Source organism: Candidatus Aegiribacteria sp. (genome assembly GCA_021108435.1).
In the GTDB taxonomy this organism is placed as follows: domain Bacteria; phylum Fermentibacterota; class Fermentibacteria; order Fermentibacterales; family JCC-6; genus Aegiribacteria.
The window spans coordinates 1-57,671 of sequence record JAIOQY010000198.1; the positions used below are offsets into that span (position 1 = coordinate 1).

Here is a 57,671-nt window from a genome sequence, read left to right on the forward strand (position 1 = left end):
GAGAAAAACCTGACTGGGATTACAGCGTACTCGTCAATCGGAATGCTGTTATGCATCTTGAAGGTATAAATGTTACATGCCTTCTCTCCGATGTTCGACGTTTCTCCCGCGGAGAGAATAAACACCTGAACGGATTTATCGATTCCATCGGGGCAGATATCTATCTCAATCTTTCCATGGCCGGTCCCTGTCCTGAAACTCCAACGGTAATTACCGTTCATGACCTTCTTGTTCTAAACCAGCCTGGGTACTTCGGAAACAATCTTGTCAGGAATATTCTATCCCGAATGGTTTTCAGGAAGAAGCTGAAACGGTCCATCCGTCATGCTGACGCTGTTTCCGTTCCGTCGAACACAACTCTCAAGATACTTGATGAAATCTTTCCGGATTCAGCAGACAAGCCCTTTGTCACTGGTGAAGGGCAGGATCTTTTCCCGACCGATACGATGAACATGAATGAGAGAGAAGATTTTCTTCTTTATGTCGGCAATGCGCGGGCATACAAAAATCTGACTCGTCTGGTGGTCGCATACTCAAGACTCAAAGCCATTAATCCCGCTTTCCCGAAAATAATTATGGTTGTCCGAAAGGATAGAGCTTTCAGGAATTTCATGAGGGATGTGGAAGATTGCTCCGCTGCGGACAGTATTACAGTATTATCACATATTTCAGACACCGAGCTGAAAGAGTTTTACTTGAAATGTCTCGGGCTTGTCATGCCTTCACTTCAGGAAGGTTTCGGACTTCCTGCTCTCGAAGCTATGGCGAGCGGGGCTCCGGTCGTGGTTTCATCCGGAACATCGCTCGAGGAGCTGGTGGGTTCTGCGGGGATCCTGGTTGACCCGGAGTCCGTTACTGATATCATGCGTGGAATGGCTCTTCTCGCATCACAGCCGGAATTAAGAAAGGACCTTTCGGAAAAGGCTGTCGTCAGGGCGGGTAAGTTCTCCTGGAGCAGGACAGCCCGGAATCTGACAGTTAAACTGGAAGAGATAGTCTCGAACGATATGAAGAAACCCTTAACTCAGGATAATTAACATAGACCATCTGAAACGGGAGTGAATTCTTGGAAAAAAGTTACAGTTCAACAGCAGTTCTGATTGACAGAATTGTTCCTGGAGCAGGTATATTGAAGGATATGCTGCTCATTGCGTTCGGTACGTTTGTAATCGCCCTCTGCGCCCGATTGGAAATCCCGGCGTATCCGGTTCCCATCACAGGTCAGACATTCGGTATCCTTCTGATTGCGGCACTGCTCGGGAGCAGACGCGGTGTTCTTTGCGTGATGGGTTACCTTTCCCTCGGAGCCATTGGTCTGCCCGTCTTCGCGGGTTGTGCCACCGGTCTGACAGCTTTCGCCGGTCCTACAGCAGGATACATCGTCGGATTCGCCTTTGCCGCATTTACGGTAGGATCCCTTTGCGAGAAAGGCTGGGACAGATCGGTATCAACGACTATTCTCGCCATGCTTGCGGGATCTGTAGCCATTTACGTTCCTGGTGTTGTCTGGTTATCCCGCTTTGTTGGATGGGACAGGGTGATCGATGCCGGTGTCATTCCTTTCATTATCGGTGATACTGCCAAGATTGCCGCTGCCGCGATCCTTTTCCCTAGTGCATGGCGTTTCGTGAACGGCAGACGCAGAGAGGATTACTGATTCGAAAGAAAGCTGGTAAGACTTGAGAACAGTCGTTGTAAATCCACCTTTTTTGAATGGAAGGTTTTCACGAACATCCCGCTCTCCCGCAATTAACAAGAGCGGAACTCTCTATTGGCCCTTCTGGCTGGCTCATGGAGTTGGAGCGCTGGAGTGCGCCGGACATGAAGTGCTTTTCCTGGATTGCCCTGCGGAGGGTATTTCCAGGGATAGCCTTCTGCTGAGAGCTACAGAATATGATCCGGGACTGGTAGTAATTGACACTTCAACTCCTTCCATCTACAGCGACCTTCGAATTGCCTCAATGCTGAAGAAAGCTCTTCCCTCTGCCGCGGTGCTGCTGGTGGGTACTCATGTAAGCGCTCTTCCCGAACAAAGCCTCAGGCTGGCGCCTTCTCTCGACGGAGTGGCTACGGGAGAGTACGACGCGACTCTGGTTGCTGCGGCTGATCAGCTGCAGCGAAACAGAGATCTTTCTGATGTTTCAGGACTTGTTCTTTCAATCGATGGACAAATAAGAAATACCGGCCCCCGAGAAATGATAGCAGATCTGGATTCACTTCCCTTTCTCGCGGATGTCTATAAAAAGCATCTGAAGCCGGAGAATTACTTTTTCGCCGCTGCAAGGTATCCCAGTGTAATGACTATTACAAGCAGGGGCTGCCCATACAGATGCACCTTTTGTGTCTGGCCCCAGGTGATGCACCGCGGGAAGTACAGAGTCCGATCACCGCTCCATGTCTCAGAGGAGTTCGGTCTGTTCGGTGAGTATTTCCCTCAGATTCAGGAAATCGTTATAGAAGATGATACTTTTTCCATAAACAGTTCAAGGGTTGAGGAAGTTTCAGAAGCTCTCATCAGGAACAAAAACAGGATTCCCTGGACCGCCAATGTACGCGCAGATCTTTCTTTCGACGCTATGAGAAAGATGAAAGCCGCAGGATGCCGGCTTATTATCGTCGGTTATGAATCCGGTTCCCAGGAAATACTCAACAGTGTGTCGAAGGGAATTACAGTTGAACAGAATATGGAGTTCGCCATCAGGGCTCACAGGGCCAGGCTCCTTGTCCATGGATGCTTTATGGCAGGCAATCCCGGCGAGAATTCCGTTACTCTGGAGGATACTTTCAGGATGGCTGTCAAACTCGCGCCTGATACAGCTCAATTTTTTCCTGTGATGGCGTATCCAGGTACAGAGCTCTATCGCACGTATAAAGAACATGGATATCTGAGAACCGGAAGTTTTGACAGATGGGTCACTTCCGAAGGGCTGCACGACTGTGTAGTAGATCTCCCGAATCTGCCTTCCTGCAAACTGGTCGAGTGGTGTGATAATGCCAGGAGGCGTTTCTATCTTCGACCGACATATTTAGCATACAAGGCCTGGCAGAGTATCAGGCACCCTTTTACGGAAGGAAGACGTACTTTCAGATCATTTGTCACTTTCCGGAAACACCTCTTCAGAAGGAAAAATTCAAGTAAGCAAATGGAGAAAAGGGTATGAACCCTGCCTATTTCTGGATCGTTCTCGGTCTATCTTCAGTTTCTTGGTTCATCTATCCTCTTTTTCTGTGCTTTTCAGCTTTATTCAGAAGGAAGACCCCCTGGATTGAACCTGTGGAGTGGCCTTCAGTAAGTGTTCTGGTCGCAGCGAGAAACGAAGAAAGAGTCATTGCCCGCAGAATAGAAAACCTTCTTGCACAGGATTATCCCGGCAGGTTGGAAATACTGATCGGCTCTGACTCTTCCAATGACAGAACTGACGAAATCGTTCGGACATTCGCGAGCAACAAAGTCATCCTTTTCCGCAGTCCGGAGAGAATAGGTAAATCTCTGATAATACAGGAGCTGCTCAAGCTCTCAGGCAATGATATCATTGTCTTCACGGATTCGGATACCGAGTTCGCGTCCGATGCCGTGAGGGAACTTGTCCTGCCTTACGGTAATCAACGAGTAGGATGCGTTGACGGATCGAGAATGAACAGTCTGGACGGAACCACCTGCGAAAGCACTTACTGGAAATACGAGAAAACCATTAAGATGCTCTGTTCAAGACTCGGTGCCGTTCTGGGAGCAACAGGTGCTATTTTTTCACTTAGAAGAAATCTCTTCATGCCCGTATCTCCTAATCGAGCGGATGATTTCGAACTTGCGGTCATGACAAGAGTTCAGGGATATTCATGTGTATTCAATGATCGGGCTATCGCTGTGGAGCCTTCTCCTTCTGATTCCAGCCAGTACCGTAGAATGGTCAGGATAGTCAGCTGGATGGTGATAAGCTGTCTTCTACTGATGGGAAAAGCTCTGAAGAAGGGGAAAGTTCTTCTTTTTCTGCAGCTCCTTGTTCATAAAATGCTGAGATGGTTCTCCGGTATACTCATTCTCTGCTCAACCATTCTGTCGGGCATTCTGGCTGGTCCTCCCGTTTACACGACTGTCTTTCTTCTGATGTGTTCATTTCACCTTCTTGCGGCTGCCGGATTACTCCTGAAAAAGAGGTTACCGCCGAGACTTCTTTTCCCTTACTACTTCTGGCTTATGAACATTGCCTCGATTGATGGTATATTCAGAACCCTGGCAGGTAATCCAGTAGAGATGTGGGAATAGAAAACCATGGAGGAAGACAGCTGAAAAAACAGGTTTTGCTGCTCGGGATGGGATTTGACGCGGTAGCCGTTTTCGTTTCTCTCATCTTCGCGGCCTGGATCAAATTCGATTCGGGTCTTTTCCAGGATGTAATTCTCATGTCCGGTCATGTTATGTTCGCCGGTGGAGTAGCATCCATTCCCTTCTGGTGGCTCATGTTCGCCGCATCCGGATCCTACAGACACCACTGGGACATGAGCTGGGCTGACGAATTGAAGCTGGTCATGAAACCTGTCACGACAGGCTTTATAATTCTATTTTTCGGCGCCTTTCTCATCTCTCCTTCAGCTTCGATTGGAAGATGGATTATTGTTTTTTACTACATTCTTCTGATTCTGCTTGTGTTCACTGCAAGAGGCTGTGTGCGACTGATTGAGAGAAAGCTGGCAAAGAAGGGTTTACTCAGGCGTAATGCTGCAATTGTTGGAACCGGTATGGCCGCCTTTTTTCTGGAGCAGTACCTTGAAGAAAATATCGCTCTGGGATACAATGTTGTCGGTTTTATTGATCCGGAGAAAATCAGTATCGAGCAGACCGTTTCGGACGAGCGGATTATAGGCACTGTAAAACAACTTCCGGAAATCCTGAAAAAGCATCCTGTTCAGGAACTCCTTGTAACCATTGCGTCCAATTTTCACGATGATATTCTGTCTCTTCTTCTGCCGGCAGCCGGAGCTGGTATCAGAGTGAAGGTCGTACCCGATCTTTTTGATATTGTTACAGGGCATGTTCACAGCACTCAGATAATGGGACAGCCATTCATGGAAATCTTTCCTGAAAGATTGAGTTTCTGGCAGAGGCTTGTTAAACTGTTCATGGATTACTTCATCAGTATTATAGTTCTTCTCATCGGTCTCCCTTTCTGGATACTGATAGGAATTGCCATAAAGATTGATTCCAGAGGTCCTGTTTTCTATCGTCAGACAAGAGTGGGCAAAGGCGGCAGGATATTCAAGGTTTTCAAATTCCGCAGCATGGTTCATAACGCTGAAAAGCACAGCGGTCCCGTCTGGGCCGATAAAGAAGATGTAAGGATAACTTCCATAGGCCGTCTTCTACGCAGATCAAGAGTTGATGAATTCCCTCAACTGCTGAATGTAATCATGGGAGATATGTCTATTGTCGGCCCTCGCCCTGAAAGGCCGGCTTTCGTTGAAGAACTCAGAATAATGTATCCGTTTTACCAGAAACGGCTTACGATCAAACCGGGTCTGACGGGATGGGCTCAGGTAAAGCTCGAATACGATACCGATCTGGAAAGCGTGGCAAGCAAATTGAAGTATGATTTTTTCTATATTGAGAACCAGTCAATCTTTCTCGACCTGGAAATTCTCGCCAGAACCCTGAAAGTAGTTCTGACTGGAGCAGGAGCTCACTGAAGCCGTAAAGTAACATCTGGCGTTCGAAAGGATAAGCAAATGGCAGTTCCCCTGTTGGACATAAGCAGACAACACATACCTATAGTTAAAGATCTCCGTAAGGTCTTCGATAAAGCGCTGGAAACTTCAGCATTTATTAAAGGTTCTGAACTGGTATCCCTGGAAGAAGAGTTTTCAGAATACTGCGAAACGGAAATCGCTGTTGGGTGCGCTTCCGGTACTGACGCACTTATTCTCGCTCTTATGGCTGCAGGCGTTAAGCCTGGAGAATATGTAATAACAACTCCCTTCACTTTCTTCGCAACCGCAGGAGCTGTTGTACGTGCTGGCGGCATTCCGGTGTTTGTTGACATTCTGCCCGATACCTTCAACATGGATCCCGATCTCCTGTCTGACTGGCTTAGAAGTAATTGCGCTGTTACGAACAGAGGAATCGTTGATAAGAGCAACGGTACGCGAATTGCAGCGGTGATGCCTGTACATCTGTTCGGTCAGATGGCTGAAATGGACAGAATTATGATTATCTGCGATGACTGGCGGATTCCCGTTGTCGAGGATGCCGCGCAGGCAGTCGGCGCAAAATGGGATGGAAAGAAGGCTGGCTCTTTTGGTTCAGCGGGCTGCTTCAGCTTCTTCCCCTCAAAAAATCTCGGCGCTCTCGGAGACGGAGGGATGGTAACAACCAGTGACCATGAAACCGCGGAGAGAATTGTCAGACTTAGAGAACATGGAGGGCAGGGATACATTCACAGGGAAGTAGGCTTTAATTCCCGGCTGGATGCTCTGCAGGCGGGATTCCTCAGGGTAAAACTGTCCCATCTTGAAGAATGGCATAAAGGACGCAGAAAAAACGCGAATTTCTACAGGAGTGCTTTTAAGGGCGTGAAGCAGATAAAGACTCCCGTTATACGGAAGAAAGCATGGTCAATATACAATCAATACACCCTGAGAGCTGAAAACCGTGATGAGCTTCTTGCCTGGCTTCGTGAACGTAAAATAGGTTGTGCTGTCTATTATCCGCTTCCTCTTCACCTTCAGGAATGTTTTGAATGTCTGGGGTACAAAGAGGGAGATTTTCCTGTTTCGGAGAATGCATCCAAAGAGGTTATTTCCCTTCCCGTCTTCGGCGAACTGACCGAGACAGAACTGAATGAAGTGGTCGATTCCATAAAGGAGTTCTATGCTGAAAAAGCATAACTCTTCCTCAGGAGCGGTTCTTTTGTTCTTTCTGCTGCTTATTATGGTTTCGAACACCGCAGGTGATGATTTCCTCCGCTTTATGGGCAGAGATTTACGTGATCTGTTTTCCTCAGGTCCTCTTATCACCTTTGCGTCCGGAGGAGCAATCGCCACGGGTACATACTTTCTTGAAGACAGTAAAGGCTATGAAGGATTCATGGGAGACGGCTTTCTCAAGGATTGCTCGAAAGGCTGCGATGTGGCTCTGGGTCTCCCTCTTCTCGCCGGAACATCTGTACTATGGGCTGTATCAGCTGCCTTCGGTTCCGAAAATACCGAGGAAACAGGTCAGATGCTTACAGAGGGTCTGCTAATCACCTATGGCATTACCGGCATACTGAAGCTTGGCGCCGGTCGAGTTCGCCCTGACGGCAGTAATTCCAGAAGCTTCCCTTCCGGACACTCAGCCGGAACAGCCTGTTCTGCCTTCATCATCTGGGACAGGTACGGACCGGAAGCCGGAATTCCAGCAGCTGTAGTCGCTGGATTCACCGCTCTGTCAAGGATTACACTTGGAAAACATTATCCTTCCGATGTTATTGCCGGGGCAGCTATTGGTATTGCTGCTGGACTTGCTGTAACCAAGGCTCATAGCGAGTATCCTCCGGATGATCCGGGGCTGCAGCCTGTGGTCATGGTTCGCTGGAGTACTTCAAACGGTTTTGGAGTATATTTCTGAAATGAAGAAGAGATTCAGGAGTTTCAAATTCGCTTTCAGAGGCATCAACACGCTGCTTAGAACGCAGATGAATGCGAGGATTCATGTCTTCGCTCTCATAAGTGTCCTTATCCTCGGATTTATTGTCGGACTGGATTTGCTTGAATGGGCACTTATTTCTATTGCCGTTGCGATGGTGCTTTCCGCAGAGGCAATGAACAGCGCCCTGGAATTTCTGGCGGATCATACAGCACCTGAATGGCATGATAATGTTCAGAAAGCCAAGGACCTTGCTGCCGGAGCGGTTCTTCTTGCAGCAGCGGGCGCTCTGGCTGTGGGATTGCTGGTTTTCATTCCACATTTCTGACTTTCGCACTCGCTCAATGCTATAAGATGAAAAAGGAGAAGGGATACAATGCTTGACAGGGGATTACTGAGAAACGAACCGGACAGGGTCCGGGAAGCCTCCTTGAACAAGGGAGAACCCTGCCCTATTGACAGGTGGCTTCTGCTCGATGAGGAACGAAGAGACCTGCTGGGCAGAACTGAAAGTCTGAGAAGACGGAGAAACGAACTTTCACAGGAAGTTTCCTCTTTAAAGAAGAGCGGTTCACAGGCTGATACTAAGATCGCTGAAAGCAAAAAAGTGGGTGACAGTATCGGACAGATCGATAAAGAACTGTCAGCAGTTAACAGAGAGATGGCAGAGGTTGAGCTCCAATTTGCAAATATTCCAGATCCCGATGTTCCCGTAGGTAAAGATGAATCCTTCAACAAAATTATCAGAACTTCCGGGGCAAGACCATCATTTGATTTCAAGCCTAAGCCTCATTGGGAAATCCTCGGCAGCCTCTTTGATCAGGAATCCTCCGGGGATATAGCCGGAGCAAATTTCATCCTTCTGCGAGGATGGGCAGCATGTTTACAGAGAAAGCTCATCAACTGGATGATGGATTTTCATTCTGAGGCGGGAATGGAAGAAATCTGGACTCCCTTTCTGGCAAACAGGGAAAGCATGACAACATCCGGACAGATCCCGAAGCTTGAATATGATATGTACCATATTGAAAAAGACGATCTTTTCCTGATTCCCACAGGAGAAGTTCCGCTCACCAATATCTATCGAAACACTACTATGAATGAAAGTGTGCTTCCGGTTTCGATAGTCGGTTACACTCCCTGTTTCCGAAGGGAAGCCGGAAGCTACGGGAAAGATACCAGAGGTTTAAACAGGGTTCACCAGTTCGAAAAGGTGGAAATGGTGCGCTTCGAACATCCTGACCGGTCTGAAGAAGCTCTGGAAGAAATGGTTTCTCATGTCGAGAAGATGCTCAGTCTTCTTGAACTCCCTTATAGAATCTCTGTTCTTTCGACTGGAGACCTCAGCTTCGCGGCGGCGAAATGCTACGATATCGAAGTATGGTCTGCGGGACAGGAAAAGTGGCTGGAAGTTTCCTCCATCTCAAATTTCAGGGATTTCCAGTCCAGACGGGGAAAGATCAGATTCAAACCCCTGGATGGCGGTAAACCTCAATTCGTCCACACGCTGAACGGTTCGGGACTGGCTCTCCCCAGAATCATCGCCGCACTGATAGAGAACAATCAGACGGAGAATGGCAAGGTCAGATTTCCTTCTGTCATTGCTGTAGATCCTGTTGTTTAACCATGCTTATTTTCTCTCATTACATCTGCCAGTAACAGGGACAATTTCTCTATAGTCGGGGGTTTGAGTATCCATCCGGCTAATCCTTCTGAGCGAAGGTCTTCGAGTTCGTTCTCCATCGGATGACCGCTCATCATCACGATCGGAATATTCGAGCCTTGTTCTTTCAGCTGATTGAATAATGCTCGTCCACCCATTTCCGGCATTACGAAATCACTCAGAATCAATTCTATCTCAGGGTGTTCTTCCAGTCTTATCTGAGCTTCATGGCCGTTTTCAGCTTTCACAACCCGATAACCCATCATTTTCAGTGAGCTGACAAGAACTTTACGAACGATCCTGTCGTCTTCCACCACCAGTATAACCTCGTCATGACCCCTGGTGATATCGGACTGCTTATTCCGATTCGATTTTTCCGTATAATGTTTCTTCAGGAGAGGTAGTCGAAGAATAAATGAGGTTCCTTCCCCTTCTGTCGATGCTACTTCTATATGGCCCTCATGCTGTTTGATTATTCCGAATACCTGTGCCAGTCCAAGTCCGGTTCCCTTTCCCGTCGGTTTTGTGGTGAAGAATGGTTCGAAAATATGTCCAAGTACATCGGATGGTATTCCGGAACCTGTATCGTTCACTGTTATACGTACCCATTCTCCGGCAGTGGTCTCTTTACACTTCGGACAACCGATGCTATCCGTTTCCTTCTGAAGCATCATTTTAAAATTCAGTTCTCCTCCATCCGGCATAGCATCTCTTGCGTTGACTGCCAGATTCAGGACTATCTGCTGTAACCTTGTCGGATCAGCGTTTATCCAGTATCTGTCCGCTCCATAATTCAGTTTCAGTTTGATATTCTCCGGCAGTGTTCGCTCAAGAAGTTTTTTCTGTTCCTTGAAAAAGGGCAGAAGATCCATCGGCAGGCGTTCCAGAACGGCTCGTCTGCCGAAATCCAGAAGCTGCTGGATCAATTGTGCCGCTCTGTCAGCCTGACCGGAAATCGTTTCCAGATTCTCTCTTATATCGGAATGAGCGTCAGATGAAAGCAGTCCCATTTCTGTGCTGAGAGAGATAACTGCCATTATATTATTGAAGTCATGCGCTATACCTGCAGCCAGCTGACCAACAGCAGCAAGGTGTTCCTGCTGCTGGATCTGTTTTTGTCTATCCCTTTCCTGAGTTACTTCTCTGACCACCATCACCCAGCCCTGAGGACCGGGTTCCTTTTTCATCTGTCGTGCAATGATCTCGAAATATCTGTTCTCATATCTGATTTCATGCCATGATTCAGTGAGAGGTGAAATAAGAAGTTCATTCATAGAATGGTTCCCGATCTTATCAAGTATATCGCCAACCGCTGAATCCGACAGCAGACTCAGGAATTCCGCGGCAACGGGATTGGCAAGAATCACTTCATAATCCTCATTGAGCAGTATCATTCCCTCTGGAACCGTGTCGATTGTCTGCTGCATCTGAAGAGCCTGCTCGTGTATCCGTTTGAGTAGAAGTTCCCGTTCCTCTTCAGTACGTTTTTGTTCGGTTATATCTCTGCAGATCCCTTCAAGAACGCTCATCTGCCCCTTATCATCGTAAACAGCGCTGTTTGACTGAAGTATCCACACCTCGTGTCCATCGGCATTGATAACCTTGTATTCAAAGGACGGAATCAATTCACCATTCATAATGTCATGCCAATGACGCTCCATTGATGCTCTGAAGTCGGGATGTACTATTTTCATTATGAAAAGAGGTGTATCGAGGATTTCGTTCATTGAATATCCGAAAACTTCCGAAACTACCGGAGATATGTAATCGAACTTCCCGTCAGACAGAGATATGCGAAAAACAGCTTCGCTCTGATTCTCAAGTAAATTTCTATACTTGCGTTCACTTTCACGCAGGGCGCAATCGCTTTTCCTCTGCCTGGATATATGTTTTGATGCCAGGAGTCCTCCCGCCAGACAGGCGAGTATGAAAAACATACGTATATACAGGTCATGCGGGGGAATATTCATTGCCAGAGAATCAAGAAAGGAATTACCTGAATGAAATGCGATTGACCCCACAATGCTGTCAGCAATCCAGAAAAGGACTCCAAGCAACAGAGCTATGCTGATAGCATAAACAGATTTTGAGTTATCGGTATCTTCTTTGAGTCCGAAGAATTTTCTTGGTTGTCCAAAATGCAGCAGTACATCTGCCAGGAGAAGGATGATATAGCCAACAACAGCCTGCTTTATGACTACGAATCTCGAAAATTCAATTGGGACTGTAGCGGGTGAGGCTGAAGCCCAGCCCCAGGGTGGCGGATTCATTGATACAACCCACCTGGTAAGTGTTAGAAGATTGACTGAGGACAATATTCTGAAAGGGATCTCTACAAAATACTTGTTCAGCCACCATTTTCGGTTCCCTGTTTTTTCGCGAATGCCGGCGAATATTCCATGCCAGACAATCCATAAGGTAAATGGAGGAACGATTGCAAATATGGCATACCCGTTGCTTGGTCCCCAAAGCCACCACATTGACTGACATCCGCCGGTTATAGCTGACAGCAGTCCGTATTTCCACCCCCATGCCTGCGTTACAAGCATAGGGAACAGTAAACCTATCAGCACAGTCGCTGTATACGGCGGGAAAGCGAAATTGATTGTATTGAAATTAAGCGCGAATCCGATCATTCCGAAAATGATCGATACTGCGACCTTATACGCAGCATTGATATTCCTGGGTTTACTCAGGCTGGAATACATGCTGTTCAAGATAATTCTATCTGATAAATATCAATGCTGGTCTCTCCGGACGTACCCTCCAGTTTTCCCCTATGGAGGACGGGCTCCGAAGAGCCCGTCCCGCATGCACTGACGGTCTGCTCTCAGCGTGAAGCTACCATTAGCTCCATTACATTGTACTCCTCCATATGAGCCCTTGCCGCAAGGCGACCTGCAAGAGCTGCTGAAGAGTGGGGATCTCTTCGAAGAGCACATTCGTAAAGAGCAAAAGCAGTAACGTAATTCCCGTCATCCATAGCCTCTCGCGCAATGGTGACAAAATTGTCAACATTGGCTGGGGTGGTCGATACGGTCACGCCTGCCAGCAGAACCGACGGTAGAAGTGCAACCAAAAGCAGTGGTATCCACCTCATAGTGAGCACCTCCTCAATCCGCCGGCGGTTTCCCCCGAACGGACGTCAGGTAACCCGGCTGTCCTTCCCGGTTTTCCGAGATGGGACCCGTGGTTTTGCGTCCCGGAATTCCTTCCGGTTTGCAATGGTCAAACGGCAACCCGGCTGTCCTTCCGCTGTCCCCAAACAGCGGCTGGGACCCGTGGTTTTGCGTCCCGGAATCTCGTCCGGTTTGCATGGCGGTGCTCTACCGCCTGGTAATATTCTTACGACTTCTTCCAGTAATGTAAAGGGAGATATACTACCACTAACAGAAATCGCTCTTTTTCAATTGATACCGGTAGTATATATTGCGCTGAATATTTGGTTTTCTCTGCGAAGATTGGATTCTATTGAATATCAGTGTAGTAATTCCGGTTCATAACGCTGAAGATACTCTGTTACGTGTTCTGAAATCCATTCTGCCTGAATTGCTTGATGGAGATCAGCTTATTGTAGCCGATGACCGTTCAGATGACGGTTCGGCAATAATCGCGAATGAAATAGAGCGGGTTGAATATGTATCCAGCAATCATTCAACCGGGGCAGCCGGTACACGCAATGCAGGGGCTTCTCTCGCTTTGAATGAATGGATTCTGTTTGTAGACAGCGATGCGATCCCTCCAGAGGGATGGAGGAAATTGTTTGAAGACAAGATGTCCCTGGGATATCAGGGAATACAGGCAATATATGGAAAGACTGCGCCAGGTAACGATGCTTCCACTTTTTACAAGAATTACTACTATCACTATACTTTCACCAGGCGAATCAGGTCCGAGATCGTTCGAGGGTGTGCAACTTACTTCTTCGCGGTTAAAAGAGTTCTGTTCAATGAACTTGGAGGATTTGACGAAAGTTTTTCAGGTGCTTCTGTCGAAGATGCGGAATTTGCTGCAAGACTTATCAGTCATGGGGGGGAAATCCTGCTTGTTCCTGAAATTCAGATATATCATCTCAAGCAATACTCTTTTACTGAATTTCTGAGATACGAATGGATGATGATGAGGACGAAAACCTGCCTTTTATTGCGGAATATGAAGGACCAATCCAGAGTCCCGTCGGTTTCAATGGCAAAACCGATTGAAATGCTCGGTGTTCTTTTATCAGGCATTTTGATCTGGTTCATCCCGGCGGGGTTTCTTCTGTATTCTCTTGGTGAACCTCTGGGACTTGTTGCAGCCAGTGCTGGAATTCTGTCTGTGGTGGTTAGCCATGGATTTTTCTGGGCTGCCATGCTCAAGGATGGAGGCTTACGCGGACTAAAAGCAGCTGCAGTCACTTTTCCCGATCTGATGCTGCTGCTGCCTGCGATCCTGTTTTCCTTCTATCAGGTTCTTATAAAGCGGAACGGAATCTGATTTGAAGAAACTTATTCCCCTTATTCCAGGTATTATTCTGCTTGCTTTATTTATCGCTTACTCTCTCTCCGGTATCAGATCAAGTGGTCCGCTGGATAAGCTTGTTCAGCTTCTGCTACTGGTTCCCTCTGTTATCCTCATCTCACTGTTCTATTCAGGTCAGACGGAAAAAGATCTTGCTGGAAAACTGCGTTATCTTATCATGCGTCCTTCTTCTGCCCTTTTCTGCGCTGCCGCCATGCTGCTGCTTCTGATCTTTTCCATCTGGATAGCCCTTGACGCGCTGGAGGAAATTCCCAAAGGTGGTGATGAGGTTGCCTACTTCTTCCAGTCAAAAGTATTTGCTTCGGGCAATCTTTCCGCTCCTGTGCCAGGGGTGTCTGACCCGAGGAATTACTTTCCTTTCAGGCATTTCATTTTCAGAAATGGCATGTGGTTCATCATGTATACTCCAACCCATGCACTTGCGATGGCTCCTTTTACACTGCTGCGTATTTCCTGGCTCCTTGGTCCGATTGAAGGGATACTTATTCTTCTGGGTATTTACCTTCTTGTAAAAACCTGGTCCTGCGAACTGTATGCCAGAGTTTGTGTGATTCTCCTGCTTTTGTCCCCATTCTTCCTTCTCATGATACCTACCTATATGGCACACAATTCTAATCTTCTTTTCGTAACCTGGGGTCTTCTGCTTCTTTCAAAGGGCTGGAAGGAAGACAGACTTCTTCTATCCATAATTTCAGGCTTTCTACTGGGAACCGCTTTCACAACCAAGCCGTATCCTATTATCGCATGGGGGCTTTTCCTTACCGTGTTTCTGCTTCTTCGAGGAAAAAAGGGGATTCGACATCTTCTTTGTATGGCTGCCGGATCACTCCTGCCTGCTGCATTTCTTTTCACCACGAACTGGTACTACACCGGAAATCCCCTGCACACAACCTACGAACTGGCAAGGGGAGGCAGCCTGGTTGGTTTCGGGAAAGGAAGAGCGTATTACCCTGTTTACGGGAATTTCGACCACACTGTTTTCAAGGGAATAAAGAACGTAGCACACCAGTTCATTATTGGCAGCATAGCCCTTTTCGGATGGCCGGGTATCTCAGGCGTTCCTATTCTGATCGCATTTTGGAAAGGTCTTCGAACATCAACAGTGAGATGGCTTTTTGTTCCCCCTGCCATACTTGCTCTCCTTCTTGTGGCACACTACGCTCCTGCTATAGCCTACGGTCCGAGGCATTATTTCACCATGATCCCCATATTCATTTTTCTGTCTTCATTGGGGATTTCTATCTTCATTAAATACTATACGACTAAGTTCGGCCTGAGGGGGAGTAATTTCGCTGTCCTTGTAATCGCCGGGTTATTCTGCATAACAATTTTCACCTACCTTCCGGAAGAAATTTCCCTGAGATCTGGTCCCTGGCAGGCAATAGACCGGGAACCCTCACGAATGGCCTCTGAAGTTGTGGAGATACCCGCAGTAGTTTTTATGCAGGCAGATGAGCATGGATATCCAAACATATGCAGCGGGCTACTTTTGAATTCCCCTGACCTCTCAGGAGATATCATATACTGTGCTCACCAGACGGAGGAGAGTGACCGAGCTTTCATGGAACTCTACCCTGACAGACAGTATTACCTGTTCTGGTTTGATGGAAGGGAATCTCACATGGAGCAGTGGTCTGAAACCCGCGCAGATGCTCTTGAACCCTCCTACAGCATGAGAAAATAGTAATCTCTTCTTTCAGTTACACGCTGCACAATGTATATTCGGCACGTTAATCAGAAGTCTTATACCTGTGACTGTAACGGAAATATCCGCGGCAAACCAGGTTGAAAATAATACTGTTACTATACTTACTAGTATCTTAAAGAGAGGAAAATGAGGGTAGTTCTTTTCGTTCCAAACTGGAAATTCGCTGACATGAGGGCTCATGATACTCAGGGTATCGCTGGTGTATGGGCACCCACCGGTTTGATGTATGTAGCTTCCGTGCTGAGGGAGGCGGGACATCAGGTTTTCATTGAGGATGGCGCATTCTGGTCGGAGGAAGAGCTTACTGACAGGATTCTCAGCCATGAACCGGATATCGCAGGTGCCTTTGTAATAGCGATGTTCTGGGAACGGACAAAGAAACTTCTGACGAACCTGAAATCAGCCAGACCGGATATCAGGCTTTTGGTCGGGGGACACGCTCCATCCGCACTTGGAAGAAAGTGCCTTGAGGAATCTCCGGAACTCGATTCAGCGGTGCACAGTGAAGGCGAATACACTGTTAGAGAACTGGTTAATGCCTGGGAACAGGGCCTTGACACTGCAGGTATCCAGGGGTGTGTTGTTCGTGATGCAGAGGGGAATATCGTTGAGAATCAGCCCCGGAGACTGATAGAGAACCTTGACGAACTTCCTTTCCCCGCTGTTGATCTTGTTGATCTTGACAGATATCAGCCTTCCGCAGGCCAGGTTCTGCGCCTTCCCGTAATGCAGGTTATAAGTTCGCGTGGCTGCACCCATATGTGCCTTTACTGCTACAGACTCATGGGTGACCGCTGCCTTAGAATGCGATCACCTGAAAACGTAGTTGATGAAATTGAGCTTTATGTAAGGGAATACGGAGCAAAGGAAATCAAGTTCTGGGATGAACTGTTCACGCATGATAAAGCCAGAGTCATGGAAATCTGCCGTCTCATCAATGAAAGAGATCTTGATATCACCTGGTGGTGCTCTGCCAGGGGTGACAGTGTAGACGAGGAATTACTCAGAACCATGAAGAAGGCTGGATGCTGGTGCATTAATTTCGGTGTTGAATCCGCAGTACAGAAGAACCTTGATACCCTCAGAAAAGGGATAAAAATAGAGACATCCATAGAAGCTATCAAGCTGACGCACAGAGTTGGTATAAAAACCTTCGGCACATACATCTTCGGAATTCCCGGAGAAACTTTCGAGGAGGGTCTTGAGACTATTCGTCTTGCCAGGAAGCTGAGATCGTACTACACTGAATTCTTTCCAATTACACCCTTTCCAGGGGCAGAACTCTACGAGAACTCAACAAAATATGGAGTTGTTCTAAGGGATATGTCGGATTCCGGTATGCTAAAAGAGGAAATTCCCTTTGAGCCGTTCTCAATGAGCGCAAAACAGATAGCTGAACTTAGGAAACGGGCATTCAGGACAGTTTATCTCGATCCTGGATACATCCTTATGAGATTATGGTCTCTTAGAAGCTGGTATGAGGTCAGAACCGTTTTCAGGGGAGCAATTTCTCTTCTGATGATGCTGTTCAGGAAAAAATATCCTGCCGATTCTTAATATACAATCACATTCTCAGTATTTTCGCCCGGTGATATACTGTGCTGTTCCTTTTATAATCCCTGCTCCGAGGGCAATCATATCAACGAGTATCATCCCAGAGAACCTTAACATGGTTACGAACCCGAACAGCTTTCGTGAAGCTATAAGAAATGGACTGTTGAGCAAAATGGTCAGAATGAGTATTACTGTCACAGCAAGAATCGATCCATGGAGCCAGCCCGAACCACACAGCGCGGTAATGACTCCTGACAGAAGGGTCAGAACTGCCGTCCAGACAAGGAAGATGCTTAATATGACAACAGGATTGTGATGCGTGCCGCTGTTCCTCACTGAAGCGTATCTACCAATCAACCTTGATCTGAATTTCCTCAGACCATTCTTAATCTGAGCACTGGACATTCTGATACGCCTTCTGAAAAACTGCTTAAGCGAGTATTCAGCCAGATGCTTAACCTGCAACGATCTATTCAGAAGTATGCTTCCTCCCTCATCCACAAGATGATAGCCGAATTCTTCATCTTCAACAGTAGGTTCAGGAATAGAAGTATCAAATCCTCCCAGAAGAAGAAATATTTCCCTTTTGACTCCGACACAGTATGTGGAGAAGACTGCCGATTCCTCAGGGTTGCACCTGGAAGCGTAAAAATAGTAGTAGAAATTCTGATATCTGGAAACCGAATCTTCAGCCGGACATATCGGGTGATAGAGCGTCTGCACGGCAGTTATTTCCCTGTTTTCCACGAAATTGATCAACAAATGAGAAATTAAGTCTTCAGGGAGTACAACATCCGCGTCTATAAAAAGAATTATCTCGCTAGAGCATCTTGCAGCACCCAGATTTCTTGCGACAGCAGGACCTGAGTTCTTTTCAGTCGAGATAAGAGTAATTTCCTTGTATTTACGCACTATTTCGGCGGAATCGTCCTCAGATTTATCATCAACTGCGATGATTTCTGCCGGGATGGAAGTCTGGGAGAGCACAGATTCAATGCATTGCCGAAGCGTATTGGCTGCATTGTATACCGGAATGATTACAGATACCTGCAGGGATGTTTTATCTTTCTTGATTTCCTGTACTACTTTCATGGGATCTTCAATGAGTTATCAGTTGTCTGTCTTAACCGTATGCATCAGGCTTTTATATATTACACTGCTTTTGTTTTGTCCAAGTCGAAGCATTCAAGAGAGAATAGAGGATTTCTTTGAAGTTAATCGGCATATTATCCAGCCTGCTGAGTGTAAGGCAGCCTTCCTTTGTAATTCTTTTCGTTACAGCTCGATGCAACGCAAAATGCTCTTTCTGTTTTTACGGGGATAATATTGCGCGGTCACAGCATGATAAAGAACTTACTATCAATGAATTCAGAGCCATTTCGAAAACAGCTGGATCTGTTCCTTACCTGCTTATTTCAGGAGGGGAACCCGTCCTGAGAGACGATCTGACAGAAATTATCGAATGTTTCGTGGAAAACGCTGGATCAAGATTTGTAACTGTACCCTCCAATGGTCTCTCTCCGGACAGAACTGCTGATCTGTTCCACTATCTCACTGACCATTATCCTGAAACTCATTTCAGAGCCTCTCTGAGTTTGGATTATATGGATGAGCGCCATGATGTTCTTCGAGGAGTGAAGGGGTGTGTCGATTCCGTCGTTGAAACTGCCAATAGAATAGCACAGCTGAGGGAAAGCAGGACAAACCTGTCAATGGATCTGGTCACGGTATTCATCAATCAGACCGCCGGAGATCTTGCACTTCTCAGGGAATTCGCTCAGACTGAGATTCGCCCGAATAACCATGAACTTCACCTGCTGAGACCAGACGTGCCCGGAGAGGTTCCCGACCAGGTCGACATTGATCTTTTTCTGAGGGAACTTGAAATATTCGGGAAGAACGCCAGAACATCGGAGACAAGAACTCTTAGCCCTGTTTTCCGGGGGATTAACAATACATTCCTTCATTCCATGAGCAGACTCTGCAGGGGGAAATGGATAGGTCCATGCATGGCGGGAAGAAAATTCACTGTCATCAATGAATTCGGGAAGGTGAGGTTATGCGAATTGAGAAACGAGCTTCTGGGAGACTTGAGGGAAAACGGGTATGATCTGCTGGAGATACTTCATTCAAAGAAGTCCGTTGAGACAGTGAGGAAGATGAACAAAGGAAGATGCACCTGTACATGGGAATGTGCTATGTCAGCGAATATTATTTACAATGCGATGTTCTATCCTGAGATTCTGTTCAGAAGTGTTCGGGAAGTCTTTACGCGAAGAATTTCTCAATGAAGGTAGTCCTTATAAAACCACCTGTGGTTAATTTCCGTAACAGCCCCTTTGGCTCTGTTCCTGGAGTTCCCACGAACATGGCCTACCTGGCTGCAGTTCTTCGTGAAACAGGACATCATATTGCAGTGGTTGATGCGTACGGACTGGCTCCGCACAGGTTTACAGAGTACAGGGGAAAATTCGAGATTCGAGGCCTGCTCCCGCATGAGATTGTTGAATGTATTCCCGAAGGTGTTGATGTTCTGGGAGTATCCGTTCACTGCACCCTTGAACACAGTATATGTATCAGCATAATTGAAGAATGCGTAAAGGCGTTTCCGGGTGTTACTATTGTTGTTGGTGGATACCATACAACATTTACTGTGGATCCTTTTCTGGAAGCAGGTGCTGACTATGTGCTTCAGGGTGAGGGTGAACACAGATTTCCAGCTCTCCTCAGATTAATTGAATCCGGTTGTGAGTTTGAATATGACGGCATTCATGGCCACGGATACAACAGGGATAGAGAACCAGAAGTATGCCCTATTGAAGATTTCCCTTTCGGATTTTTCGACCCCCTTCCTCTTGAAACGTACTGGAAACTAAGGTACGCACACGGTCCTGTTCAATCTGACAGATATCTCAGTATTTTCACGAGCAGAGGCTGTCCTTACAATTGCGCCTTCTGTCAGACCCCTCAGATGTGGGGTTTGAAATGGATGGCTAAAAGTCCGGGCAGGATAGTTGATGAGATGGATTACTATCATTCGCGATATGGAGTGAGTGATTTTCACATACAGGACGAAAATTTCTCTCTGTCCAGGGATAGAACACGCAAATTCGCTCTTGAACTTCTTAATCGGAAAAGGCATTACAGGTATTGTTTTCCTTCCGGTGTGAAGGCGGAAACTCTCGGCAGAGAGGAGCTCGAACTGCTTCGATCGACCGGCTGCTACTATTTGTGCATTTCTCCTGAATCAGCTTCGGCAAAAGTACTGAAAGCAATGAACAAACCGGTTGACCTTGATCATATGGTAAATACTGTAAGGTGGTGCAATGAGCTTGGCATAAGGATTAATAGCAATTTCGTTCTTGGTTTTCCCGGAGAAGAAAAAATCGACAGAAAAATGACCTACCGCTTTGTCCGCAAGCTCACCAGACTTGGACTTGATGAGATAATCACCTTCATGCTCACTCCTCTTCCTAAAACACAGATGGCATATCTCATGCCTAAGGGACTGGAATTTGAGGAGATTAATTTCTCGCCAACCTGGCGTGAGAATTACAAACTGATTACCCGCGCCAGATTATGGATATATCTGCAGTTTTTTGTAATTAAACTGCTTTATCATCCTGAGAAGATACTGGAAAACATTCTGTGTGTTATTCGGCGTAAATTCCAACTTAAGGGTGATATGACAGTATACAGATTACTTGTGGATTTGTGGGATCGGCACATCCGTCCGCTGTTGCATGAGGATAATCCCGAGATAACCGACATTCCGAAGTTTTACCCTCCGGCAGAAAGAAACTTGCATGGGAAATGAAAACCGGAATCTCAGGATACTGGGGTCCGACAAAGGATGTTCCATACAGAGCAGAGGGGAATACTGGTTTGATTGCTATTCTGTTTGATGTGGTTAGAATTAATGAATAGTACACTGTGGATTGGTTTCCCTTTGAATCACCATGAGCCTCGGGTGTATTTCGGAATCCTTCTAGCTGCTATAGTTGGTCTAAAGCGTATGGAAATGGAGCAGTCCTGATGAACATCAGTCCTAACACTGAATCAAAAATGAAGGCTGTGCTGGTGAATCCACCTGCGATTATGGGCATGGATTTCATCAGGGAGGGGCGGTGCATGCAGAGTTCCAATTCCTGGGCAACCCCATGGCCCCCAATAACCTTAGCGATAATGGCTTCTATAGCAGAGTCTTATATGGAAGTCCATTTGTTTGATTTCATTATCGAGAAGACTGATCGAGAGGCTGCCAGGAAAATTGTTACAGAACTTGAGCCTGACCTGCTGGTGATAAATACCGGTTTCCCATCAATTGATGGTGATATGGAATTCGCGACCGATCTGAAGCGGAGTATGCCCGACTGTTTCATACTGAGCTTCGGTGTCTTTTTTACATTGCTGAAAGAAGAGGGGCTGGAATACTGCCACTCTGTTGATATGGCTATTTATGGGGAACCAGAACTCACGTTTGAAAAATTTGTCAGGGAATTCAGCCTTACCGGTGAAGTTCCCATTACTGATGGTCTTCTTATCAGGGATGGAGAAAGAGTGGTATCCACTCCAGCACGCTCCCTGATTCAGGATCTTGATCAGCTCCCTTATCCAAATCGAGCTCTTCTAAATAACGAGCTCTATGTCCTGCCCAGCAATGGAAAAAGATTTACTCTCATCAATTCCGCACGTGGCTGTCCCTTTAAATGTGTATTCTGTATTGCACCTGTTTACTATGGAAAAAGGGTAAGAAGACATTCCATTGCATACATTATTCAAGAAATTGTAACATGCATGAATGTTCACGGTATTGAAAGCTTCCTTTTCTGGGAGGAATCATTTACCTCGGACAAATCTTTTTGCATAGAGCTGTGTAAGGAAATAATCAGGTTGAACCTGAATATAGAATGGGCTGCTACCACCAGAGCCGCCTCCCTTGATAATGAAATTCTCTCTTATATGAAACAGGCCGGCTGCATGCTGCTTGGCCTGGGAATAGAAACAAGCAATCAAATAATTCTGAACAGAGCTAGAAAAAGCGAATCCGTCGAGGAGATTAACAGAGCTGTATCTCTCTGCAGAGATGCGAAGATACCTGCAATGGGACATTTCATATTCGGGCTGCCTGGAGAAACACCGAGTACAGCACAGCAGACCATTGAATACGCTATGCATCTTGGTCTGGATTATGTACAGGCTTACTGTGCTGTCCCGTATCCGGGAACCGAGCTTGGCGATCTGGCGAAGAGTAGCGGCTGGATAGAAGCAACAGGATGGTCTCAGTATGACTTCGGAGGCAGAAGCATAATGAGAATCGGCTCCATTAAACCAGAGGAAGTAAACAGAGCAAGGCAGAAACTGCTCAGGAAGTTTTACACGAGGCCTTCTTACATTATTGCTAGAATTATAGAAATTCGATCTTTGAAGCGGTTACTCAACATTTCCAGTTTTGTTAAGTGGATTATAGGCTCCCGATAATCATGAAAGAATATAAGATGGATCTTTCCGTAGTTATGCCCTGTCTGAACGAAGAGAAGACCATAGGCAACTGTATTGATCTGGCTCTTGATACTATGCGCAGTGATGGAATAGAGGGTGAAGTTCTTGTAGTCGATAACGGTTCAGTCGACAATTCAGTATCCATTGCCCTGGAACATGGTGCAAGAATTGTTCATGAGGATTCAAAGGGATACGGCTACGCTCTTAACAGAGGTTTTAAGGAAGCCCTGGGAAAGTACATTGTCTTCGCGGACGCAGATGAATCTTACGATTTTTCATATGTTGGCGAATTCTGCAAACGCCTGAGAAATGGCAAGGATCTTGTTATAGGAAATCGTCTTACCGGAAGTATGGAGAAGGGAGCCATGCCCTGGCTGCACAGATTTCTTGGAACTCCAGTCCTCACTTTCTTTGTGCGGGTACTCTTCAAATTGCGGATCCGCGATATCAACTGCGGCATGAGGGGAATATCGAAGGAAGGGTATAACAAGCTGGAATTATTATGTGGAGGCATGGAGTTTGCCTCGGAGATGATGATAAAGGCAAAGATACAGGGACTGATTATTGACGAGTTCCCCATAGATTTCAAGAGAGATAAACGCAACAGACCACCGCATTTGAATACTTTCAGGGACGGCTGGCGGCACATGAGGTTTATATTTCTATTCGCGCCAAAAGCATTGTTTCTGTTACTCGGACTATCTTTGCTTTCAGCCGGTTTTATTCTGATGATTCTTATTCTTTTCAGTTTGCTGGGTGAGCTTGGTATTTTCACTATGCTGGTTTCACAGAGTCTGATTCTTCTTGGGGCACAGTTCATTCTTTATGGAGTAAGCAGCTACGGTTTTTCTCAGTTCATCAATAGTAACCAGTACCCTGACAGGTTCAGTAAATTCTTCACAAATTTCACCATAGACAAGGGAGTTATTATTGGAGGTGTGCTTGTCCTCGCTGGAATCGTCATCTCTGTAATCGCGGCAGTCAACCTTTACGAGTATATGAAGAATGCTCAGGAAATCCTGTTTCAGGTTGAAACAACAAAATGGGGTTTTCTGGGTATCACACTGGTAATCTTGGGTATACAGACGGTTATATCATCATTTTATCTGTGTCTGTTCAACATCAAGAAAATTTATAATAACTGATTATAACCCGCTTTCAAAGAAAGCCTTAAACAAGAATATTTCGTTTTCCGGTTCTTACAACGGGAATAAATTCTCTGACTCAGGAATCCTTCCCGGTTTTCTGTTCCTGTAGAAGTAGCTTCCTTTGAATCCGGTTTCTTCTAGAAGCTTCTTTCCTTTTTCAAGACCGAAGAAAACATGCGGCTCCCTATGAGTATCTGACCCGGTGGTAATAAGTTCTCCGCCAATCCTGTGATAGAGATCGAGGATTAGTGGTGTAGGGTATGTGATATTTTCCTTCCGGCGCAGACCGGATGTGTTCAATTCAAGCGCGATATTCCTGTCTATAATGGTCTCGAGAATACGTCGTATTGTATCGGGCCACAGCTTCAGTTCGTTGATATCATGCTTCAGACCGGCCAGCGCCAGCCCTCTTCTGAAAAGACCCATATGCGCAAGTATATCCATATCTGCTTCTTCAACCATCTGCAGCGTTTCAATATAGTACTGCTCAACGATTTCAAGAGGGTCTGCGCCCGCATAGACCTCTTTGCCCAGAACCATACCGATTCCCTGCAGTGAATGGAGCGCTCCTGTTATGAAATCATAACTGGAATAATCAACAATGCTCTTAACCTTTTCCTCGTAAATATGGGGCTCCCCTACTTCTATTCCTTTCAGAACAAGCAGTCCTCTGCCGGATTTCTTCCTGGCAAGATTTATGGATTGATTGTAAATACTTTCTTCAAATCCTCCATAACAGTGATCCTCCGGATTAAGATCAACATGAGCAACAAACCCGATTCCGGCAAGATTTATTTCCATCCCCCGTACGACCAATTCACCTGCGGGTATATCGGCATCGGGTGAATCATCCGTATGTACATGCATGTCAATCAAAAACAAGATATTTTTCCCTTCAAACTCCGTAAATATACTGGTTGTCTCATTTGCTCAAGTTCGCTGTAATATATATATATTGATGTTGTTATGTTTTGTAATCACTGAAAGGATATGCAGCATGAAGCTTGTTTTTGTTCTTTGTCTTCTTGTGTCCGCACTGGCTTTCTCTCAAGCTGATCACCTTCTTCTTACTGAAATATGTGATACTCCCACTGACGGAGAGTTCGTTGAGATCTACAACCCTACCGTATCAACAATCCCTCTGTCACTCGTGCATCTTACAGATCTTTATGGTGACAGTTCCTGTGTCGACGATTTCTATCCTCAAATTGCTCTGGGACCGATTTCATATCAGAGTTCTTATGATTTCCTTGTGCAGTTCCCTTTGGGTGACGTAATCGCCCCCGGGGAAGTAATCGTTATCGCCATGAGCGGGTTAGCATTTGAAACGGAGTATGGTGTCCAGGCCGATTACGACATCAGAAGCACAGGCGGTGGCGCAACTCCCATGGTTGTACCGACTAACGGTTTTGCCGGTTCATCCGCAGGTTTTACAAACTCTGGCGAGACTATTACTATGTTCTTGTTCGATGATGCTTCCGACAGTGGCGACCTCTGCTACGATATCGATTACGCTGTATGGGGAGACGATGCCGGTGAATTCGTTGACAAAAGTTATATCACGATCAACACTGCCTCATATCTCAATGACACTCCTGAAGCAAGCCAGGATGCCATTTACTATACAGGGCACGCTTATGGAATGACTTTCCAGAGGGTGGATATGTACGAGGGAACCGAAACCCTTACTGGCGGAAACGGTTTAACCGGCCATGATGAGACCAGTGAAAACCTTAGCGTGACATGGCTTGAAGGGGAGCCGACTCCCGGTTTTCTCTACACAGCCCTCGAACGCGAAACCTGGGGATCGATAAAGTCAACTTTCTGACCTTCGGTTCTTAGACTGCATATCTACGGGGACATGCACGCTCTGGTGCGTGTCCCCGTTTTATATCTCAGTAGGTTACCGCTAACCCGACAAGTACCATGCCCCTTGCAAGATCAAGCGGAAAGGAGAACTGGAACAGGATGGATTCAGGTAAGTATGCCCTGTTTGCGTTCTGACCGCCAGAACCTCTCAGTTCATAGCTGCAGCCGGTTCGTATACAGGAAAAGAATGAATTTTCAACCAGATCCCAGTCATGTCCTCCGTCGTCCGTCTTCGGGATATTAGCAAGATCTGGCCCGTATCCTGCGTCACATCCTACAAAAATCTCCAGATCACGATCGAAGCGGTGTCCAGCGCAAAGTGAAATTCTCGGCAGCATGACCTGCATTGGAATAATGTAATTCATATTAAGCAGCGCAGATACCGCAGTTGGGTTCGAAGGCGGCATCAGGTTGTATTTTACGAAGGGGCCAACGCCATACCCGAACGACGATGCTCCAAGATCAATCCTGTCGGTCGCGCCTGTGGCAATACTTATTGATGGATATGCCTGAAGGAAATCTATCCTGTTGTCTTCAGCCTCGCTTTTCGATTCGGCCGAAAAATAAGCCGGAAGTGTTACTCCTCCTGTCGCTGTAAGGTGATTCTCCCCAAGTGTGTGCGCCCCCTGCATGGCTCCATAGTAGCATGATGAAAGCATCATTAAAAGTACAAGAAAAGAAAAGAGTATTCTGCTCATGTTCAACCCTCCTGAATAATTCTTTTCGAAGATACTCTACTGACCGTTCGCTAGAAAGGGTGGAAAGCGCTGGACTGACTTTGTCTGATGTAGTATCTGTTCATTCAGACTGGAACTCTTGTTTTTTCGGAAAGGATTTCTCATGAAAAGAAAAGTGGCATTTGTACTCAGCGGTAGTGGTGTAAAGGACGGCACGGAGATTCATGAAGCTGTTTCCGCTCTTATCGCTCTTGACAGAGCGGGTTACGACATAATCTTCACCGCTCCGGATATAGAGCAGACAGCTTCTGTTGATCACTATGCAGAAAAGCCGGAACGTGAAACCAGAAATGCTCTTGTGGAAGCAGCAAGAATAGCCAGGGGGAATATTAAACCTCTTGCAGACCTCTCGCCTGATGAATACGATGCCGTTGTTTTCCCAGGAGGTTTCGGTGCGGCTCTGACGCTTTGCTCATTCGCACGGGATGGGGCTGAATGCTCCGTTAATCAGGAAGTCAGAAAGCTGATCAATGAAGCAATGAAAGACGGAAAACCGATTGCGGCAATGTGCATCGCTCCTGTAATCCTCGCAAGAGTAATTCCGGGTGCAAGACTGACTATCGGTTCTCATCCTGAAACTGCTGATGCCATTAATGTAATGGGAGCCGTTCATGTGAATTGTCCTGTCAACGACTCCGTTGTGGATATTGAAAGAAAAATTGTCACTACTCCTGCATATATGCTCGCGAGCGGTCCCGCTGAGGTCTTCGAGGGCGCTGTAAGTATGGTTGAAAAACTCGGGGAGCTTTTCTGAGACAGTCACATAGCGAACTGCGGGGAAGCTTTTGCTTCTCCGCAGTTTCCTGTGAAAAGATGTTTCGGTGTTTAGAATGCAGCCTTGATATCAGCCCAGGTTCCGCTTTCTAGAGATACGGTTCCAGGCACGTAAATTGTCGCTCCATCGGGAGCAATAATCGTCATATCATCAACCCAGATGATGTCACCCGGATTTGAGTATACCCTTGCTTCAATAACAAGACCTGTATGGCCTTCCACAACAGTCCAAGTATAGGATGTTTCATCCCAGCCTTCCCCGGTTCCGTATTCACCGTTGCCGCTTGCGCTTCCGTTGTGCCCGTACACGTCATCCGGGTCGTCGTTCCAGTGCGCCCAGATTCGGCAGGAGGGTGGGACTCCCGGGGTTACGTCGTACCGCCAGAAACTTCCTGTAACTTCATCGCCATCCGAAAGTCCTACAATCCATGCTACAAATGCCTGGGGAGTACTTTCAGCAACACGCTCAAGGTAAAGAGACTGGGAGCCTCCGTGTACAGGGTCAGTAGCAATCTGAGCTATTACACCGTTCTCCGGATACATGCCCAGAATTGTTTCGGTTCCTTCCCAGCCGTAGTTCACCGTTTGAACAGCGCTCGCAATCTGAACAAATGCGAAAATCATAGAAAGCATTAATACTTTTTTCATTTCTTTCCTTTCGTGTTAATTTCAAAGCAGTTTTCAATCGCTAATTGATAAGCTATTCGAGCATGAATATCAAGACCCGTTGCTTCGTTATCTGAATTCCAGAACATTCCATTCACAAACAATATGACAGCATTGTTAAGGGAGTATTAACAAAGGAACGATTATTCAGAAGCAATTTTGTTTAATCAATTATATATTAGGATAAGTCTATATCAGGTCAATAAAGTTTAGATAGTTAAGTCCGACCTTGGTCAGGCGCGGTTTTTCTCCCGTTTTTCCTCCACCATTTCCTTAACCTTCATAAGCCTTGTAAGGTTTCCGCGCTCCATTTCGTCCAGCTTCAATCTGACAGATCTTATAGCTTCTTCAAGTTCAGGAATCAGCTTGTACTCAAGAGCGTTTACCCTCCTCCTGGTTGTATCAATTTCTCTTGCAAGAAGACTGATAGCCTTTTCCTGTTCCGCCAGTTTCACGATATGGGGCAGTATTCTTTTGTAAACTTCCAGAGCTTCATCAAGCTCCGCTGGTGTGTCAAATATTCCGTAATTACGAACATTCCCCTCTATGGAGACCTCAAATACGGGAAGAATCAGGTTCATGATCTTCCTCTTGGAGGTCTGCACCTTCGCTGCCGCTCCGGGATATCTAAGAGCATCGAGAAGACCCGGTTCCGTCATCGCGGCTCTCGCGAAGAGGAACTCGCCGTAAGCAATACTGAGTTCCTTTTCAAGCTTGCTCCTTGCTCCTTCATATTCCTTTATCAATATTTTGAACTGGCGCATAAGTTCGTCGAGTTTGTCCTTCAGAAGTTTATGACCCCTCCTGGCCAGAGCAATTTTTTTCCGGAGCTGAAGAAGCTCCATCCTTGTGGCTCGAACCTTTATCGCCATCAGCTGCCCTCTGTCTTTTTCCTGTCGGAAGCAGGCCAGTATTTATCAAGACGTTTTGGATCAATTCGTTTCATTTCTTCTCTTGGAAGAAGCTTCAGAAGCTCCCAGCCAAGGTCAAGAGTTTCATCTATATTCCTGTTTTCATGGTTTCCCTGGCTGATGTAACGCTTTTCATATTCCTCAGCGAATTTCAGGTACTTCTGATCAAGCGGGCTCAATGCGGCCGCGCCAAGGATAACTGCCAGTTCTCTGGCGTCTTTCCCGGCCGAGTATGCTGCCATGAGCTGGTTGAAGAGGTCTGCGTGGTCTCCGCGTGTTTTTCCCTCGCCAATACCTTTATCCTTGAGTCTCGAAAGAGATTCCATAACATCCATAGGAGGATAGATACCCTTCTTATGAAGTTCTCTGCTGAGGATCAGCTGACCCTCGGTGATATAGCCGGTAAGGTCGGGAATAGGATGAGTCTTGTCATCTTCCGGCATAGTAAGAATGGGAATCTGTGTAATTGATCCTTTTCTGCCCTTGATTCTTCCCGCCCGTTCGTAGATCGACGCAAGATCCGTGTAAAGGTAACCTGGATAACCCCGCCTTCCGGGAACTTCTTTCCTGGCAGCGGCTATCTCTCTGAGAGCATCACAGTAATTAGTCATATCTGTCATAATAACAAGGATATGCATATCTTTCTCGTAAGCAAGGTATTCCGCTGCTGTCAGCGCCATTCTCGGTGTTGAGATACGCTCGATGGCAGGATCATCCGCCAGGTTCATGAAAACAACCGCCCTGTCCATGGCTCCTGTCGAACGAAAATCACGGATGAAGTAATCGGCTTCCTCAAATGTAATTCCCATCGCAGCGAAGACCACAGCAAAACTTTCCTCACCTCCACACACATGGGCCTGACGTGCGATCTGAGCCGCAACAATGGAATGCGGAAGTCCGTTACCGCTGAATATCGGAAGCTTCTGCCCTCTCACCAGCGTATTGATTCCGTCAATGGAACTGAAACCGGTTTGAATGAACTCGGCCGGATAATCCCTTGCGTAAGGATTGATAGGAGCTCCGTTTATGTTCACCATCTTTTCGGGAACTATGGGAGGAGCTGTATCAAAAGGAGCTCTTGGACGTCCCTGTCCATCGAATACTCTGCCGAGCATCTCCTCTGAAACACCAAGCTCTACCTGCTTCCCGAGGAAGCGGACCTTGCTTCTGGAGATATCCGTACCGCTGCTCCCTTCGAATAGCTGTACGAGAGCCATGCGGCTGTCTATCTCGAGAACTTTCCCGTGACGGATCTCTCCATTGGGAAGCTCTATTTCCACCAGTTCTTCGTAAGCTACACCCTCAACGCTGTCAACAAGCATCAGAGGGCCGGATATCTCAACGGTCGTTGTGTATTCTCTGATCATATCCCATTGCCCCCTCAGGCGGTCTGTTCCTTCTCGATCAGACCGTTGATCTGTGAAGTTACATGTTCTTTGATTGCAGAAATATCGGAGAGATTATCCTCATGGATATATCTCATTCTGTTAATTTCCTCTTTCAGAGGCAGGGTGAACAGTTCTCTCGGATATACTCCTGCATGCAGTGCCTTTTCCATTTCACCGTGTGTGTGCATTATTACCTCCATCATGATCTTCTGTTTTGTGATGGATGTATAAGTATCAACTTCATGGAAAGCGTTCTGATGAAGGAAATCCTCCCTCAGAGATCTTGCAGTGTATAGAATCAGCTGGTCCTCGGGGGAAAGAGATTCGGCTCCGACCAGACGGGCTATTTCCATAAGATTTGCCTCCCGCTGTAGAAGGGCCATTGCTTCCTTCATCATCAGAACCCATTCATCTCCAAGCTCTCTGTTGTAGTACTCTTTCAGATTGTCTGCGTAGAGAGAGTAGCTGTCAAGCCATCCAATAGCCGGGAAGTGCCTTGCATACGCAAGTTTTGCCTCCAGGCTCCAGAAGACCTTAACAACCCTGAGTGTTGCCTGTACAACCGGGTCTGAAAGGTCTCCGCCGGCAGGGCTGACAGCGCCGACAACCGTAAGGGCTCCGTTTCTGTCTCCTCCGATACATTGCACATTCCCTGCCCGTTCGTAGAATTCAGCAATCCTCGTTCCCAGATATGCGGGATATCCCTCTTCTCCCGGCATTTCTTCGAGTCTTCCGGACATCTCTCTCATCGCTTCTGCCCACCTGCTTGTGGAATCAGCCATCAGAGCAACCGAATAACCCATATCCCTGAAATACTCACCGATGGTTATGCCGGTATAAACGCTTGCCTCTCGTGCAGCAACGGGCATGTTGCTTGTATTTGCTACAAGTACTGTTCTGAGAATCAGTGGTTTGCCGCTCTTGGGATCTTCAAGTTCAGGGAATTCCTGAAGAACGTCTGTCATTTCGTTTCCCCGCTCGCCGCATCCGACGTAAACGACTATTTCCGCGTCAGCCCACTTGGCGAGCTGGTGCTGGATAACGGTCTTTCCACTGCCGAACGGTCCTGGAACGCAGGCTGTTCCGCCTTTTCCAAGAGGGAAGAAAGCGTCAATGACTCTCTGGCCGGTTATAAGAGGTTCCACGGGAGCTCTTTTCTCAGCTACGGGCCGCGGTTTTCGAACAGGCCAGTTATGGTACATGCAAAGTTCCCTTGTTTCTCCTGAAGGCTCCTTAACCTTTGCTACGATAGTGTCTATATTGTACACGCCTTCATCTATCATCCAGGTAATTTCCCCTTTGACCTCCGGGGGAACCATGACTTTATGCACAATTACTTCGGTTTCTGGAACTTCTCCCAATATCTCACCACCGGAGACTTCCATACCTTCATTTGCAACAGGCTTGAAATTCCATTCCTTCTTGTGATCAAGACCTCTGATGCTGATTCCTCTTGTTATCCAGTCTCCCGCTTCTTCGCGTATCTTGTCCAGTGAGCGCTGGATACCGTCGTATATCGCCGTAAGAAGACCCGGACCGAGTTCAACCGAAAGGGGTTCTCCTGTAGCTACGACAGGATCTCCCGGTTTAAGTCCTCCGGTTTCTTCATACACCTGAATAGACGCTCTGTTACCCTTCAGTTCGATGATCTCGCCTATCAAAGAGTAGTCTGACACATAGACCAGGTCGAACATCCTGGCGTCTTTCATTCCGTCCGCGACAACAAGCGGACCCGCTATCTTATCGATTGTTCCCTTTATCATCCATCGCCTCCGGCAGGTTTTACCCGGTCCCTGAGCTTACTTCTGTTCATCTGACATCAAATCCACTCCAACAGCCCTTATTATGAGTTCTCTGATTGTATCCTCGCCACGTTTCAGCGTTCCTGTTATACCCGGAAGAACCACTACAGCCGGAATGGCCATATGCATAACTTCTTCCATCTGTTCCTGCAGATAATCCATCATTTTCTCGGTAATCATGATAACCGAAGTTTTATGCTTCACTAATCTTTCGAATTGTTTCCTCGCGTCATCAGCGTCATCCGGGACGATAGTTTCGACTCCCAGAGCCCTGAAACCAAGTACGCTGTCAGCGTCTCCAAGAAAGGCTATCTCGCCATGCGGCATACTGTGCTCCTATCCCCTTGGCAGGCGTTTCTGAAGCCTGCTCGAATCAACCCCGGCGATTTTCGCTGCGACCAGAAGCTTGAGATGTTTGATTTCCATCTCCCTTCTGATAACAAATGCTGCCAGCGGGGATGGGCCGAAAACAGGGAAAGCCCCTTTTTCAAGTAGCTCCAGAAGCTGTCTATCGCACTCTTTTTCAAAAGCGAAGAAAGAACCGGAATCAAGAGCTTCTGCGAAAGCCCTGGCAGGTTCATCAAAACCGGGAGTCTCCGCTATGAGCATGGGAAGTGTATTCCTCTGATATGCTTCGGCAATTTCCTCTCCTGAATGGTATCCGCCCAGAAGCAGCAATTCCTGAACATTCTGTTTTGAAGATCCTGCAAGCTTGCATCGACCGGCGGTAAGGAAATTCTTCTGCTCAAGTCCTGTCATTACAAACGTCCTGAACCCGGAGCTTATGCGGGGAAGTTCTTCATATTCAACCTCTGCCGCAAGATTATCCATTGAACGATCCAGATCGGGGCCACTGATCCCTTCCGTTTCAAGAAGCTCCTCCAGAGTTTCTCTGAAAAGACCCGGCAGCTCTTCCCTTGCGGAAGCGTTGTGTACCGCCTTTTCCAGTATATCCACAGGTATCAGCCCAGGTCGTTCAATTTCGATTTCCCCTGGAGTTCTCTGAACGGTAAGCTGATTCTTCCATATATATCTGGCATTTCTGACGTCTCTTCTGTGAAGAAGCCCTCTGGTCAGTCTATCGTCTTCCGAAAGCTCTACAAGTTCTTCCTCTGTAACCTCCATTGCATTGATGAAGCAGCCTTCAAGGCTATGATGCTGCATGAAGCCTCCATACCAGGTGTCTCCAAGAAATCGAAGCACTTCTTCTTCATTCTGCGCGGATATGAGCATCTGCCACATTCGTTCGTCCAGCAATGTATTTTCCTTGCCGCTTATTCTTCCGTTGGCATATATGAAGCTATCCGGCATTTTTCAATCCATCTCCAGAGGTATAATCTGAGAAAGCTCCATTACAAGCTTTTCATGAATCAGTTCCGCTATCATCGGGAAAGTACCGTTCTGGCTTATCCTGCCAGCACGTAAGATGATGCCGCCTGTTTCTTTATGCCTGCTATCCGATAGGACATATTTCCTTGAATCCGTGGAATGTTTCTTCAGGAACTTCGCTGTAATTCGTGATTCATCCACAGAAGAAATCAGAACTTCAATTTCTCCTTCAATATCACAGTTGTCAAGAAGCGATGCTATCATTTCAAGGTAACTCTCGGTGCTTTCTGATGACAGGTTCTCAACAGCCTTTCGGATTGCTTCATCCATAAGAGCTCTCCGGGTATTCATCAGTTTTCTGACTGATTCCCTTTGAACGTGGTATTCCTTTCGCTTCTGCATATCCTGAACCTTTGTATTTATCCTGTCCAGATTTTTCCTGCGCTTTTCTTCTATCTCTCCGGCCTGTTTTTCTTTTTCTTTCTCTCTTTCTCTTTCCGCTTCCCCGCGGATGATATTCGCTTCCTTTTCCGCGTCTGCCTCTATTTTTGAAAGGATTGCTTCGAGAGACATTTCCTGATTACCCTCCTATGCCCTGCAGCATGAGGAATGATACAAGGAATCCAAGAATCGCGTAGAATTCAACAAAAACCGCGAGAATGAGCGATTTTGCTGAATCATCAGGCTGTTTCGCCGTCATCATAGCTCCACCAGCGCAGACTTTTCCCTGATGAATTCCTGAAAACAGACCGGCAAGCGCTATCGGCAAACCTGCCGTGAAGACCTGCCATGCAACAGGCATGCTTGTAACCAGCGGCATTTTCCCGAGAAGCAGGAATGCGATAACAAAACCGTAGATACCCTGTGTTCCGGGCAGAGCTGAAAGAAGCAGCAGCTTCCCGAATTTGCCGGGATCAACGCTCATAACTCCCGTACTTGCTTGAGCCGCAATACCTACTCCAACTGCCGAACCGATCCCGGCGAGCGCGCAGGCAAGAGCTATTCCCATATATGCAACTAGTTGTTCCACTCAATATCTCCTTTCTCTCTAAACGGAAAGAGTCTTATTTACTATTTTTCTCTATCAATATGCACAAACTTCGGTTCATATCTCAGCGGTTTGAATGGAACCCCCGTACCATCGTAGAATTTTCCGAAGAACTCCACAAACTGCAGTCTTGCGGTATGGATAAAACCGCTCAGGGCTGCCATTGCTATATTGAATAAATGCCCTGCAACAACAACCACAATGGCCAGAATTACACCGACAACAGGTATTCCAAGTTCGCTGACCAGCATTCCGGCCATCTGATTTATAACCTGAGCGATTATCGCGCTCGAAAGGGCAAGAGCAAAAAGTCTTGAATATGACAGTACATCCCCGAGAATATTCACTATGCCGTACAGGGCGTATGCTCCGGTCCCTATCTTTCCGAATCCCTTTGCTTCCCTTCCTCCCATTATGAATATGAGGACAGCACCCGCGGCAAGCATCATGGTAAATACTTTATCAAGCGGCCCGTTAACGTTATAGAGCGCCCCGTTGAGCAGATAGTGATTGAAGAGCCATGGAAAAAGACCAGCCGTGGCAAGCAGCCAGCCGGATTGATCTACAACGGCCGCTAATTTTTCTCCTGCTCTCCAGCGTTTCCTGAGATTGATAACGATACCTGCCGTAAGCTGCACCAGCCCCAGAGCAAGTGTTAAATAGAGGAACTGCTTCGATACTCCGAAGCCTTCCTGCCCCTGCTCACCAACCTGATATCCCGGCACGAGCTTATTAAGCATCAGTGCCGGAGTCTGAAGAATACCTGGAAGATCGTCAAAGGAAATACCAAACCAGCCTCCGAGGAAGATTCCAACCAGAATGCTCGCTAATCCCCCCTGGAACAGAAGTTGGAATAATCTTGGATTTCCGTGTCTTCTGCGTACCAGATACCAGCCTAATGCGGACCCGAGAGCAAGAGCAATTCCGTATCCGGCATCACCGATACAGATACCGAAGAACAGGGCATAAAATGGCGCTATCAGGGGCGTTGGGTCGGGATCCCTTCTTGTTGGCTGGCCGTACATATCCGTAAGCAATGTATATGGTGAAGCCACAACGTTTTCAGTTATCGGAGAGGGTGGTGTTTCGTCTTTCTCCGGTTCGATTTCCTCAACAGCTACTTCTCCAAGCTGAGAAAGATTCTCTCTCAACCTGTCAAGATCGGCGGTGCGTATCCATGCTCTGAACAGGAATACATGAGTACTGACACATGCTGTTCTTGCGGCATTCAGTCTTTCAAGAAGCAGTCCGGCAGCATCAAGAAGAATGCGGAATCGAGTAATGAACGAAGACAGCTTCACCGCTTCTTCGTGAAGCGTGTTCATTTTACCGTCAACAAGTTCCAGTTCACGACAAACCTCTTCCAGGTTATCCTTTACCATCCCCTGTCTGGATCCGAAGTCCTGTTGAGAGAATCCCACCTCTCCGAGCGACTGCAGGACTTCTCTTGATACGGATTCATGAAAAGCCGCGATAACCCTCTCAAGTTTCTTCTTCTTCTGAATGACTTCGAGATGAAAGAGAGGATTGTCTTTTTCCCATTCCGGGGAATGCAATTGCTGAATTGCGTCTTTTTCGAGAATACCTGCCGCAAGCAGGTAGGATCCTTTCTTTCTAAGATCCTCAAATGGAACCGGCAGCTCTTCCCATTCCATCAGGAAATCTCTCTCCTGTTCAAGTTCTCTTTCCGCGCCTTCAAGCTTGGCTTTCCTGATTGCTATGAACCATGCTCTGCGTGCTTTCTCCAGAAGATTCTCATCCTCAGAAAGCGCCATGAGTTCCTTTTCAGAAAGAGAGGGAGGTATTGAGGGTTTTTGCTTCTTCTCCCCTGCAGTTTCTTCTTCGAGAAATTGAACTGCCTTTTCGAGGCTCGATATCCTTTCTGAAAGGTCATCTGTATTCAATGAAGCGGGTTTGAAAAATTTCATTGCCCCTGTCTGTTCGATTTCCGACATATCTATCAGATGGACTTTCCCTGAGGATTCTATCTTCTCAAGAACCTTCTCACGGGTTTTTGCATGACACAGAACCTCTATCTTCGATATCGCATCAAGGCTCATCAGTCTTCTTTCCCGCCTCTGAGGATATGTTCGTGAAGACTTCTGGTAGCCGCTTTCTCAAGGTTTGCTTCATGCTCCGCCAGTGATTTGAGCTTACTGTCCGTTTTTTCGTCGAGTTTTCCTTTCAGCTGAGTCACAACCTTCTCTACAGCCGCTTCAGCTTCGGATGTAACTTCCCTGAGATAATCGTCTTCCTTCCGCTTCATTTCCTCAATCATCTCCGGAATACTCTGTGTTATCCGCCGGGCATCCTTTTTAGCGTTCTCCAGTACCTGCCTGGCCTGATCCTCACCTTTGCGGAGAGCATCTATTTTTGCCATTTAAATACCAGCCTTTCGATTAATCAACTTGGGAACACCGGTCTTTCAGACATTGAAATAACCGGGAACAGCGCTATACCTCCATGACAGTGTCTGTTGTGGATACTACTTATGAAACTACTTTAAGTGATTGTGTATCCTTTTGAGTATCATACGGTTAGATAGTTTTCCACAGTTTTGTAACCTTTTCCACATTTTCCACATTAAGACTCTGACTCGTTGCCACGACTCATTTTGCAACTGCCCTCGAAGAAGACGCCATCCTCAATAACAAGAGATCGGGTAAATATGTCTCCCTCAAGTCTGGATCCGCTTTGAAGCTCAAGCTGTTGTTCAGCTCTAACCGTTCCCCGTATTGTTCCTCCGACAATTGCCTGGCTCACCGATACATCACCTGATATTATTCCTTCCCGGCCAACGGTCAGGGTACCGGATACGGTGACTTCTCCTTCCACTGCACCATCTATTCTGAGACCTCCATCTACTTTCAATGAACCTTTACAAATACTGCCGGGTCCAAGAATGGAATCCATGGTGGAGGAATATTCCTTTTTCTGCATGATTCCTGTTCCTCTTTTCTTTATTGCGTTACTGCTCCAGAGTATCCACTTGCAATGAAATAGTACTCGCTATGTTTTCTATTCGTTGTCTGAAGCTGCCCAGCTGTTCCAGATTCAATTCTATGCTCTCAAGGCGCGCTTCTATATTTCTCCTTACTGCAAGGGAATCCTGCAGCATGGAGATTTCTTCTCTCAGTCTGTCTGTTTCTCCCGTTTCCATTAACCCAAAAGCAACTATGGCTGCCGCCGCAGATACTACAAGCACAAACAGCGCCAGCATTACCCTTGTCAAATGAAGCTTCCACCCGCTTACATTAAACTGGTGATGTGTTTTACCAGAATTAGAAATGAAAGTCGCGGTAAAACCCTTCTCAGGCATATAAAACCTGCTCATTCCGATGCAGCATGCGGTATACTAAGTCTGCGTGTTCTTGTTTGTCAACAAAGTCCGGCACTGTCAGAGCACCTTAAGCAGTTCTCTGATCTCCTGCCTGTTCATCTTCATGCTAATACATGCCATAAGCAGTAATCTCAGCTTGTGACCCTGCATATCTCCCGCAAATATTGCGCCTTTCTGCTCCAGGTCTGCTCCTCCTCCTGAATAATCGTAAACACCAAGTACTCTTCCAACGTAACATCTGCTTGATACACAGACAATTGTTCCTTTACTTACCGCATATTCAACGGCAGAAGCAACATCTACCGGAACATTACCCCTCCCGAACGCCTCTATTACCAGCCCGCTGTCTTTACAGTCCGTACTGAATCTGATTTCTCTTGCTCCAAAACCTGATGCAATTCTGACAAGTCCTATGCTTCTGTTCATTTCAAGCTCTCCAGGCGGCAGATGAAGTCTCCATAAGGGCATTCGCTGCAGAAGAATCCTATCCTGGTCAACAAAGCCTAACGGCCCATAACCAGGTGAAGCAAAGCTGCTTACGTTACTCGTATAAGTCTTGGTGACTCTTCCTGCAGCGTGAATCTCATCATTAAGAACTACTGTAACTCCCAACTTATGAACTTCAGTATTTGCAGCAACAAGCAGAGCTCCTCTCAGGTTTCTCGGCCCATCAACTCCCATCTCGGCATTACTTCGCATTGCCGCTGTAAAGACAACAGGTATCTGTTCCTTAAGGTATACATCCGCAAGAAAAGCGCTTTCTTCCAATGTATCTGTCCCGTGAGTCACTACAATTCCGTCAAATTTTCCACCGGATGCAAGCTCTTCAAGCTTGATACAGAGTTCTCTTATCATGCCCGGTGTCATATGAGGACTGGGAATGCTGCTGAATTTGATTTGCGTAACTCTGACATTGGCCGGAATAACATCTCCATCAAGCAGACGTTGATTAATATCATCAGCAATAACCAGCCCTCTGCTTCCGGTCGTCATCTCGATTGTGCCACCGGTAGAAACAAGAGCTATTTCTCTGACAGCAGATTCGATTTGGTCAGACATATTTTATACCGTTGTTCTTAGCTCTGGATTTTACTCCGAGATGATGAAGCAGACGATCTTTAAGTCTGTCCGGGCGATCCGCGAGTGATCTTATGTAAAGCCTTGCCTTGCCGTCACCCCAGAGATCATCTATAAGCTGTATCAGTTCGCTGTCACGGCTAACTGCTTCAAGAAGAGGGTGATGTGCTTCAACAAGAGCCAGAAGATCTCCACGGGTTGAATCCTGCGTCCATTTGATCAATATGGCTACCGTATTAGCGTTATCTCTATATTTACGTCTCATGCCAAGGCTTATCGCTCCGGCCTCAGGAGCTGTTATAGCTCCTGTTCTGGCTCCGATCTCGAGGAAGAACTGTGTTATTGTTTCCACTGCGTCTCTTGCTGTTTCTACGGCCGAGGATGGCCTGATCGCTTCTGAATTGAATATCCATATATGCTGCAGAACAGATCTGGCGGATTGTATCTCCGAGTTCTTTCTTTTCATTATCAGACTTTCAACCGACGCGAATATTCTTGCGAATTTCTTAGTGAAGAGAATTTGTTCCCGTGATGTTCTCTCTCTGGTAATTCTGTCAAAAAGCATATTCGTTATTTTTTTCTCAGGCACAAATTCACTTACAGATTCAGCTGTCTTATTCGTTGCTTTTCTGCGCCACATCAGCCTGTAGATATTTTTTTCAAGGTTTCTCTCTACCATGTGAACGGTAAGTCTTTTCCCTTTTTCTGTCTTCGAAAGGGATTTTTCCAATGCAGTAAAAATTATGGAAGGTCTGAAAACCTCATCTGCGCCAAGATATCCTATAATCTCAACGAAATCATCCATCATCTGTTCAATCTTCGAGAGGCTTTCATTGCTTGTATAGAGAAGAATGATATCAACCAGCACATTCTCCAGAGGGGAAAAGGCTTTACTCCTCCAGAACCTGCAGGGATTCTCTCCAGGAGGACAATCGCGAGAAAGAAAAAATTGCTCTACGTTCTCAGGAAGCTGTTTCTTCTTTCCAACAGGTTCTCTTCCTTCCATTATTCTGAAAATATCTATCAATTCGGAATCCCCCGCAGCCTTTTGCAGTTCAATGACTTCTTTTCTGTCCGGAGACACAGATACTTTTAAAATAAGTTCTTTACACCCATTTTCTATGAATCCTTCAACCAGTTTTCTTCCTTCTCTTATTACTATTTTTCTGTGAAGTATCTGCTGCGTTACCGCTTTCAGAGAACTAACCGTATCTCTCAGTATCTCTGATGAGCTGTCTCGGACAGCTCGCCAGGCATTCATCATCTGTGATCCCTCGATATCTCTCTGCACTTCTGAGGGAACAGAACCGTTATCTAGTTTTCTAGCATATTCATCAATGAGTTTTTTCTCCAGTCTGTGCGACATCCAGGAGAGAAAAGTAGCTCCTGCAAGCTCTCCATGCATCGAGCCGACAGCGAGTTCCGTAATATCTCGAAGATATGGAATCAGCAATTCAGGCTTGCCGGTGAGTATTTCCACCGAGTAAGGAATAGTCTCACCGAAAAACACCGACGCGGTTTTCAGCTGCCATAGCGCAACATTGCTGTCTTCCGTTTCCTTTGTAGGAATCATTCTGGTCAGCAATTCTCTCATCATGTTACCGCTTGTCAGGTGTTCCGAAATCTCCGGATACTCAACCAGTGTTTTAACGAAAGCTGTTAATCCTCTTGAGAGAAATCTGCTGAATATCCTGTGGCCTGATTTCTCAAGCCATACGGCCTGCTGGGAGAGCGTTTCACAAAGCATACGGGCACAGTATATAAGATCGTTTGCGCTTTTTTCTTCTATTCCCGGTATCCGCAGCAGTCGATTCATTGAGACTTTAAGCGCTTTGCTCCTGTCTTCCGCTCTAAAGAGTCTGCCAAGGATGGCTATTTCTTCATTTCTCAGCTGCTCCAGACTCATTTCTCTATTATATGTGGATACAGCTGATGTAATTAACTCGCTGAATATTAATTCATCTGCTCCGATCTCCTGAAAAAGAGGAGCTATTACTTTATCCATGAAGCGGCTTCGCAGAGATCGGTTTGAAATTCTCCCCATCGCTTCAACAACTTTCCTGCAGGAATCAATGGTTGCATTTGAAAGGGGAGAAAGCCAGTGTGTCTGTTCTCCTTCAAGAAGTCTTCTTCGGTAGTTATCATCCAGCAGATCAAGTATCAGGACGAATATCTCGCTCTTGATAACGTGCTCATGCTTTAATTCCTCATTGGTTGATCGAAGCAGCAATATTATAGCAGGAAGAAGTTTATCGAAATTGATTTCAGTTTCAGATATTAATTTCTCAAGTGATTCCAGTGATATGGACGGATCATTCTGGCTCAGTACTGCATCCATAAGTCGTCCAATAGAATTAGTAACTCGTCTGATATCCGGCGCTCTTTTCTGGTCTTCCAGAATTGAAAGAGCAATCGGTATAAATCTAAGATAGTACTCTGTCTTCATTTCATCATAAAATGGAGTTTCCCTGCGTTCAGCCGACATCCTTGCAATTTCAATAATAAGATTGTTGCTATCGTTTTTCGCGCAAAGGTCGTAAATTCCATTGAAGATCTTTCTCTCTGCTTTCCCTCTACTCCTGAACAGCATCATCTCGGCAATAGCCTGTCCATATTCAAAAGGCGAACAGTCTCTCACCTGAATGGCCATTATATCCAGGCACATATCTCTTTCAGTTCGTCTTGTAAGCGCTGTTATCGCTTCCTCTGAAAGCAGTTCAAGTGTTTCTGAAAGGACGGCCTTTTCCTGTGTACCGGCTATATTTTCTATCTCGTCGGGAATTGAGTCTTCCAGCAGATCTTGAAGCTGATCAGTATCCTCAAGACGTCCAAGAAATCCTGAAAGAATCTTTATAGACTCCATCTGTATGGAAAACCCCCTCAGCTTTCTCAGAAGAGATTCTCCATTTCTGCCAACAGCTCTCCAAACAGGGAGGTGCTCGTTTCCGAGAAGATACCATCCCGTTTCCAGAGCGAAATCAACCAGTGAATTTTCAGCAACAAGGGGGATTTCAGGTATCAGTTCCTGTGCTTTCTCAAGAGCGTGTATAACATTTACTCCCCCTATTCTCGCTCTCTCGAGAATGAAACCAAAACGATCAGGCCAGTTAAAACCCATCTGTATCAGTTTCCTGATAAGAGATGCGTCTCCCTGCATTTCTGCAAGTACCTGAAACACTCTATAGAACAGACTGAGGAATTCCTTGAATGTTAAGCCTGTAGTCGGTCCTATCTGATTCCATGTCCAGCTCAGGTGGAAGAATTCAAGTACAGCTACAACAACAGCAGACGATGGAAGGTTGCTTACAGCGGAAAACCATTCCGTTGCTGTTTCCTGCTCTACCGGGGGAGGTTCGTTCATTCTGGACAGATTTTCGAGAAGTGCCTGGCCATCGACTTTTTTTATTGTTGAGAGAAGATAGGCAAGAATCTCTCCCGCTTCCGGCCAGTCTTTTGAGAACAGGGATATGTCAAAGATCCTGCCCCTTGCTTCAGGCTCAATAACAGATCTGTTCAATGATTTCGAAGGAAGCGAAAAACCTTTTCCAACTTCCGGAGGGGGAGCTGAATAAATCCTGTTCTCTCTGCTCCAGGATTCTATCTCACGGACTATCTCACTTGCCTTTATTTCTGCTCCTCTGTTGGAACCTGTTCATCCTCCGGCTGGACTACAGCAGCGTCAACGACCCTGTCGTTCTCTGGTAGATTCATAAGTCTTACTCCCATAGTGCTTCTGCCCATTTCTCTTATCTGCTCAACTGGTAACCTTATAATCATACCGAGTGCTGAGACAAGTATTAATTCATCCTCTTCTTTCACCTGTGTGATTGAAATTACCCTGCCATTCCGCTGAATATTACGGATGTTAATAACACCGGCGCTTCCTCTGTGTGTAAGTCTATAATCCTCTGAACATGTCCGTTTCCCAAATCCATTCTCCGTTACTGTAAGTACACTCCCTGGTTCATTCATGATAACCATTCCCACGAGACTGTCATTTCCTGTAACTTTTATTCCCCTTACTCCTCTTGTATATCTTCCCATTGAACGAATCTCTTTTTCACTGAATCTATTAGCTTTTCCGTTTGCCAGAGCAAGCAGAACCCGGCTGTTTCCATCTGTTAATGAGGCACTTACTAGTTCTGCGTTCTCATCAAGCTTTATCGCCCATATGCCGTTTCGTCGTGGATGACTGTAGTCGGAAAGAGGAGTCTTCTTAATAATACCATTGCTTGTTGACATCAGGATAAAGCGGTTCTCATCGAACTCTTTCACGCATACATTCGCGACGGGGCGTTCTTCCGGTTCAAGATCCAGGAGATTAACTATAGCTTTCCCTTTACTGATTCTTCCAGCTTCGGGAATTTTATAAACCTTCAGCCAGTAACATCTTCCCTGATTAGTGAAAAACAATATATAACTGTGGTTAGAGGATACAAATATCTGATCAATTGAGTCCTCCTCCTTTGTTCGTGCTCCTGAAATTCCTTTTCCACCTCTGTGCTGACTTTTATAAGTATCTGTTGAAAGCCTTTTTACATATCCCTCTCGAGAGAGGGTGATTACCATTTCATCATCGGGTATCAGATCTTCTATATCAAATTCATCTGCAGCAAAAGGTTCAATTTCCGTTTTCCTGTCTTCACCGTATATATCGGCAACTTCCCTTAGCTCCTCTGACACTACCTTCATTCGTTCCAAGCGATTCGAAGCTAACAGGCGAAGTTTTTCAAGGAGAATACGGAGTTCTTCATATTCTTCTTCCAGTTCTTCCCGTTCCATTCCGGTAAGTCTTCTTAAACGCATCTCCAATATTGCCTGAGCCTGCAATTCGGAGAATTCGAATATTTCTATGAGTTTTTTCTTTGCTTCTTCACTGCTTCCAGATTCTTTGATAACCCTTATTACTTCATCTATAATGTCCTGAGCCTTTAACAAACCTTCAACTATGTGTGATCTTGCTTCAGCCTTTTTCAGGTTGAATGCAATTCTTCTCTCAATGACATTATGCCGATGTTCAATGTAGCAATCAATCATCTGCCTGAGATTAAGCCTTACAGGCCTTCCTCCAGCCAGAGCAAGACTGTTAACTCCGAATGTTTTTGCCAGTGTGGTATGTTTGTAAAGCTGATTAAGAACTATTTCAGTTACTGCATCTCTCTTCAGTTCAATCACTATCCGCATGCCATCTCTGTCGGATTCATCACGAAGATCAGCTATCATCGTAATTTTTTTGTGTTTCACAAGATTTGCTATAGTCTCAATAAGTGATGTCTTATTAACCTGATAGGGAATTTCTGTAATTATGATTGCTTCCCTGCCTTTTTGTGTTACTTCCGTCATCACTTTGCCGCGGACATGAATCAATCCCTTTCCGGTACTGTAAGCCTCTCTGATTCCTCGAAGACCCATGATTATCCCACCGGTAGGAAAATCCGGTCCCTTTACAATTTCAAAAAGCTCTCCATCTGAAAGATCAGGATTATTTATGATACTGCAGCAGGCATCTATAACTTCTCGGAGGTTATTAGGCGGGATGTTCGTTGCCATACCTACAGCAATTCCAGACGATCCGTTAACGAGAAGGTTAGGTATGCCGGAAGGCAGAATGGAAGGTTCTTTAAGGCGATCATCAAAGTTGGGAGACATATCTATTGTTTCGTTTTCGATATCACGAAGCATTTCTCCGCCTATTCTGGACATTCTTGCTTCTGTATATCTATACGCTGCCGCCGGATCTCCATCTATCGACCCGAAGTTGCCCTGTCCATCAATAAGCGGATGTCTGAGTGAGAAATCCTGCGCCATTCGTACCATTGCATCATAGACAGCGCTGTCTCCATGAGGGTGATATTTTCCAAGAACATCTCCCACTACTGCAGCGGATTTCTTATACGGTCGCCTGTATGTAAGTTTCTGCTCGTACATCGAATACAGAATTCGTCTGTGTACGGGCTTCAATCCGTCTCTTACATCAGGAAGTGCTCTCGAGACGATAACGCTCATTGAATAATCCATATAGGAGCGTTTCATTTCTTCTTCTATATCAATGATATCTATTCTTTTACCTGTGCTGCCGTTCAAATGACCGCCTCCAAGCCTGTATTCAGGCAATAATCATGCGTTTTCCTAAACATCCAGGTTTCTCACTTCTGCCGCATGAAGCTGTATAAATTCTCGTCTTGGTCCTACATCATCACCCATAAGAACTGAAAATATGTGACTGGCCTCCATAGTGTTCTCAAGCCGAATTTTTAGAAGTAATCTTGTTTCGGGATCCATAGTCGTTGCCCATAACTGATCCGGATTCATTTCTCCAAGACCCTTATACCGCTGTATTACTAAACCCTGATCTCCGAATTCCTTTGTAATTTCTTTTCTTTCTTTCTCGTTATACGCGTAACGCTTAGTTTTACCTTTCCTAATCAGATATAGAGGTGGTTGAGCAACATAGATGTAACCTTTTTCAATCAGCTCTATCATATGTCTGTAAAAGAAAGTCAACAGAAGAGTGCGGATATGCGAGCCGTCTACATCTGCATCGGTCATTATTATGATCTTATGATATCGAACACTGCTTATATCGAAATCTTCTTCGATTCCTGTTCCAGCGGCAGTGATTATAGTTCTTATCTCATTGTTGTTCAGCACTTTTCCAAGCTGTGCCTTTTCAACATTGATTATCTTGCCTCTCAGTGGAAGAATTGCCTGAAAATGCCTGTTTCTTCCCTGTTTTGCTGAGCCTCCAGCTGAATTTCCCTCTACAATAAACAGCTCTGCCTCTTCAGGTTCATTTACGGTACAATCCGCCAGTTTACCCGGCAGTGCAGCTGTTTCAAGAGCTGATTTTCTTCTTGTAAGCTCTCTCGCTTTCTTCGCGGCCTGTCTTGATCTGTTATTGAGCAAGCACTTCTGCACCACTTTTCGTGCTATAGAAGGATTTTCCTCAAAGTATTCGGCAAGACCTCTGTTCACAAGGGATAACACAGCTCCCTGTACGTTCCTGTTACCCAGCCTTGTTTTAGTTTGACCTTCAAACTGAGGGTCAGGGATCTTAACACTGATTACAACTACAAGCCCTTCTCTTACGTCACTGCCTGAGAATGTATCATCCTTGTTGGTAAACATCTTATTCGTGGATGCGTAATCGTTCAGAGTTCTTGTAAGCGCTGACTTGAGACCTGAGAGGTGAGTTCCTCCATCAATCGTGTTGATATTGTTCACAAAGCTGAAAATGTCTTCTTTAAATGCCTTGTTGTACTGTAACGCTACATCGATCAGGAGAATTCCTTCATCACCCAGTTCAATTTCTCCTGCAATTCTTACAGGATCATGCAGTGTATGATTTGCCTCGTTAATATAAGAAACAAAAGAGCTTAATCCGCCCTCAAAACAGAATTCATCCTTTTTTGTATCTTTCGCAGTACGTTCATCATTCAGAAATATTTCTAATCCGTTGTTAAGATATGCAAGTTCTCTTAATCTCCCGGACAAAGTTTCATACTTAAATTCAGAAGTTTCAAATATTTCCTTATAATCAGGCTTGAATCTTATTTTTGTTCCAGTAAGATTTGTTTTCCCCTGCTTTTCCTGTTCTGCCTGTGTTTTACCTCTTCTGTATTCCTGAAAATAGATATAACCATCTTTATGAACCTCTACTTTCAGCCATTCCGACAGAGCATTCACAACACTTACACCGACACCATGCAGGCCTCCTGAGGTTTTGTACGCTGAATTATCGAACTTTCCTCCAGCATGGAGAGTAGTCATTACTACTTCAAGCGCAGGTTTTCCTGTTTCGTGCATACCGACCGGTATTCCTCTTCCGTCATCGTCAACAGAAACAGTTCCATCTGCATGCAGTGTAACATCAATTCTTGTGCAAAACCCTGATTGCGCTTCATCAATACTGTTGTCAACAACTTCCCAAACCATGTGATGAAGGCCTGTCTGGGATGTTGAGCCGATGTACATGCTAGGTCTTTTTCTTACATGCTCAAGACCTTTTAGAACCTTAATAGAATCAGCGTCGTAATCTCTGTTCTTTTTGTCGTTTTCGGTCAATACTTCTCTGCCTTCCACTTTTTCCAGGCATAATCGCTTTTATATCAGTAAAAAGCTCCTCGCCTGAAATCCTGTTTAAATTCGAGAGTATCTCTTCTTTTCTTAACCTTATTTCCATTCCGGCAGCCGGATGAAGAATCCTAACAAGAATTACCGATCTGTCACAGCCCGCAGGAATGGATAATTCTGCAAGCTCTGCTCCCACAATATCACTCCAGCAATCAAGGATATTTCTTCTTTTCTGGTATTTACCAAGTTCTAATCTTTTGAAGACATCAGTTATAAGAGTTTCGATCTTCTTCATATGACAACCGCTAATTATTCAATTTTTATCATTAATCTCATTCAGTCTGGCTCTCCAACGTCTTTGAGAGTTTAACCGGCATTATCAGAGCCAGGTATGAGTCATCACCTTCAGTTTCTTCTTCATCGTTTAATAGAACAGCCGTATTGCTGTTCTTCATCCTCATTACAATTCTATCACAACTCATATTACGAAGAATCTCCATAAGGAAATTACCATTAAAACCAATCTGGAATGGAATTCCGTCATATTCAGAAATAAGTGTTTCTTTTGCCTCACCCGCATCAGCACTTTCCGCCTGAATAATTATTTTATCTTTTTCAAGAGAGAACTTTACCTGATGTGTTGATGGATTGGCCATGGTTTTGACACGTCTCAATACAGATATAAGATGTTCTCTTTCTGTATGAAGAATACAGTCATTATCTATGGGAATCACTTTCCTGTAAGGTGGATATTCACCATCTATAGTGCGGCTGAATATCATTGTATCATCAAATTCAAAAGATATCTGAGAACCCTTGAAACGAATTTTTACATCACCATCAGTTGATAGTTTTGCAAAAAGATTAAGTGCTTTCTGTGTAATAAGTGCTTTAATATCATTATCAGATTTAATACTTCCAAGGCTTATACAACTTAATCTATGTCCGTCTGTAGCAACCATTTCAAAACCGTTTTTTCCTATGTCAAGCAATGCACCGTTGAGCGTTGCTCTGTAATCATCCTTGGCAACTGCGTATGATGTTTTCTTTATAGCTTCAGAAAAAACATCTACAGGGACTACACACGGTTCCGTACTGCTTTTCGATGGAAGTGAAGGAAACTGCTCACTTGAATTGCCGCTTAAAGAAAATGATCCCTGACCACAGTTTATTGTTATTCTGTTACCTGTAGCACTCATTCTTACCTCTTCTTCAGGTAATTCACGTACAATTTCATGCAGTTTTTTTCCTGGAAGTGTTATTGAACCTGCAGTTGTTATAGAAGCAGGGATGATGGTTATCACTGTTGTATCAAGATCTGTCGCAGATAATTTCAGCCTGTCTCCTTCTGTTTCAAGAAGGACATTTGTTAAATATGGAAGACTGCTTCTTGCGGGAAGCGCAGTAGCTACAGAATTCAAACCTTTCAGCAAATCGGAATGGTTAACAAGAAGCTTAATCATAAGTTTTCCTCCAGCCTGATGAAAACAGTTATAAGAGAACAATAATGATAGTTATTATACACGTGGATATGTAGACATGTCACGTGTTATATGAATACATGTAAGTTCATGGCTGTTGAAAAAATGTTGAAAACTGAATAGTGAAAAATGAGTTATCAACAATGAATTATTTTCAACAGTTCAATAGTATAATTATACACAGTTCATATCGAGGTGAGTTTCCTTCTCAATTCGGCTATAGTTCTTTCAAGTTCGGGATCATGCTTTTTCAATTCATTTATTCTATCAATGGAATTAAGAACGGTTGAATGATCACGGCCAGAGAAAAAAGAACCTATTTCCTTAAGTGACATAGAAGTGAGTTCTCTAATAAGAGACATGGCAACCTGCCTTGGAACAAGAACACTTCGTTTTCTCTGTTTTCCTTTCAACTGACCGGGAGAGACATTGAAAATCTCTGCAACTGCAGAGGTTATATTTCCTGCAGTAAGCCTTCTTGTTATTGAACCGAGTGAAGAACGGATCTCTCTCTGGGCGATATCCATGTTTATTTCACATTGTGTTAATCGTGAAATTGCAGCGAGTCTATGTACTACACCTGCAAGCTGACGAACATTCTTTCTAATTGAAGAAGCGATAAAATCAAGGACATCATGTGAAACAGAAAATTTTTCATCTCGAAAAAGAAGTTGAAGAATTGCCAATCGTGTTTCGTACTCAGGAGGTTTAATATCTGCAACAAGTCCCCATTGAAAACGACTGATTAACCGTTCATGAACATCCTGAAGCTCATGAGGCGGTCTGTCTGAAGTAAGTACTATCTGTTTGCCGTTCTGATGAAGTTCATTGAATCTATGGAAGAACTCTTCCTGGGTCTGTTCCTTTCCCTTTAGAAACTGAATGTCATCCATCAGTAGATAATCAATATTGTGAAACAGCTTCCTGAATTTAGAGAAGTCCTTCTGTAAAACAGATTTGATATAACGATCAACCATCAGTTCAGTGGACAGATAGTTAAATGTTCGACCTTTTCCTTCCTGACGAAGGCTATGTGCTATTGCTTGAATAAGATGTGTTTTCCCAAGCCCGACACCACCATAGATGAATAGAGGATTGTAGCTGGCTGCATTACTGCCGCGACTAACTGCAAGGGCTCCTGCATGAGCAAGCTGATTATTAGGACCAACAACGAAGTGATCGAAAGTATAATTAGAACGTAGAAAAGCCGTATCGGATTGGCTGGAAGCGCTTCTGGCGGAAAGAGAGGTAGAAGATGAAGGACCTGGTTTAGCAGGATCACCGATAAATTGCAGCGCAAGATCTTTTCTACCTGAGATATCACGAATGAGTTCTTCAAGGAATCCGCCGAATCGGGATTTTGCATGACCTGCTACAAATGAATTTGGAAAACGGATTACGAGAAGACTGCCATTAAGATCTTCGAAACTTGATTTTTTCAGCCAGGCCTCAAATTCAGTTGGTTCGAGGGAATTCTCCGCTTCGTTGAGACATTGAATCCATAACTCGGCGGGGTTAAAATTGCCCATCTTCATTCCAATCGTTGGTGGAAGTCTAACGTAATAAGTTACAGTGATTTGTCATATATATCCACAGGGTAATCCACATAAACCGAGTATCGTATAGTATTGATAAACATATATATGACAGATTAACAGTAATTTAGTACAAACATAATGTTGAAAACCTTTTTCAGATGTTTTGATGTTACCGCAAATACTTGACAGAAAGCAGTCTATTGGCTAACTTTCATAATCGGTGAACAAAGAAAATAATTAATTAACTTACTGATTATACTGTTGCAGAAATCCAGACTGCGTCAAGTCCGGTTTTCGAGAGAGAGAGAAGGAAATGAAAAGAACATTTCAGCCGAGTAATATTTCAAAAGCAAGGCGACACGGGTTCAGAGCAAGAATGGCCAGCAAGAATGGCAGAAAAATACTGAATACAAGGCGACGTAAGGGAAGAAAGAATTTAATTCCCTGATATCAGCGGTAATGAAGAATACCCTTAAAAAGGGATACCAGTTCAGAAGGATCCTGAGAACAGGTAATGTTTTCAGAGGAACTTCTATAAGAGCGGTGTACAGATTGAATTCCATGGGTATTATCCGCATGGGATTTTCATTGTCCGCAAAGAGCGGTAACGCTGTTAAAAGAAATCTTATAAGAAGAAGATTGCGGCATCTTTCAATAGAAAAAGGAATGAACACAGGAGCAGATGTTGTTATAATGCCTGAAGGTAAACTTTTGAAGGATAACTGGGAGAATCTTCGGAAGGATTTCATGGAACTACTGGTTTCTATAGAGAAAACACGGAAAACCATGCGGAAAAAGATAGATAAGAAAGAGTAATGATAAAACAGAATAGCGTACAAAGAGAAATCAACCAGGATGAAAAACAGTATTACCGTAATGCTTATTGCAGTTGTTAAAACTTACAGGAAGATTGTTTCACCATTGTTTCCACAGAGCTGCATTTATACACCAACCTGCAGCAGATATGCGGAAACAGCATTAACAAGGTATGGAGCGATAAAAGGAGGATGGCTAACTGTTCTTAGAGTTCTAAGGTGTCATCCATTTAAAAAAGGCGGATACGATCCCGTTCCTGACAAATGGGAGAATCGCAAATGAGTGATCAAAAAAGGCTGCTTATAGCAGCAGTTCTAATGGCGGCAGTGTTGTTCATCAGCTGGCAGTTCATGGGGAAAGCCGCACCGGAAACCGAATCGATAAGCACACAGAGTACAATTGAAGAGCAAAGAATTCCTGAACAAGCAGTTATTCCTGAAGAAACAGTGACAGTAAAAACCATTCCAGTGGATACTCTGTCAGTGAAAGTATATCAGGATACACTCATTACTGATGTTACCGAAAAAGCATCGGATGAGCCGGATGAAAGATCAATTACGGTAATAATCAGGGGTGATAGCGAAGATTTAGTACATGCGGAGTTAACAACATACGGCGGAGCAATTAGAAGCTGGGAACTTCCGCAGTTCGAAGATATGCCTGGTGCCGGTGAAGGAAACTGTATAAACTTCAATGGAAACAGCTGGCTCGATAGAGATGTAGTATTTGAAACTGATTCACCGGATACTCTAATAATAGATGAAGAACCAGAGACACTTGTATTGTTCACAGATGACGAAAGAGAAATAAGATATACATTTGTACCTGATCATTACGGGTTCAGTATTGAAACAATCGGATTTGAAGAAATGATAAGCATTCCAGCAGGAATACTCCCTGTGAGTGAGATGAATGTAAATACATCAAGATATTTCAAAGCGCAATGGAACGCGGAAAAGGTTAAAGACAGAAAATCCGGTGATATCAATGAAGTAGAGCAGGTTGGAAATGTCAGATGGATTGCGGCAAGATCGCATTACTTCGCGATTATTCTGATGCCGGAATCATTCGAAAGGGCATATGGATATATCTTCCCATCAGGATCGGATGAATCTCCATCAATTGGAATTCAGGACACAAGGGTAAATGTATTCGCTGGACCCCTTGATTACGGAAGATTGCGGAAACTTGGAGGAGACACCAGCAGACTGGTGGATTTCGGATGGCCATTCATAAGGGAAATAGGAAGATTGCTTTTCTGGTTCTGTACTAATGTAATTGCTACAATAAATAACTGGGGAATAAAGATAATAGTCCTTGCGATAGTGCTGAAACTGGTGCTTTTGCCTCTTACAAGCAAGAGTTTCAAATCAATGGCAAAGCTTAAACAGGTTCAACCGAAGATGAAAACCCTTCAGGAGAAATTCAAAAGTGATCCGAAAGCTCTCCAGACGGCAATGCAGAAACTATACCGTGAAGAGGGTGTCAATCCTCTGGGCGGATGCCTCCCGATGCTGATGCAGATGCCGGTGTTCTTTGCCCTCTACAGGGTACTTGCGAACTCGGTTCAGCTAAGAGGCGCTCCATTCATGCTGTGGATTCAGGATCTTTCACATCCTGAGATCCTCATCAGACTTCAGCCCCCTATACTGGGCCTGCATGGAATAGGACTGCTGGCTGTACTTATGGGTGTAGCAATGTTCTTCCAGCAGAAAATGACAATGACAGATCAGAAGCAGAAAGGAATGATGTACATGATGCCGATATTCATGACATTCCTGTTCATGCGCTTTCCAGCTGGTTTGACTCTTTACTGGTTCACTAATAATCTGCTGACAATAGCCCAGCAGGAGATGATCAAGCGAAAGCTGGAAAAAGAACAGACCTGATCTGAAAAGGTTTAGAGAGAACACCGCAGATGGTGAAATATGACGGTAAATCCGCATATTTCAACAGGTTGCTAAACGAAACGGTGTAGAAGCGCTTGCAGACAAGGCATACGAAAGAGGTCGACGCAGATGTATTGTATATACTTCAAGGAAGGCCGATTGAGCATAACGCAGTATGCGAGTGTCTTATGCAACGTTGCAGTAGTAACTTTGGTGAGATATGCGGATTAAAGTCTCACCTGAGATAATATGCGCACCTGCCACACCTGAAGGACATTCAGCGCTTGCAGTGATAAGAGTAAGCGGAAACGGTTCCTTCGACCTTATAGAGAGAATAATGACTCTGAAAACCGGAAGACTCCGGGGAATGAGAAGAAAACTTGGAATTATCTCTGAAAAAGGAGAGGTTATAGATGAAGTTATAGCTTTTTCATGGCCCGCAGACCGAAGTTACACAGGGGAGGAAATGGTCGAGATAACATGTCATGGAGTTCCGGAAATAGTCAGAAGGATTATGGATATTCTCATAAGACATGGAGCTGGAAAAGCAGATAACGGTGAATTCACGCGAAGAGCATTCTTATCGGGAAAGCTGAATGCAATACAGATAATGACACTTGCTTCAATCTGGAATGAAAGAAGAGAAAAAGGGAATATATCAGGCAGATTCGGCAGGGAATGCGAAGAATTCATGATTCGTATAGAAAAAGCAAAAGAGTTGCTTGAAGGTGATATTGAATTCGGGGAACCTCATCTTGACTCTGAGAGAATAGTAATTCTAAAGGAATTTTCTGCATTACTTAAAGCGTCAGAAACACTCGTGAAGAGAGCAGGAAAAATCGAAGCGGGTCAGAAGGTTTTTATAATGGGTCCTGTCAACTCCGGCAAATCAACACTTTTCAATATACTGGCAGGAGCAAAAGCTCTTGTGTCTGATATTCCGGGAACAACAAGGGACGGGACAAGAAAGAACATTGAGATCAGAGGACGGGTTGTTCTTCTATGCGATACTGCTGGAAGCGGTGGTGAAGGCCTTGATCTACAGGCATCAAGGACGATATTGGATGAAATACAGGAATTCGACAAAGTAATATGGATGTCGCAGGAAGGAATAGAAAAGCCTCCTGAAGAGCTTACAGGTAAATCTCCTGAAATCCTGGAAGTGGCAAGCAAAAGCGACCTGAACACAGCTTCTGCCAGGTCTTCGGGGGAGAATAGTAATAAGATAATGAATCTGTCTTCTTTAACAGGAGAAGGAATACATTCAGTAGAAGAATGGATTTCTACATCCCCCGGAAACATGTCTCTATCAGGAGCAGTAGACAGAATAGTGAACCATATATTGAAAGCGGAAGAATTTGTAACTGGAGATGAATTCGGTATAGCGTCGGAGCATCTTAGTGAAGCGGAAAGAGAGATACGGAGTATACTAGGAAAAGGAGAGAATCTGACGTTAAGCGTAGAAAGAGCTCTTTCAAGCATGTGTGTAGGGAAATGAATATTTCTGAAAATACTTTTGACGTAATAGTAATTGGAGGAGGACACGCAGGAATAGAAGCGGTGCTTGCCGCTGAAAGAATGGGTTGCAGTGTACTGCTTATAACGGCAAAGTATAACAGAATTGGTGAGATGTCATGTAACCCGGCAATAGGGGGTATAGCGAAAGGGACACTGGTTAAGGAAATAGACTCTCTTGATGGATCAATGGGGAAAGCAGCTGACGCCACAAGGCTTCATTTCAGGATGCTTAACAGGAGAAAAGGACCAGCGGTATGGGGTCCAAGAGTGCAGTCTGATGCAGCTGCTTACGCTCATTTTCAGCAGCTGAATCTGGAGAGTAAAGCAATTGGAATAGTAGAAGATGAAGTAATAGCGCTGGAGGGAAGTACAGAAAAGCCAGAGGGAATAAGGTGCAGAAAGAACGGAGTAATACTTGGGAGAGCAGTAGTGCTGGCAACAGGAACTTTTCTAAGGGGAAGGCTCTTCAGGGGGCAGAGCGAATGGAGAGGAGGCAGAATTGGAGATATTGCCGCTGATAGCCTCGAGGAAGATATAAAAAGAAGATTGTTCCACGTGGAACGTTTCAAAACAGGGACACCGGCCAGGATAGTCAGAACATCTGTAGATACGAGAGATCTCAGTATACAGGAATCAGAAGAAACAGATTTCAGATTCAGTGCTGATACAGTAGACATGCCAATAGGACATGAAATATGCTATTTAACAAAAACGAACAAAAACACGATGATAGCAGCAAAAGAGTACATGCATCTTTCTCCGCTTCTTGCCGGTCGAATTGACGGAATAGGACCGAGATACTGTCCGAGTTATGAAGACAAGGTGGTTAAATTCCCGGAAAGAGAGCAGCACAATATTTACGTTGAACCTATGGGTCACAGATCAAGGATGTTTTACCTTAACGGACTTTCAAGCAGCCTGCCGGCAGAAGCTCAGGAAAAGATGATTCGCACTCTTCCAGGCTTCAAAAAGGCAGTTATCGCCGATTATGGTTATGCTGTGGAATATTCATTTATTCATCATACAGAAATAACACCATCCCTACGATTGAGAAGAACTGAGAACGTTTTTGCCGCAGGACAGATGTGCGGGACATCAGGATACGAAGAAGCAGCAGCGCAGGGGTTGCTTGCAGGGGCAAACGCAGCAAGAGCTGTAAAGGGTATCCAGCAGCTTTCTCCTTCGAGAAGCAATTCGTACCTGGGCGTGATGATCGATGATATAGTCTCAAAGGGAACAGACGAACCTTACAGACTGTTTTCTTCCAGGGCAGAAAACAGATTGTATATAAGACAGGACAATGCGGACAAGCGTCTGTATGAGTTCGGGAAAGCACTGGGTGTTCTTTCAGAAAGAAAAACATTACAGCTCGAATATAGCTTAAAAGAGGCAGCGGAAATAGAAACAGTAATGAAAACCAGTATCATTGACGGATGTCAAACCGATTTATGGTGCAGAAGGCAGGGTGCGGAAGCAGAAAGACTGGTTGAATTGATACCATTACTTTCCTCTTTCAGCAAAGAGGCCGTTTTCTCAGTGATGCTTGATGAGAAATACAGAGGTTATATAAAGCGAAGCATGAAACGGGACGAATCGAGAAGAAGAGCCTCATCAGTGAATCTGAGCGGTATAGATTCATATATGGAGATAAAAGAAATATGCTGGGAAGCAAGGGAAGTATTGGAGAAGACGAGACCCGACACACTCGCAGAAGCAGAAAGGATTCCGGGGATCAGACCGACCGATCTGGAAGGATTGCTGCTGTATCTTGCGGGAAAACGTTCCACGTGGAACAGTTCCATGAAGAAAGAAATGAATTAATGAGTCCCCTGGAACAATCATTTCCGGATAATTGCAGGATGAAGAAGGACTGCGGGATGATAGGGTTCGATTTGAACGATAAACAGGCAGAATTACTAAAGGAATATGCAGAAATTCTTTTACGTAGATCATTGGAAACAAATCTGATAGGACCTTTGGAAAAAGACAGGTTATGGGAACGGCATTTCCTGGAATCAATATCATATCGAAAGATGCTTGACAGGAAAAGCAAAGTTGTTGATATAGGCAGCGGGGCAGGATTTCCAGGGCTTGTACTGGGAATTCTTGGTTTGGATATGATTCTTCTGGAACCAAGAAGGAAGAGATATCTTTTCCTGTCTCATGTGATAGAAAAACTTGCTCTGGAAAGAACCGAAGCAATTCCCCTTAGAATAGAAAAAACAGATCCGGGAATTCTTGGAGATCAATTCATTGCGAGAACCGTTTCACCTCCGGAAGTACTTCTGGAATTGATCAGGAGGAAAAAAGAAGGACAGTCAAAACTTGTTTATAGAGTACCGCCTGATATAGAACTTCCGAAGGGAAATAAGTACATAGAATTGGAATGTCCTCCGCTTGACCGGCCGGGATTTCTGGTGCAGTATCGAACCTGCTTATAATCAGGAACGGATATTGACGGTTTGACAGGATATAGTCTGAAAAGAGTAATAGATGAAAGAAACCAGAATCATCGCGGTAGCAAACCAGAAAGGTGGAGTAGGAAAAACAACTACAGTCATTAACCTTGGTACGAGTCTTGCGATGAATAATAAAGATATCCTTTTGATAGATTTCGATCCACAGGCAAATGCTACAAGCGGTTTTGGCATGGATAACGGGCGCGGAAAAAATGTATGTTCACTTCTTCTTGGAAAGCACAGCCTGGAAGAGGTTATTGTGAAGACAGATGTGGATGGTCTTTCTTTTGTGAAAGGATCTCGCGATCTTGCAGGTCTTGAGATAGAGCTTGCAGGTGCGGAGGAAAGAGAATTCCTTTTAGCAGAATCTATGGAGGAAGAAGTAGATAGATTCGACTATGTACTTATTGACTGTCCTCCGTCACTGGGATTACTGACAATTAATGCTCTCGTTGCGGCAACAGAAGTACTTATTACCTTGCAAAGTGAATATTATGCGCTTGAAGGATTGTCGCACCTGATGAACACGATCAAGAATATTCGAAAACGCTGGAATTCTGATCTTTCAATTAACGGTGTTGTGCTGACAATGTTCGATGGTCGTCTGAAACTCAGTCGGGAAGTCGCTCTGGATGTAAAAGAGCACCTTGGTTCAATTCTATATGAAACGTGTATACCAAGAAACGTAAAACTAAGCGAGGCACCTAGTTACGGTATGCCAGCGCTTCTTTACGACGCTGGATCAAAGGGAGCCGCAAGTTATCTCAATCTTGCGAAGGAGGTGCTGCAAAGGTGACAGCAAGGAAACGAAGAGCTCTTGGCAAGGGTCTTGAAGAAATATTCCCCGGAATCGGTAATGAAGATGACCTCTTTAAGTCTATGGAAGTTGATATCAATCTGATAGATCCCAATCCCTTCCAACCGAGAAAGGAATGGAAACCCGAAGAAATAGCTTCACTGGCAGCCTCTATAAGATCGCAGGGAATAATTCAGCCCCTTATTCTTAGAAAAGAGGGTAAAAGATACCAGCTGATAGCAGGTGAAAGGCGTCTCAGAGCAGCCAGAGAAGCAGGACTCGATAAAGTTCCGGTTGTTGTCAGAGAAGCCAGCAAAGAACAGATGCTTGCTCTCGCACTGATCGAGAATATACAGCGACAGGATCTTGGCCCCATGGAAAAGGCGGAAGCCTTTAAAAGATTATCGAGCGAGTTTGACCTTACTCAGGAGGATATGGGAAACAGG

51 protein-coding genes and 2 riboswitches (1 of these 53 running past the window's edge) are annotated in these 57,671 nt (G+C 45.2%); of the genes, 27 read left to right on the forward strand and 24 right to left on the reverse strand.

Going from position 1 to position 57,671, the window contains the following annotated elements; all coding sequences use genetic code 11:
• The 9 genes from K8R76_11680 to serS form a co-directional block, all read left to right on the forward strand.
• Positions 1–1,037, forward strand: a 1,037-nt coding sequence (locus K8R76_11680) for a glycosyltransferase family 4 protein (protein ID MCD4848835.1), incomplete at its 5' end; no start/stop codon positions are given.
• A 101-nt stretch (positions 1,038–1,138) separates the two neighbouring features.
• Entirely contained in the window at positions 1,139–1,657 is a 519-nt protein-coding gene (locus K8R76_11685; GenBank protein ID MCD4848836.1) for a biotin transporter BioY, read from the forward strand.
• A 22-nt stretch (positions 1,658–1,679) separates the two neighbouring features.
• Positions 1,680–3,161, forward strand: coding sequence for a radical SAM protein (locus tag K8R76_11690; GenBank protein ID MCD4848837.1), 1,482 nt, complete (start codon positions 1,680–1,682; stop codon positions 3,159–3,161).
• On the forward strand, positions 3,158–4,264 hold the full coding sequence (locus tag K8R76_11695) for a glycosyltransferase (GenBank protein ID MCD4848838.1): 1,107 nt from the start codon (positions 3,158–3,160) through the stop codon (positions 4,262–4,264). Before K8R76_11690 ends, K8R76_11695 begins: the two co-directional genes overlap by 4 nt.
• Entirely contained in the window at positions 4,255–5,682 is a 1,428-nt protein-coding gene (locus K8R76_11700; protein MCD4848839.1) for a sugar transferase, read from the forward strand. The genes K8R76_11695 and K8R76_11700 overlap by 10 nt, the downstream gene beginning before the upstream one ends.
• Positions 5,683–5,721: 39 nt before the next feature.
• Positions 5,722–6,879, forward strand: a complete 1,158-nt coding sequence (locus K8R76_11705; protein MCD4848840.1) for a DegT/DnrJ/EryC1/StrS family aminotransferase — start codon at positions 5,722–5,724, stop codon at positions 6,877–6,879.
• Positions 6,863–7,600 (forward strand): phosphatase PAP2 family protein, encoded by a 738-nt coding sequence (locus tag K8R76_11710; protein ID MCD4848841.1) that lies wholly within the window; start codon positions 6,863–6,865, stop codon positions 7,598–7,600. Before K8R76_11705 ends, K8R76_11710 begins: the two co-directional genes overlap by 17 nt.
• 1 nt (position 7,601) lies before the next feature.
• The gene (locus K8R76_11715; GenBank protein MCD4848842.1) at positions 7,602–7,946 is read left to right on the forward strand and encodes a diacylglycerol kinase family protein; all 345 of its coding nucleotides are present in this window, start codon (positions 7,602–7,604) and stop codon (positions 7,944–7,946) included.
• A gap of 48 nt (positions 7,947–7,994) precedes the next feature.
• Positions 7,995–9,242: a serine--tRNA ligase gene (serS, locus tag K8R76_11720; protein MCD4848843.1), complete on the forward strand. Its 1,248-nt coding sequence runs from the start codon at positions 7,995–7,997 to the stop codon at positions 9,240–9,242.
• Here serS and K8R76_11725 read toward each other — a convergent pair.
• Both K8R76_11725 and K8R76_11730 read right to left on the reverse strand, forming a co-directional pair.
• Complete coding sequence (locus K8R76_11725) at positions 9,239–11,998, reverse strand: PAS domain S-box protein (protein ID MCD4848844.1); 2,760 nt, start codon at positions 11,996–11,998, stop codon at positions 9,239–9,241. The genes serS and K8R76_11725 overlap by 4 nt on opposite strands.
• A 113-nt stretch (positions 11,999–12,111) precedes the next feature.
• Positions 12,112–12,381, reverse strand: a complete 270-nt coding sequence (locus K8R76_11730; GenBank protein MCD4848845.1) for a hypothetical protein — start codon at positions 12,379–12,381, stop codon at positions 12,112–12,114.
• Between the two features lie 45 nt (positions 12,382–12,426).
• Positions 12,427–12,512: riboswitch (cyclic di-GMP riboswitch) on the reverse strand.
• Positions 12,513–12,607: riboswitch (cyclic di-GMP riboswitch) on the reverse strand. It lies immediately after the preceding riboswitch.
• 145 nt (positions 12,608–12,752) lie between these two features.
• On the opposite strand from K8R76_11730, the gene K8R76_11735 reads away from it, so the two are divergent.
• The 3 genes from K8R76_11735 to K8R76_11745 all read left to right on the forward strand — a co-directional run bounded on the left by K8R76_11735 (position 12,753) and on the right by K8R76_11745 (position 17,067).
• Entirely contained in the window at positions 12,753–13,757 is a 1,005-nt protein-coding gene (locus K8R76_11735) for a glycosyltransferase (protein MCD4848846.1), read from the forward strand.
• 1 nt (position 13,758) lies between these two features.
• Positions 13,759–15,486 carry a hypothetical protein gene (locus tag K8R76_11740; GenBank protein MCD4848847.1) on the forward strand — a complete coding sequence of 576 codons (1,728 nt, stop codon included), beginning with the start codon at positions 13,759–13,761 and terminating at the stop codon, positions 15,484–15,486.
• 150 nt (positions 15,487–15,636) lie between these two features.
• Positions 15,637–17,067, forward strand: a complete 1,431-nt coding sequence (locus K8R76_11745; GenBank protein MCD4848848.1) for a B12-binding domain-containing radical SAM protein — start codon at positions 15,637–15,639, stop codon at positions 17,065–17,067.
• Between the two features lie 15 nt (positions 17,068–17,082).
• Here the strand turns inward: K8R76_11745 and K8R76_11750 are convergent, their stop codons facing one another.
• Positions 17,083–18,156: a glycosyltransferase gene (locus K8R76_11750; protein ID MCD4848849.1), complete on the reverse strand. Its 1,074-nt coding sequence runs from the start codon at positions 18,154–18,156 to the stop codon at positions 17,083–17,085.
• A 116-nt stretch (positions 18,157–18,272) separates the two neighbouring features.
• Here K8R76_11750 and K8R76_11755 point away from each other — a divergent pair, with 116 nt between their 5' ends.
• The 4 genes from K8R76_11755 (at position 18,273) to K8R76_11770 (ending at position 23,711) form a co-directional block, all read left to right on the forward strand.
• The gene (locus K8R76_11755) at positions 18,273–19,355 is read left to right on the forward strand and encodes a radical SAM protein (GenBank protein MCD4848850.1); all 1,083 of its coding nucleotides are present in this window, start codon (positions 18,273–18,275) and stop codon (positions 19,353–19,355) included.
• Positions 19,352–20,881, forward strand: coding sequence for a B12-binding domain-containing radical SAM protein (locus tag K8R76_11760; protein ID MCD4848851.1), 1,530 nt, complete (start codon positions 19,352–19,354; stop codon positions 20,879–20,881). The genes K8R76_11755 and K8R76_11760 overlap by 4 nt, the downstream gene beginning before the upstream one ends.
• A gap of 218 nt (positions 20,882–21,099) precedes the next feature.
• Positions 21,100–22,545 carry a B12-binding domain-containing radical SAM protein gene (locus K8R76_11765; GenBank protein MCD4848852.1) on the forward strand — a complete coding sequence of 482 codons (1,446 nt, stop codon included), beginning with the start codon at positions 21,100–21,102 and terminating at the stop codon, positions 22,543–22,545.
• A gap of 17 nt (positions 22,546–22,562) precedes the next feature.
• On the forward strand, positions 22,563–23,711 hold the full coding sequence (locus K8R76_11770) for a glycosyltransferase family 2 protein (GenBank protein ID MCD4848853.1): 1,149 nt from the start codon (positions 22,563–22,565) through the stop codon (positions 23,709–23,711).
• A gap of 54 nt (positions 23,712–23,765) precedes the next feature.
• Here K8R76_11770 and K8R76_11775 read toward each other — a convergent pair whose 3' ends face one another.
• Positions 23,766–24,596, reverse strand: a complete 831-nt coding sequence (locus K8R76_11775) for a PHP domain-containing protein (GenBank protein ID MCD4848854.1) — start codon at positions 24,594–24,596, stop codon at positions 23,766–23,768.
• Positions 24,597–24,711: 115 nt separating this feature from the next.
• Here K8R76_11775 and K8R76_11780 point away from each other — a divergent pair, with 115 nt between their 5' ends.
• Positions 24,712–25,542: a lamin tail domain-containing protein gene (locus K8R76_11780; GenBank protein MCD4848855.1), complete on the forward strand. Its 831-nt coding sequence runs from the start codon at positions 24,712–24,714 to the stop codon at positions 25,540–25,542.
• A 67-nt stretch (positions 25,543–25,609) separates the two neighbouring features.
• Here the strand turns inward: K8R76_11780 and K8R76_11785 are convergent, their stop codons facing one another.
• Complete coding sequence (locus K8R76_11785) at positions 25,610–26,281, reverse strand: hypothetical protein (protein ID MCD4848856.1); 672 nt, start codon at positions 26,279–26,281, stop codon at positions 25,610–25,612.
• Between the two features lie 142 nt (positions 26,282–26,423).
• Between K8R76_11785 and elbB the strand changes: the two genes are divergently transcribed.
• Positions 26,424–27,074: an isoprenoid biosynthesis glyoxalase ElbB gene (elbB, locus tag K8R76_11790; protein ID MCD4848857.1), complete on the forward strand. Its 651-nt coding sequence runs from the start codon at positions 26,424–26,426 to the stop codon at positions 27,072–27,074.
• A gap of 71 nt (positions 27,075–27,145) precedes the next feature.
• Here elbB and K8R76_11795 read toward each other — a convergent pair whose 3' ends face one another.
• The 19 genes from K8R76_11795 to dnaA form a co-directional block, all read right to left on the reverse strand.
• Entirely contained in the window at positions 27,146–27,742 is a 597-nt protein-coding gene (locus K8R76_11795; protein ID MCD4848858.1) for a hypothetical protein, read from the reverse strand.
• A gap of 251 nt (positions 27,743–27,993) precedes the next feature.
• Positions 27,994–28,632, reverse strand: a complete 639-nt coding sequence (locus K8R76_11800; protein MCD4848859.1) for a V-type ATP synthase subunit D — start codon at positions 28,630–28,632, stop codon at positions 27,994–27,996.
• Entirely contained in the window at positions 28,632–30,038 is a 1,407-nt protein-coding gene (locus K8R76_11805; GenBank protein MCD4848860.1) for a V-type ATP synthase subunit B, read from the reverse strand. The genes K8R76_11800 and K8R76_11805 overlap by 1 nt, the downstream gene beginning before the upstream one ends.
• A gap of 14 nt (positions 30,039–30,052) precedes the next feature.
• Positions 30,053–31,822 carry a V-type ATP synthase subunit A gene (locus K8R76_11810; GenBank protein ID MCD4848861.1) on the reverse strand — a complete coding sequence of 590 codons (1,770 nt, stop codon included), beginning with the start codon at positions 31,820–31,822 and terminating at the stop codon, positions 30,053–30,055.
• 36 nt (positions 31,823–31,858) lie between these two features.
• The gene (locus K8R76_11815; protein MCD4848862.1) at positions 31,859–32,188 is read right to left on the reverse strand and encodes a V-type ATP synthase subunit F; all 330 of its coding nucleotides are present in this window, start codon (positions 32,186–32,188) and stop codon (positions 31,859–31,861) included.
• A gap of 9 nt (positions 32,189–32,197) precedes the next feature.
• Positions 32,198–33,172: a V-type ATPase subunit gene (locus K8R76_11820; protein MCD4848863.1), complete on the reverse strand. Its 975-nt coding sequence runs from the start codon at positions 33,170–33,172 to the stop codon at positions 32,198–32,200.
• A 3-nt stretch (positions 33,173–33,175) separates the two neighbouring features.
• Positions 33,176–33,763 carry a V-type ATP synthase subunit E gene (locus K8R76_11825; protein ID MCD4848864.1) on the reverse strand — a complete coding sequence of 196 codons (588 nt, stop codon included), beginning with the start codon at positions 33,761–33,763 and terminating at the stop codon, positions 33,176–33,178.
• A 7-nt stretch (positions 33,764–33,770) separates the two neighbouring features.
• Positions 33,771–34,199 (reverse strand): V-type ATP synthase subunit K, encoded by a 429-nt coding sequence (locus K8R76_11830; GenBank protein ID MCD4848865.1) that lies wholly within the window; start codon positions 34,197–34,199, stop codon positions 33,771–33,773.
• 62 nt (positions 34,200–34,261) lie between these two features.
• Positions 34,262–36,298, reverse strand: coding sequence for a hypothetical protein (locus K8R76_11835; protein ID MCD4848866.1), 2,037 nt, complete (start codon positions 36,296–36,298; stop codon positions 34,262–34,264).
• Positions 36,298–36,618: a hypothetical protein gene (locus K8R76_11840; protein MCD4848867.1), complete on the reverse strand. Its 321-nt coding sequence runs from the start codon at positions 36,616–36,618 to the stop codon at positions 36,298–36,300. The genes K8R76_11835 and K8R76_11840 overlap by 1 nt, the downstream gene beginning before the upstream one ends.
• A 203-nt stretch (positions 36,619–36,821) precedes the next feature.
• Complete coding sequence (locus K8R76_11845) at positions 36,822–37,178, reverse strand: polymer-forming cytoskeletal protein (GenBank protein ID MCD4848868.1); 357 nt, start codon at positions 37,176–37,178, stop codon at positions 36,822–36,824.
• Positions 37,179–37,206: 28 nt separating this feature from the next.
• On the reverse strand, positions 37,207–37,557 hold the full coding sequence (locus K8R76_11850; protein MCD4848869.1) for a hypothetical protein: 351 nt from the start codon (positions 37,555–37,557) through the stop codon (positions 37,207–37,209).
• 78 nt (positions 37,558–37,635) lie between these two features.
• Positions 37,636–38,637: an asparaginase gene (locus tag K8R76_11855; protein ID MCD4848870.1), complete on the reverse strand. Its 1,002-nt coding sequence runs from the start codon at positions 38,635–38,637 to the stop codon at positions 37,636–37,638.
• The gene (locus K8R76_11860) at positions 38,630–42,172 is read right to left on the reverse strand and encodes a hypothetical protein (protein ID MCD4848871.1); all 3,543 of its coding nucleotides are present in this window, start codon (positions 42,170–42,172) and stop codon (positions 38,630–38,632) included. The genes K8R76_11855 and K8R76_11860 overlap by 8 nt, the downstream gene beginning before the upstream one ends.
• Before the next feature lie 107 nt (positions 42,173–42,279).
• A complete protein-coding gene (gyrA, locus tag K8R76_11865; GenBank protein ID MCD4848872.1) occupies positions 42,280–44,688 on the reverse strand; it encodes a DNA gyrase subunit A in 2,409 nt (802 codons plus the stop codon).
• A 96-nt stretch (positions 44,689–44,784) separates the two neighbouring features.
• Positions 44,785–46,719, reverse strand: coding sequence for a DNA topoisomerase (ATP-hydrolyzing) subunit B (gene gyrB, locus K8R76_11870; protein ID MCD4848873.1), 1,935 nt, complete (start codon positions 46,717–46,719; stop codon positions 44,785–44,787).
• On the reverse strand, positions 46,679–47,023 hold the full coding sequence (locus K8R76_11875) for a DUF721 domain-containing protein (GenBank protein MCD4848874.1): 345 nt from the start codon (positions 47,021–47,023) through the stop codon (positions 46,679–46,681). The genes gyrB and K8R76_11875 overlap by 41 nt, the downstream gene beginning before the upstream one ends.
• Before the next feature lie 37 nt (positions 47,024–47,060).
• Positions 47,061–48,191: a DNA polymerase III subunit beta gene (dnaN, locus tag K8R76_11880; protein MCD4848875.1), complete on the reverse strand. Its 1,131-nt coding sequence runs from the start codon at positions 48,189–48,191 to the stop codon at positions 47,061–47,063.
• A 203-nt stretch (positions 48,192–48,394) separates the two neighbouring features.
• Entirely contained in the window at positions 48,395–49,738 is a 1,344-nt protein-coding gene (gene dnaA / locus K8R76_11885) for a chromosomal replication initiator protein DnaA (GenBank protein MCD4848876.1), read from the reverse strand.
• A 322-nt stretch (positions 49,739–50,060) separates the two neighbouring features.
• Between dnaA and rpmH the strand changes: the two genes are divergently transcribed.
• The 9 genes from rpmH to K8R76_11930 form a co-directional block, all read left to right on the forward strand.
• On the forward strand, positions 50,061–50,195 hold the full coding sequence (gene rpmH / locus K8R76_11890) for a 50S ribosomal protein L34 (protein ID MCD4848877.1): 135 nt from the start codon (positions 50,061–50,063) through the stop codon (positions 50,193–50,195).
• A gap of 11 nt (positions 50,196–50,206) precedes the next feature.
• A complete protein-coding gene (gene rnpA, locus K8R76_11895) occupies positions 50,207–50,563 on the forward strand; it encodes a ribonuclease P protein component (protein MCD4848878.1) in 357 nt (118 codons plus the stop codon).
• A gap of 51 nt (positions 50,564–50,614) precedes the next feature.
• The gene (gene yidD / locus K8R76_11900; protein MCD4848879.1) at positions 50,615–50,845 is read left to right on the forward strand and encodes a membrane protein insertion efficiency factor YidD; all 231 of its coding nucleotides are present in this window, start codon (positions 50,615–50,617) and stop codon (positions 50,843–50,845) included.
• Positions 50,842–52,452, forward strand: a complete 1,611-nt coding sequence (locus K8R76_11905; protein MCD4848880.1) for a membrane protein insertase YidC — start codon at positions 50,842–50,844, stop codon at positions 52,450–52,452. Before yidD ends, K8R76_11905 begins: the two co-directional genes overlap by 4 nt.
• Positions 52,453–52,672: 220 nt before the next feature.
• Positions 52,673–53,950, forward strand: coding sequence for a 50S ribosome-binding GTPase (locus K8R76_11910; protein MCD4848881.1), 1,278 nt, complete (start codon positions 52,673–52,675; stop codon positions 53,948–53,950).
• Positions 53,947–55,791: a tRNA uridine-5-carboxymethylaminomethyl(34) synthesis enzyme MnmG gene (gene mnmG, locus K8R76_11915; GenBank protein ID MCD4848882.1), complete on the forward strand. Its 1,845-nt coding sequence runs from the start codon at positions 53,947–53,949 to the stop codon at positions 55,789–55,791. The genes K8R76_11910 and mnmG overlap by 4 nt, the downstream gene beginning before the upstream one ends.
• Positions 55,792–55,847: 56 nt before the next feature.
• Positions 55,848–56,411, forward strand: a complete 564-nt coding sequence (locus tag K8R76_11920; GenBank protein MCD4848883.1) for a class I SAM-dependent methyltransferase — start codon at positions 55,848–55,850, stop codon at positions 56,409–56,411.
• A 52-nt stretch (positions 56,412–56,463) separates the two neighbouring features.
• The gene (locus tag K8R76_11925) at positions 56,464–57,225 is read left to right on the forward strand and encodes an AAA family ATPase (GenBank protein ID MCD4848884.1); all 762 of its coding nucleotides are present in this window, start codon (positions 56,464–56,466) and stop codon (positions 57,223–57,225) included.
• Positions 57,222–57,671, forward strand: partial view of a ParB/RepB/Spo0J family partition protein gene (locus K8R76_11930; GenBank protein ID MCD4848885.1) — the 5' portion only. Its footprint extends 435 nt past the window's final position; 450 of the gene's 885 nt are visible here — the first part of the coding sequence; the start codon lies at positions 57,222–57,224; its stop codon lies beyond the right edge, outside the window. The genes K8R76_11925 and K8R76_11930 overlap by 4 nt, the downstream gene beginning before the upstream one ends.

Coding starts and splice junctions, on each gene's coding strand:
- K8R76_11805 (MCD4848860.1), bottom strand. CDS start 30,038: ATGATCAGAGAATACACAACGACCGTTGAGATATCCGGCCCTCTGATG.
- K8R76_11850 (MCD4848869.1), bottom strand. CDS start 37,557: ATGCCTGAGAAGGGTTTTACCGCGACTTTCATTTCTAATTCTGGTAAA.
- dnaA (MCD4848876.1), bottom strand. CDS start 49,738: ATGGGCAATTTTAACCCCGCCGAGTTATGGATTCAATGTCTCAACGAA.
- K8R76_11835 (MCD4848866.1), bottom strand. CDS start 36,298: ATGAGCCTTGATGCGATATCGAAGATAGAGGTTCTGTGTCATGCAAAA.
- K8R76_11705 (MCD4848840.1), top strand. CDS start 5,722: ATGGCAGTTCCCCTGTTGGACATAAGCAGACAACACATACCTATAGTT.
- K8R76_11845 (MCD4848868.1), bottom strand. CDS start 37,178: ATGCAGAAAAAGGAATATTCCTCCACCATGGATTCCATTCTTGGACCC.
- dnaN (MCD4848875.1), bottom strand. CDS start 48,191: ATGATTAAGCTTCTTGTTAACCATTCCGATTTGCTGAAAGGTTTGAAT.
- K8R76_11800 (MCD4848859.1), bottom strand. CDS start 28,632: ATGGCGATAAAGGTTCGAGCCACAAGGATGGAGCTTCTTCAGCTCCGG.
- K8R76_11685 (MCD4848836.1), top strand. CDS start 1,139: ATGCTGCTCATTGCGTTCGGTACGTTTGTAATCGCCCTCTGCGCCCGA.
- K8R76_11840 (MCD4848867.1), bottom strand. CDS start 36,618: ATGGCAAAAATAGATGCTCTCCGCAAAGGTGAGGATCAGGCCAGGCAG.
- K8R76_11875 (MCD4848874.1), bottom strand. CDS start 47,023: ATGAAGAAGATCGAAACTCTTATAACTGATGTCTTCAAAAGATTAGAA.
- K8R76_11910 (MCD4848881.1), top strand. CDS start 52,673: ATGCGGATTAAAGTCTCACCTGAGATAATATGCGCACCTGCCACACCT.
- K8R76_11925 (MCD4848884.1), top strand. CDS start 56,464: ATGAAAGAAACCAGAATCATCGCGGTAGCAAACCAGAAAGGTGGAGTA.
- K8R76_11715 (MCD4848842.1), top strand. CDS start 7,602: ATGAAGAAGAGATTCAGGAGTTTCAAATTCGCTTTCAGAGGCATCAAC.
- K8R76_11695 (MCD4848838.1), top strand. CDS start 3,158: ATGAACCCTGCCTATTTCTGGATCGTTCTCGGTCTATCTTCAGTTTCT.
- elbB (MCD4848857.1), top strand. CDS start 26,424: ATGAAAAGAAAAGTGGCATTTGTACTCAGCGGTAGTGGTGTAAAGGAC.
- K8R76_11760 (MCD4848851.1), top strand. CDS start 19,352: ATGAAGGTAGTCCTTATAAAACCACCTGTGGTTAATTTCCGTAACAGC.
- K8R76_11830 (MCD4848865.1), bottom strand. CDS start 34,199: ATGGGAATAGCTCTTGCCTGCGCGCTCGCCGGGATCGGTTCGGCAGTT.
- K8R76_11765 (MCD4848852.1), top strand. CDS start 21,100: ATGAACATCAGTCCTAACACTGAATCAAAAATGAAGGCTGTGCTGGTG.
- K8R76_11750 (MCD4848849.1), bottom strand. CDS start 18,156: ATGAAAGTAGTACAGGAAATCAAGAAAGATAAAACATCCCTGCAGGTA.
- gyrA (MCD4848872.1), bottom strand. CDS start 44,688: ATGAAACGCTCCTATATGGATTATTCAATGAGCGTTATCGTCTCGAGA.
- serS (MCD4848843.1), top strand. CDS start 7,995: ATGCTTGACAGGGGATTACTGAGAAACGAACCGGACAGGGTCCGGGAA.
- K8R76_11795 (MCD4848858.1), bottom strand. CDS start 27,742: ATGAAAAAAGTATTAATGCTTTCTATGATTTTCGCATTTGTTCAGATT.
- rnpA (MCD4848878.1), top strand. CDS start 50,207: ATGAAGAATACCCTTAAAAAGGGATACCAGTTCAGAAGGATCCTGAGA.
- K8R76_11815 (MCD4848862.1), bottom strand. CDS start 32,188: ATGCCGCATGGCGAGATAGCCTTTCTTGGAGACGCTGACAGCGTACTT.
- K8R76_11770 (MCD4848853.1), top strand. CDS start 22,563: ATGGATCTTTCCGTAGTTATGCCCTGTCTGAACGAAGAGAAGACCATA.
- K8R76_11820 (MCD4848863.1), bottom strand. CDS start 33,172: ATGCCGGATAGCTTCATATATGCCAACGGAAGAATAAGCGGCAAGGAA.
- K8R76_11785 (MCD4848856.1), bottom strand. CDS start 26,281: ATGAGCAGAATACTCTTTTCTTTTCTTGTACTTTTAATGATGCTTTCA.
- K8R76_11710 (MCD4848841.1), top strand. CDS start 6,863: ATGCTGAAAAAGCATAACTCTTCCTCAGGAGCGGTTCTTTTGTTCTTT.
- mnmG (MCD4848882.1), top strand. CDS start 53,947: ATGAATATTTCTGAAAATACTTTTGACGTAATAGTAATTGGAGGAGGA.
- K8R76_11825 (MCD4848864.1), bottom strand. CDS start 33,763: ATGTCTCTCGAAGCAATCCTTTCAAAAATAGAGGCAGACGCGGAAAAG.
- K8R76_11780 (MCD4848855.1), top strand. CDS start 24,712: ATGAAGCTTGTTTTTGTTCTTTGTCTTCTTGTGTCCGCACTGGCTTTC.
- rpmH (MCD4848877.1), top strand. CDS start 50,061: ATGAAAAGAACATTTCAGCCGAGTAATATTTCAAAAGCAAGGCGACAC.
- K8R76_11920 (MCD4848883.1), top strand. CDS start 55,848: ATGATAGGGTTCGATTTGAACGATAAACAGGCAGAATTACTAAAGGAA.
- K8R76_11745 (MCD4848848.1), top strand. CDS start 15,637: ATGAGGGTAGTTCTTTTCGTTCCAAACTGGAAATTCGCTGACATGAGG.
- K8R76_11905 (MCD4848880.1), top strand. CDS start 50,842: ATGAGTGATCAAAAAAGGCTGCTTATAGCAGCAGTTCTAATGGCGGCA.
- K8R76_11855 (MCD4848870.1), bottom strand. CDS start 38,637: ATGTCTGACCAAATCGAATCTGCTGTCAGAGAAATAGCTCTTGTTTCT.
- K8R76_11810 (MCD4848861.1), bottom strand. CDS start 31,822: ATGATAAAGGGAACAATCGATAAGATAGCGGGTCCGCTTGTTGTCGCG.
- K8R76_11730 (MCD4848845.1), bottom strand. CDS start 12,381: ATGAGGTGGATACCACTGCTTTTGGTTGCACTTCTACCGTCGGTTCTG.